Annotated in this window: 34 protein-coding genes; 9 read left to right on the top strand and 25 right to left on the bottom strand. The window is 51.1% G+C overall.

Annotated elements, in window-relative coordinates:
• The 6 genes from A8707_RS29215 to A8707_RS19170 form a co-directional block, all read left to right on the top strand.
• The coding region (locus A8707_RS29215) for a chromosome partitioning protein ParA (protein WP_068818816.1) at positions 1-548 on the top strand (548 nt) is incomplete at its 5' end.
• A 76-nt stretch (positions 549-624) separates the two neighbouring features.
• Entirely contained in the window at positions 625-876 is a 252-nt protein-coding gene (locus A8707_RS19190; RefSeq protein WP_068818815.1) for a hypothetical protein, read from the top strand.
• Between the two features lie 517 nt (positions 877-1,393).
• Complete coding sequence (locus A8707_RS19185) at positions 1,394-2,128, top strand: peptidylprolyl isomerase (RefSeq protein ID WP_231948147.1); 735 nt, start codon at positions 1,394-1,396, stop codon at positions 2,126-2,128.
• Entirely contained in the window at positions 2,125-5,082 is a 2,958-nt protein-coding gene (locus A8707_RS19180) for a peptidase domain-containing ABC transporter (RefSeq protein ID WP_068818814.1), read from the top strand. The genes A8707_RS19185 and A8707_RS19180 overlap by 4 nt, the downstream gene beginning before the upstream one ends.
• Positions 5,083-5,086: 4 nt before the next feature.
• Positions 5,087-6,616 (top strand): HlyD family efflux transporter periplasmic adaptor subunit, encoded by a 1,530-nt coding sequence (locus A8707_RS19175; RefSeq protein WP_074382532.1) that lies wholly within the window; start codon positions 5,087-5,089, stop codon positions 6,614-6,616.
• A 6-nt stretch (positions 6,617-6,622) separates the two neighbouring features.
• Positions 6,623-7,375 carry a glycosyltransferase gene (locus tag A8707_RS19170; protein WP_068818813.1) on the top strand — a complete coding sequence of 251 codons (753 nt, stop codon included), beginning with the start codon at positions 6,623-6,625 and terminating at the stop codon, positions 7,373-7,375.
• Here the strand turns inward: A8707_RS19170 and A8707_RS27025 are convergent, their stop codons facing one another.
• Positions 7,376-8,647, bottom strand: coding sequence for a glycosyltransferase family 2 protein (locus A8707_RS27025; RefSeq protein ID WP_074382531.1), 1,272 nt, complete (start codon positions 8,645-8,647; stop codon positions 7,376-7,378).
• Between the two features lie 193 nt (positions 8,648-8,840).
• The gene (locus tag A8707_RS19155; RefSeq protein ID WP_068818810.1) at positions 8,841-9,239 is read right to left on the bottom strand and encodes a hypothetical protein; all 399 of its coding nucleotides are present in this window, start codon (positions 9,237-9,239) and stop codon (positions 8,841-8,843) included.
• A 629-nt stretch (positions 9,240-9,868) separates the two neighbouring features.
• Here A8707_RS19155 and A8707_RS19150 point away from each other — a divergent pair.
• A complete protein-coding gene (locus A8707_RS19150; RefSeq protein WP_068818809.1) occupies positions 9,869-10,111 on the top strand; it encodes a hypothetical protein in 243 nt (80 codons plus the stop codon).
• A gap of 230 nt (positions 10,112-10,341) precedes the next feature.
• Here A8707_RS19150 and A8707_RS19145 read toward each other — a convergent pair whose 3' ends face one another.
• The 23 genes from A8707_RS19145 to A8707_RS19045 all read right to left on the bottom strand — a co-directional run bounded on the left by A8707_RS19145 (position 10,342) and on the right by A8707_RS19045 (position 41,155).
• Positions 10,342-12,528: an eCIS core domain-containing protein gene (locus A8707_RS19145; protein WP_082906434.1), complete on the bottom strand. Its 2,187-nt coding sequence runs from the start codon at positions 12,526-12,528 to the stop codon at positions 10,342-10,344.
• A gap of 204 nt (positions 12,529-12,732) precedes the next feature.
• Positions 12,733-14,172 (bottom strand): eCIS core domain-containing protein, encoded by a 1,440-nt coding sequence (locus tag A8707_RS19140; protein WP_068818807.1) that lies wholly within the window; start codon positions 14,170-14,172, stop codon positions 12,733-12,735.
• A gap of 12 nt (positions 14,173-14,184) precedes the next feature.
• Positions 14,185-16,155, bottom strand: coding sequence for an ATP-binding protein (locus tag A8707_RS19135; RefSeq protein ID WP_068818806.1), 1,971 nt, complete (start codon positions 16,153-16,155; stop codon positions 14,185-14,187).
• Positions 16,145-17,521 carry a hypothetical protein gene (locus A8707_RS19130; protein ID WP_068818805.1) on the bottom strand — a complete coding sequence of 459 codons (1,377 nt, stop codon included), beginning with the start codon at positions 17,519-17,521 and terminating at the stop codon, positions 16,145-16,147. Before A8707_RS19130 ends, A8707_RS19135 begins: the two co-directional genes overlap by 11 nt.
• Positions 17,522-17,760: 239 nt before the next feature.
• Positions 17,761-21,981, bottom strand: coding sequence for a hypothetical protein (locus tag A8707_RS19125; protein WP_068818804.1), 4,221 nt, complete (start codon positions 21,979-21,981; stop codon positions 17,761-17,763).
• A complete protein-coding gene (locus A8707_RS19120) occupies positions 21,981-23,873 on the bottom strand; it encodes a hypothetical protein (RefSeq protein WP_068818803.1) in 1,893 nt (630 codons plus the stop codon). Before A8707_RS19120 ends, A8707_RS19125 begins: the two co-directional genes overlap by 1 nt.
• Positions 23,874-24,068: 195 nt before the next feature.
• On the bottom strand, positions 24,069-24,938 hold the full coding sequence (locus A8707_RS19115) for a hypothetical protein (protein WP_068818802.1): 870 nt from the start codon (positions 24,936-24,938) through the stop codon (positions 24,069-24,071).
• A 2-nt stretch (positions 24,939-24,940) separates the two neighbouring features.
• Positions 24,941-25,114 carry a hypothetical protein gene (locus tag A8707_RS28410; RefSeq protein ID WP_156518728.1) on the bottom strand — a complete coding sequence of 58 codons (174 nt, stop codon included), beginning with the start codon at positions 25,112-25,114 and terminating at the stop codon, positions 24,941-24,943.
• Positions 25,115-25,118: 4 nt separating this feature from the next.
• Positions 25,119-25,511, bottom strand: a complete 393-nt coding sequence (locus A8707_RS19110; RefSeq protein WP_068818801.1) for a hypothetical protein — start codon at positions 25,509-25,511, stop codon at positions 25,119-25,121.
• 81 nt (positions 25,512-25,592) lie between these two features.
• Positions 25,593-28,130 (bottom strand): phage tail protein, encoded by a 2,538-nt coding sequence (locus tag A8707_RS19105; RefSeq protein ID WP_068818800.1) that lies wholly within the window; start codon positions 28,128-28,130, stop codon positions 25,593-25,595.
• The gene (locus A8707_RS19100; RefSeq protein WP_068818799.1) at positions 28,131-30,323 is read right to left on the bottom strand and encodes a putative baseplate assembly protein; all 2,193 of its coding nucleotides are present in this window, start codon (positions 30,321-30,323) and stop codon (positions 28,131-28,133) included.
• Position 30,324: 1 nt separating this feature from the next.
• Complete coding sequence (locus A8707_RS19095) at positions 30,325-30,714, bottom strand: GPW/gp25 family protein (RefSeq protein WP_068818798.1); 390 nt, start codon at positions 30,712-30,714, stop codon at positions 30,325-30,327.
• Between the two features lie 71 nt (positions 30,715-30,785).
• Positions 30,786-32,348, bottom strand: coding sequence for a hypothetical protein (locus A8707_RS19090; RefSeq protein WP_068818797.1), 1,563 nt, complete (start codon positions 32,346-32,348; stop codon positions 30,786-30,788).
• Positions 32,342-33,025, bottom strand: a complete 684-nt coding sequence (locus A8707_RS19085; RefSeq protein WP_068818796.1) for a phage baseplate assembly protein V — start codon at positions 33,023-33,025, stop codon at positions 32,342-32,344. The genes A8707_RS19090 and A8707_RS19085 overlap by 7 nt, the downstream gene beginning before the upstream one ends.
• Positions 33,025-34,116 carry a phage late control D family protein gene (locus tag A8707_RS19080; protein WP_068818795.1) on the bottom strand — a complete coding sequence of 364 codons (1,092 nt, stop codon included), beginning with the start codon at positions 34,114-34,116 and terminating at the stop codon, positions 33,025-33,027. The genes A8707_RS19085 and A8707_RS19080 overlap by 1 nt, the downstream gene beginning before the upstream one ends.
• A gap of 213 nt (positions 34,117-34,329) precedes the next feature.
• Positions 34,330-34,491 (bottom strand): hypothetical protein, encoded by a 162-nt coding sequence (locus A8707_RS28405; protein WP_156518727.1) that lies wholly within the window; start codon positions 34,489-34,491, stop codon positions 34,330-34,332.
• Between the two features lie 2 nt (positions 34,492-34,493).
• Positions 34,494-35,489, bottom strand: coding sequence for a CIS tube protein (locus A8707_RS19075; RefSeq protein WP_068818794.1), 996 nt, complete (start codon positions 35,487-35,489; stop codon positions 34,494-34,496).
• The gene (locus tag A8707_RS19070; RefSeq protein WP_068818793.1) at positions 35,486-35,968 is read right to left on the bottom strand and encodes a phage tail protein; all 483 of its coding nucleotides are present in this window, start codon (positions 35,966-35,968) and stop codon (positions 35,486-35,488) included. Before A8707_RS19070 ends, A8707_RS19075 begins: the two co-directional genes overlap by 4 nt.
• Positions 35,965-37,500 carry a hypothetical protein gene (locus tag A8707_RS19065; RefSeq protein WP_068818792.1) on the bottom strand — a complete coding sequence of 512 codons (1,536 nt, stop codon included), beginning with the start codon at positions 37,498-37,500 and terminating at the stop codon, positions 35,965-35,967. The genes A8707_RS19070 and A8707_RS19065 overlap by 4 nt, the downstream gene beginning before the upstream one ends.
• Positions 37,497-37,970: a phage tail protein gene (locus A8707_RS19060; protein ID WP_068818791.1), complete on the bottom strand. Its 474-nt coding sequence runs from the start codon at positions 37,968-37,970 to the stop codon at positions 37,497-37,499. The genes A8707_RS19065 and A8707_RS19060 overlap by 4 nt, the downstream gene beginning before the upstream one ends.
• Positions 37,971-38,014: 44 nt before the next feature.
• The gene (locus A8707_RS19055) at positions 38,015-39,739 is read right to left on the bottom strand and encodes a phage tail sheath family protein (protein WP_068818790.1); all 1,725 of its coding nucleotides are present in this window, start codon (positions 39,737-39,739) and stop codon (positions 38,015-38,017) included.
• Positions 39,740-39,782: 43 nt separating this feature from the next.
• Positions 39,783-40,574 carry a hypothetical protein gene (locus tag A8707_RS19050; RefSeq protein WP_068818789.1) on the bottom strand — a complete coding sequence of 264 codons (792 nt, stop codon included), beginning with the start codon at positions 40,572-40,574 and terminating at the stop codon, positions 39,783-39,785.
• Complete coding sequence (locus A8707_RS19045) at positions 40,571-41,155, bottom strand: Pvc16 family protein (RefSeq protein WP_068818788.1); 585 nt, start codon at positions 41,153-41,155, stop codon at positions 40,571-40,573. Before A8707_RS19045 ends, A8707_RS19050 begins: the two co-directional genes overlap by 4 nt.
• A gap of 507 nt (positions 41,156-41,662) precedes the next feature.
• Between A8707_RS19045 and A8707_RS19040 the strand changes: the two genes are divergently transcribed.
• Positions 41,663-42,340, top strand: coding sequence for a hypothetical protein (locus A8707_RS19040; RefSeq protein ID WP_068818787.1), 678 nt, complete (start codon positions 41,663-41,665; stop codon positions 42,338-42,340).
• Between the two features lie 175 nt (positions 42,341-42,515).
• Positions 42,516-42,719, top strand: a complete 204-nt coding sequence (locus tag A8707_RS19035) for a hypothetical protein (RefSeq protein ID WP_068818786.1) — start codon at positions 42,516-42,518, stop codon at positions 42,717-42,719.
• Positions 42,720-44,577: the final 1,858 nt, after the last annotated feature.

Here is a 44,577-nt window from a genome sequence, read left to right as displayed (position 1 = left end):
GGCTCGTCGATGCTGATGATCAAGGCACGGCTTCAGACTTCACGGCGGTTCGTAACGAAACCTTAATAGAGCAGGGAGCTGGCTACACCTCCATCAAGCTTTATGGAGCGGCAGTCAGATCTGAAGTTTTGCGGATGGCAAAAAAATACGACGATGTGGTGATTGATGTGGGAGGTCGAGATACAGCAGGACAGAGAGCAGCTCTCTCGATGGCGAATGTTTATGTGATTCCCTTTCTTCCTGGCTCTTTTGATGTCTGGACATTAGAGAGTGTTGGCAAGTTAGTCGAGGAAGCCCGCGCTTTCAATGAGAATCTGAAAGCCCTCTGCATCATTAACCGTGCAGATGCAAAAGGTTCAGATAATTCGGATGCCGCAGCAATTGCCAAAGACACACCCGGTCTAGAATTCATTGATGCTCCATTAGGAAGCCGAAAAGCCTTCCGATCAGCAGCGTCTAATGGACTGGCAGTGACCGAATTTAAGCCATCAGACTCGAAAGCGATCGCTGAGGTCAAAAAACTCTATAAGCTTCTTTTTGATGCCTAAGTGATGTCATGATGGAATTATTTAGATGGTAATTCGAGATTGTTTAGAGTCTTTAGAGAAATCAATGTGAGGTCAGATGGTTGTTAGACGGAAGCCAGCAAATGTTGATGAATTTATTCAAGAAGGTGGATCAGTGCCTCAAGTGGCATCCCCTCAGCCCTCAGAAGAATCTGGCGAAGAGGAGATAAAAGGTCTAAAAATGCGGTTGCCTATCGAGCTTCTGAAACGAGTGGATGAGGCGGTTAAAAGCCGTCGTCCTGCTCCTAGTCGTCACCAGTGGATTTTAGAGGCGATCTACGAGAAATTGGAGCGTGAGATAGCTAAGTAACCAACACCAAACCGCTCCTTCAGTGATATCACTTTGATGTTATTTAAGTCTCTAAATGAGATTAACTGGTAGTGTTTCAGAGATGTTGTTGGATGAACTAGATAATTGGTCCAGTAGACTTTCTACAGAACTTTACAACACGTCTAGAACACTACCAATGAGATTAACTTAATTAGTCAATCTAGAATCTGATCACGGTTGATAACGATCGTGATCAACCTGAACTGGCAAACTTTAGTGCTTATCTCAGATTGAGACAGGTTGTCTCAAAATCAGTGCAGAACTCAGCGTGATTTCAAGGGAATCGAACTCCATCTGCTGACCTCTAAAGACAGAATTGATAAATCTACCAAGTAATTGCGTCACTGGCATTCAACCTTGGGACATTCGAGTATTATCCCAAAGAAGTTTTCAGCTTTCAGTTCAGTTTTGGGATTCTCACGCTCAGGATGGGCACTCTGCACTAGAGCCTAATTCCCCACCATCGCCTTCTCTGCCATGACACCAGTCCTCCAAGTTGGCAGCCAGCCGTACCATTGCGGCGACTGAACTCGTGCCGCTGCTGATGCAGTATCAACTGCTGACTCCGCTGATTCGCGAACTGCTCATTGACCAGGCGATTGAGAGCGTCAACTGTAGCGATGAGGAAACGGAACACGCCCTTGAGCAATTTTATCAAGCCCACCAATTGACCGAAGCCTTAGCCCAGCAAGCCTGGCTGACTCAGACCGGAATGACTCTGGCTCAACTGAAAGTGCTTGCCATCCGTCCCTTGCGGATTGAGAAATTCAAGCAGCAAACCTGGGGCGGCAAACTGGAGTCCCTCTTTCTCACTCGGAAGCTGCAACTCGACCAACTGATTTACTCCCTGATTCGCACCCCCGACCCGGAAATTGCCCAAGAACTCTACTTTCGCATCAAAGCTGGGGAGCAATCCTTCGCAGAACTCGCCTGCAAATATTCCCAGGGACCCGAAGCCGAAACAAATGGAGTAATCGGTCCGGTGCCCGTCAGTCAACCGCACCCTGGCATCGCCGACAAGCTGATTCACAGCCAACCCGGTCAACTGCTGCCCCCCACTCAATTAGGAGACTGGTACGTGATCTTGCGGCTAGAGAACCGCATCCCAGCACAACTCGATGACCCCACGCGCCAGAAGCTCCTCGACGAATTGTTTGATGCTTGGCTCAGTGACCAGTCATCTCAGCCCCAACCCGTGCCTTCTCAATCCCCGTTGCTTGCCGCTGCATGACCTCTACCACCACCTCCCCTTACAACTTTCTAGCAGTCACTCCCCCGTTTGATCGGCTTCCCCCAAATGTTTTAGAATCCGTTGCCGCTCAGATGAAGCGACTGCGCTATCGCATGGGACAAGCGATCGTCGTCCGAGAAACGCTCCCTTCCCAAGTCGCTATACTCTATGAAGGACAAGCTCGCCTCCTCGGATATTCCCCCCAATCCACGCTGCCCGACACCTTAGAGCGGCTTCAGCCCGGTGCCCTAATTGGGTGGGCAGGACTGGTGCGCGGCGTTGCCTGTGAGACCGTGATCGCCTCCGTGGAATCGGTTTGCCTCACCCTCTCAACTCGTGAATTCCGGGCGCTCTTGCAGCAAGAACCCGACTTTGCCGCCGCGTTTCAGCAGCAGGCTGGGATCGTCGAACTCTACGATTTGCTAGCGCTCGAAGTGCAGCGACGAGCTATCGGAGAAATCGACCTCACGCTCTTGGCACAGAAGCTCGTGAGTAAAGTCACCGTGCTGACCTTGCCCAAAGGGAAAATTCCGTTGAGCCAGCTTGAACCCAACCTCCTGTGGTTGCTCAGTGGCGGCACGACGAACTTCACGATCGGCGATCGCATTGATTCAAGCGACGCTCAAACCGTTCTACAAATCGAAAGTCCTTCTGCCCGACTAATCGGCATTGGGCACCTCCCCCTGCTGCTGCTCAATGCGTCCTTGGACGAGGAATCGGTGACTAGCTCAACCGACGACCTGACTCCTTACGCCCCTCAACGCCCGATCCCCCTCGACGAAGCCGACGATCCCTCCAGCTTCAAGAGCAAATATCCTCATGTGCATGGGCGAGGGCCGATCGACGGCTCTCTTGCCTGCTTTCAAATGCTCAGTCAACACTGGAACATGCCGTTTCGTCGAGACGTGATGAAACGGGCATTAGTGAATCAAAACCAGCGAGCCGGAACCCTGTCCCTAGGGTTCTGTGGGGCGGTCGCTGAACTCATGGGACTAACCGCCCAACTGGCAACTGTGCCCGCAGAAGCCGTGAGTCGGCTGCAAACCCCGGTGATGTTGCCCTGGCAGGGAAGCTTTGCCCTGCTCTACAAAGCCAGTGAAAAAGAACTGGTGCTGGCAGTTCCTGAACAAGGAATTCAACGGCGCAAACCTGCGGACTTCATTGAAGCTTGGGGCGAAGAAGGCGAGGTTCTGCTACTGCAACCCACCAAAGAGACCCCTCAGAAAAAGTTTGGGCTGCACTGGTTTCTACCGTCGGTGATTCGGCACCGCAGAGTCTTAATCGAAGTTCTGATTGCCTCCTTTTTCGTGCAGCTTTTCACGCTGGCGAACCCGTTGATCACCCAGGTGATCATCGACAAAGTGCTGGTGCAGAACGGGGCAGACACCCTGAACGTCTTTGGCACCCTGCTGGTGGTCATGGCAGTTTTTGAAGCACTGCTCACGGGACTGCGAACCACGCTGTTTGTGGAGACCACGAATCGGATCGACATGGCATTGGGGTCTGAGGTGATCGACCACCTGCTGAGGCTACCGCTCCGCTACTTTGAGAAGCGCCCAGTCGGAGAACTCTCCACTCGCGTCAATGAACTGGAAAACATTCGGCAATTCCTTACGGGTACGGCGCTGACAGTGGTATTAGATGCCGTCTTCTCAGTTATCTACATTGTGGTGATGGTGTGGTACAGCCTCTTGCTTACCTTCGTCGCCCTGGCAACCGTCCCTTTATTTGCCCTCCTCACGCTGACCGTTGCGCCGATCATTCGGCAACAGACTCGCACCAAGGCAGAACGCAATGCAGAAACGCAGTTCTACCTGGTCGAAGTGATGTCGGGGATTCAAACTGTCAAAGCGCAGAACATTGAACTCAGAGCGCGGTGGCAATGGCAGGAACGCTATGCTCGCTATGTCAGCGCTGGGTTCAAGACGGTTCTAACTTCGACCACGGCTGGGTCGATGAGCAGTTTTCTCAACCAGCTTTCGAGTCTGTTGCTGCTGTGGGTTGGGGCATCCCTGGTGCTGCAAGGCAAACTAACTTTGGGACAACTGATCGCCTTTCGGATCATTGCAGGCTACACCACCAGTCCTCTGCTACGTCTGATTCAACTGTGGCAGAACTTCCAGGAAACCGCCTTATCCCTAGAGCGATTAAGCGACATTCTCGACACCCCCCAAGAAACCGAGGCGGACGATCGTAAAAACATTCCCATGCCTGAAATTGAGGGCACGATCAAATACGAAGATGTCTGCTTCCGATTCAATCAGCAATCTCCCCTACAGCTCAACCACGTCAATTTTGAGGTGCCCATAGGGATATTTGTCGGCGTAGTCGGGCAGAGCGGAGCCGGAAAAAGTACGTTGACCAAAGTGCTGCCGCGTCTCTACGATCTAGAATCTGGACGCATTCTGATTGATGGTTACGACATTCACAAAGTAGAACTCTACTCACTCCGACAGCAGATTGGCATGGTGCTGCAAGACACGATGCTGTTCGATGGCACGGTGCAGGAGAACATCGCCCTCACCAACCCCGATGCCACCCCAGAAGAAGTGGTCGAAGCCGCAAGAATTGCTTTTGCTCATGACTTCATCATGAATCTGCCCCAGGGCTACAACAGCCGAGTGGGAGAACGGGGGGCTTCGCTGTCGGAGGGACAGCGCCAACGGATTGCGATCGCCCGCACCGTGCTGCAAAACCCCAACCTGTTGATTCTCGATGAAGCGACGAGTGCGTTGGATCTGCACAGTGAGCGGCAGGTGTGTCAAAACCTGATGACCACTTTTCGCGGACGCACCGTGTTTTTCATCACCCATCGGCTGACAACGATTCGCAGCGCAGACCGCATTCTGATGATGGATCAAGGGACGATCGCGGAACAGGGAACCCATGAAGAGTTGATGGCACTGAAGGGGTTGTATTACTGCCTCTGTAAACAACAAGAAGCACAGGAGTAGCAACATGACCACCACAAACGAACCCAATGGGTCAAGGAACGGAAATGGCAAACGCCCGCCTTCAGAACCCGCAGCTCCCGCACCGAAAAGGCGTTCACCCAAACAGCCTCAGTTCAGTCACCCCCTGGTGGTGCAGCAGTCTCATCTCTGGTCGCGGGCGATCATCTGGACGCTGATCAGCGTCACCACGTTGGGAGTACTCTGGGCGTGTTTTGCCAAGATTGAAGAGGTCATTCCGGCTCAGGGGAAGTTAGAACCGCAGGGAGCGGTTAAAGATGTGCAGGTTCCGGTGAATGGCGTGGTCAAAGCCGTGAATGTCAAAGATGGTCAGCGGGTGCAAGCGGGCGAGTTGTTGTTAACGCTCGACCCCACGACTTCACAAGCGCAGTTGGAGTCCTTGAAGAAAGTTCGCTCAGCACTGGTGCAGGAAAACGAATTCTATCAGGCACAGATGACCGGAGCATCGGGGTCAAGCCTATCGATGCAGATTGCCCCGCAGTTTCTGAGCTTGACCAAAAGCCGAGCGTCGCTGGTTGCAGAGAATCAACTGTTCCGAGCACAACTGGATGGCTCAACGTCGGAAAATCTGACCGCAACACAACGAGAGCGGTTGCAGTCGAATCAAACTGAGTTGGCAACCCGCACCACGGCAACGCGGCTAGAAGCAGCGCAGTTCGATCGTCAACTCAGTCAAGCACAGGTGAAGCTGGTCACTGCCAAGAACACGCTGGCAATTAATCAGAAAATCCTTGGCAACGTTCAGCCACTGGCGGAGACCGGAGCAATTTCTCAGATTCAGCTCCTCAAACAACAGCAAGAGGTGGAGGCGAATCAATCCGAGGTGGCGCAACTGCAACAGGAGTTGATGCGACTTCAGTTGGCGATCGCGGGATCTCAAACTAAGGGGCAGAATACATTGGCAGTCGATCGCAAAGACCTTACCAAACAACTTTCGGATAACCATCAAAAGATTGCTGAGATTGACACGCAGTTGACGAAGGCGATCGTCGAGAACAATAAAAAGCTGGCGGAGATCGACAGTCAAATCAGTCAGGCACAGCAGACGTTGAAGTATGGAGAACTTCGCGCTCCGGTGGCAGGAACCGTGTTTGAGTTGAAAGCCGGTACACCTGGGTTTGTGGCGACTTCAACTGAGCCGGTGCTGAAAATTGTGCCGAATGACTCTCTGGTTGCGAAGGTGTCCGTGACCAATCGCGATATTGGCTTTATTAAAGCGGGAATGCCTGTAGATGTGAGGATTGACTCGTTTCCTTTCAGTGAGTTCGGGGATGTGAAGGGAACTCTAATTTGGATTGGTTCGGATGCGTTGCCCCCAACACAGATCCAGCCTGACTACACGTTCCCCGCCAAAATTCGGCTAGAGCGGCAGTCCATCCAAGTGAATGGTCATTTAGTGACGCTGCAATCGGGAATGTCATTGAGCGCCAATATCAAAATTCGGAAACGAACGGTGATGAGTATCTTTACCGACCAGTTTACGCGCACCAGCGAGAGCTTAACCTTTGTTCGATAGGGTTTTATGAACGCATCTGTTTCACTGATTGTGACGGCCTACAATCGGCAGCAGTTCCTGGCTAAGACGATCGAGAGCATTTTGGCACAGACCTACTCAGACTTTGAACTGCTGATTTGGGATGATGGATCTACCGATCACTCGGTGGCGATCTCCCAACAGTACGCTGAGCAAGATGCCCGCATTCGGGTGGTTGCGGCAGATCATCGGGGGTTTGCTTCTGCACTCAGGGCAGCGATCTCTACGACGACAGGCGCTTATCTGGGTTGGGTCGATAGTGACGATTTGTTGGAGCCGACGGCTTTGCAAGAGACAATCTCAGCACTAGACGCAGCGCCATCGGTGGGCATGGTTTACACCCAGTATCGGGTGATCAATGAGGAAGGCGTTGATCAGGGTTTAGGAGTTCGCAGCCAGATTCCCTATAGCTCAGATCAACTGTTGGTGAGCTTTATGACGTTTCACTTTCGGTTGCTGCGGCGCTCCGTGTATGAGCAGATTGGCGGGCTTGATTCCAGCTACGATCGGGCGGAGGACTATGACTTGTGTTTACGGTTGTCGGAGGTCACAGAAATTCAGCAGGTGCCAAAACCGCTCTATTGCTACCGGCAGCACGGGGGGAATATGACCAATGACCAACTGGAGCAGATTCGGTGGTCGTATCGAGCGAGTGTTGCGGCGCTGAAACGGCGGGGGTTGGAGGAAAGCTATGCGATCGACCTGCGAGTGGTTAGTCAGTTTGTGCTGCGACGGGTGTAATTACGAAATCAAGATGTTCTGAGTGCGGAAGCGTTCCAAGGTTTGCAGGATTGCCCATCGATGGATAGAGAAGACGGGCGCAAAGAGGGGCACCGCATCAATCAGGTCGGCTGGAGAGATTTGGGCAAGAGGGTTCTCTCGTTCTAAGTAGGCGGAGAGGCTGAGGTGAGGGGTGAGGGGAATGCCTAGGGTTGCGATCAGGGCTGCGACGGGAGGTATCTCAGGTAGCCCGATTAGCGACGAGAGAGCTTGAGTAAGGGCACTAGGATCTAAACTGTGACGACGCAGCAGAGTTTTCCAAAGGTAGCGCAGAATCAGACGAGTATGATCTTCTAAGCGATAACTGCCTGATGTTTTCTGCATCGCAGTCAGAATCATGGCTTCTGAATAGCTGAGGGAAATGGGATCTGGGTGAGTTGGATGATTCAGGAAGTACTGATTTTCCTGCTGAGTGATCTGAATGGGAGGCAGTTGCCAGAGGTCTTGCGATTGTTGCAGCAGTTGCCAGTGATGGGGCTGAATGTTGGGTTGCGACTGAGCGAATTGCTGAAAGCGTTGCCAGAGAGTGTTGAGGGTTTGGGCGCGAGTCAAGTAGGGAGTTGATTGGGTAATTTGCTGATCCGACCAGCGATGGTACGTGACGGAGGTGTGAGGAACGTAGAGGAAACGGAAGCCAGAGAGGGCAGCGATCGTCAGGTATTCGCGATCCATACAGACGGGCGTGTTGGGGTTCCAGACTTGGAGAGCGTGAAGGGTTTCGGCGGCAGCGCGGCGTAACAAGTAGCTGTGGGGCGGGTGCCAATTGTCAATGAGGGTCTGGAGTAAAAAGTCGTCGTGTTGCTGGCTGGTGAAGTGAAGTCGGGTACTGGACTGGCGATCGTGATGGAATTGCCAAGTCCAGTTGCTGTAAGCGATGTCGTAAGTGGGGTGGGCTTCTAGAGCCGCAACTTGACGAGCGATTTTGTCTGGGGCAAGGGTGTCATCAGCATCCAGCCATTGAATGAACTCGCCTTGAGCGTGAGTGAAGCCGAGGTTCCGGGCATGATTCGCGCCTGTCTGGGAACAGTGCAGAATTTTGAAGGGGAAGGGAGATTGGGGAACAAAGCTTTGTGCGACGGTTACAGAGTTGTCTGTGGAGTTGTTATCGATGAGGAGGATTTTGAGGTTGTTATAGGTTTGCTGGAAGCAGCTTTCAAGGCAATGGCAGAGAGAGAAAGTTGCGTCACGACAGGGAATGATGATTGAAACCGCCGTTGATAAATTTCTAGCCATCTGAAATTACCAGAGAAATTAAAGCGATACAGTTAAGCAGTTCATCGCCAGTGTCTTAGCATTCATATCCATCACACTCATCAGACGCTCCCACCTACCTCAATTTGCAATTGCATTTTTAAAGGTGCGGTTTCTTTAAAGGGAAGGTTTCGACTGAGATGACATCAAGCGGGATGTGCCACCGAAAGCAGCGTCAGAAAGCCGTCTCGATGCTAGAGAGTGTCACTTTAATCATGCTTGCCCACATCTTTTGGCTTTCAGGTGTAGATTCCATCCACTCACTCTCTGGAAGACCGTTTCCCCAAACTAGAGGCGGAAACCAGGTATTTTCTTTAGTGGAATCACCACGACTCGCTAAATTAGCAGATGTCCAGAAGCGATCGCCATCTTCAAGCTTTCCGTATGCAACATGAACGGACCAAGCGTTTTCTCGCTCCTGTAATTGCCAAAACTCAACTGCGTAAAGTGTCTGATCTCCGTAGATAACCCAATGGTTTTTAAGTGAACCTTGCCAAGTTTTGGTAAACCCAATGTCTGGGAATGCCTGTGCTAGTGAATTTTTAACTTTTTCTTGAATTGGTGAGGTAGACATAGCGGTTTCTTTGCGAAGAGGTATTTTCTACCCATAGACTGGAGCGTTGTGTGACCTCGGCAGAGCCTTCCGTGCGCGTTTTGAGATTACCCTCATCATCATAGGTATACGAGTACTTGCCATCGGAGGAGAGTTGGTTGTTTGCCCCAGTGACATAGCCCGTGTTGGTGCGATTGCCATTGGCATCGTAGGTGTAATTCTCATCCGTCCGTGTCGTGGGGCTATAGTCTGCCTGCTTTAGTTCGTTGTTATTGGGGTCTGAGGTGCAGTGGAACGGAAAACCGGGTTAAGAGGACAATTTGAATAGCCAAATGAAAATGGACAATCTGGCGTGCTAATGTTCGCGCCCAAACACAGCCTTGAAAGTTCATCCCTACAAGGCTTTCAAGACTTATCGCTTCTCGTGACAGATTTGCTTCAATGACTTCAGGTCAAAAGCGAGCAATCTCTTAGGAGCGCTGGTCAGAATGGGTATACCCTAACGAACCCATCCTACCAGTCCTAGCCAAAAGCAAAACTGCCGATGTTAATAGGCTACATCCTATTTGGCTATGTAAATTGACCACTTAACCCGGTTTTCCGTTCCACTGCACCTCAGACCCCAAATTCAACAGCATTTGATCCTGGCAATGGAGGCAGCTTATCAAGCTGGAGAAAAGCCTGTGACTGGGGCGATTGTGGAGTCAGTACTGTCGAAACAAATGGATGAGTTGGAACCAAAGTTGACGCGACACGGTTACGATCTGCGGGGCTTGGCAGACCAGTTCCATGCAAAACCAGCGGAGATAAAGCTACTATTTCGGGGTCAACTCGATCCGGCGCGGACGAAGGAGTTAACCGACCAGATGTTAATGGCTGGGTTGCCAATCTAGCTCTGTGATTGAATTTGGGCACCTCAATTTATAGTTGCAGTTAATGTGGGTCGGAATGGATGATTGTGGGTGGGTTGCAATTAATCTGAGTTCAGTTGCAGTTAATGCGGGTTTGAGCGACCGGATAGTTGCAGTTAATGTGGGTTCAAAATCGCGATGATTGCGGGTTTGATGATTTATGATTGCGGGTCGCTACAGTTAGTTGAGGCTGTAACAATCTAAAACTCGCGCTATTTAGGGTCAATTCCCATTGAGAATGCGTTGCGATAATCATCTTTTAAGTGATCGACTGGCGTAGCGTTGGTTGTTATATAGGTCTTGTATTCGTCAAGGGTGTTGGCGTGTAGTGAGAAGACGAGGGCTTTGCCGATCGCAACTCGGTCTGCTTTTTGCATAAAGTCTAAAGTGTCTTTGCCTAACGCTGCTTTTGCCCAAGTGAGGGGTTGCGGGCTTGCGATTGTATATTCTCCAAACGTTCTAATCAAGCCTTTGAAATTGAGATCATCATTAATATCTTTAATCGCTTCGTCAGATAACCCCGCTGTTTTTCCCTTCAGGTAAGTTTCGACAATTCCCTGTTCTACATCCACCATGTTGAGGTCAAACTGCATGGGTGAAAGGGTATCGGTTGAGACAGGATTTTTAGGATCGGTTGGCTTGCCTCGACTCATTAAGCGATTGATTATTTGAATGTTTGAGTTAAATAGGATTTTGTTCACGTCTTTGAGAACTTGGAGTGCTTCTTTAGAATGTAGACTCCAGCCCACTAACCCTTCAATGCTGCCGACACTGTTGCGATTGGTGACTTTGGCAGCAGCCCCAAAAAATCTGACTTTTTTGGGCAAAATCCCTTCTGCTGCTAACGCATCGATCACATCATAGTAAGCACTTCTTTCGGCGATCGTCTCATACTCTTCAGGATTATTGTTTTGAGTATTAAAGATTGCAGCTTTCACAAATGTGTTCTCAGTGGTTGATAGTTTTCCGATATCTGCTCCCCAATTATTCATACTGACTGCATACCAATCCTTTTCGGTGCGCTGTTGAAACAAAGTGACTGGTTTTCTGTAGATGTGGGGTAATAATGCGTTTGATTGCACTACTGGAGTTGACGGTTGGCTTGTTAAATTGGGGTGAGTCGCCATCACTTGTTGAGCCACGCGATCGGCTTCTTGTTCAAATGAGTCAGCAGGGTCGCTAATCGAAACCCCATCTGCGGTTGGAGCACCTGCGACGGCTCCGCTAGCTTGCTGGACAGTATGGACAACTTCATGGGCGATCAACTGTTGACCTTCTGACGATCGAGGATTATAGCTACCCGTACTAAAGAAAATATCTTGACCTGTGGTAAATGCGATCGCATTGACAGAGCGAGATAAGCGATCGGCTTCCTGATTCGTATGAATCTGCACACCCGATAGGTCAGATCCTAAGTTTTGTTCTAAATGCTGCTGAATGCCTGCGTCTAAGGGATTTCCTCCCCCGGATGCTGCTTGGATGCGTTGCCCGATCGAGCCGTTAGGACTCTCATCTGCATGATTTGCGGTGCGCTGAAGGGTGCGCTGACTCGGAACTGATGCGGGTTGTGGCACTCCTCCGATCGCGCTGGGTGACGAGGCGCGAAAGCCTAAAAATGACGGCAACAGTTGCCCCACATCGATATGCAACCCCAGCATTAAATGGCTGCCCTTGGTATTGATCTCCAGATTTAGCCAGTCAACTTTGGGCACTGGCAGCACTTTTCCGTCGAGTAGACCGAGCGAGAGTCGTCGCGCTTCGGGGTCTGACACAATTCCTGCAAGTGCCCCGGCTCCAATCACCGTAAACGCGCTGATTACCCCAACTTTTTCGCCTCGATTGAGTCTGCGCCAGTCCGACTCGGCGCGATCGCTCACCCGCGTTTTCAAAGTCGTCAGGGTGGGATCAAGCTCAACCACAACCGCTTTGAGCAGATCGCCTGCCGTTGCCGATCGAGGAGTTGTTGGCTGCTCTGAAGGTGCCCCAGCAGACTTTTTCTCGGCATCGGGCTGCTTAAGAACGAACGTTGGGAGAGTGTCTACCAGCGTAACCTGGGTCAGTTGGAGCTTGAGAATAGCGGGATCTAAGATCTGAGCAGTGGCTTGTTGGATGGGCAATGACGGGTCTAGATCGAGATGATAGTTCAAACCCAGACCATATCGTGAGGCTGGGTCGGGCGGTTGCAGTAGGGCAGGAGTCGTAAGCTGAAAATTAGGAACTGGGGGCAAGCTGTCTTCTCGCTGCACGGGTTGAGAACTGCTCGATCGCTGCAAATATAGCGGCATCCCAACCGCCGCTCCTGTTTCGTGCTCTACAGACTCTTTACAGGGGCTGGTAGACATGGGTGGGTGCTGACCTTTGGAGTGGGATTGATGCGCCTTAGAAAGAACTGTTTTCATGGGTCTCCTGTTTAAGTAAACGTCAGTTCGACGAGTTTTTTCGCTTTGTTTTGAGCGGCTTCAGCCCCCTAAATCCCCCATTCTGGGGGACTTTGAATCGGAAGTCTCGGCTCAAAGTCCCCCAGTTTTGGGGGATTTAGGGGGCTTCCCGGATTCACAATCGTAGCTAATCACTTGTGTCGAACTGACGTTAAATAAGACTTGCTAGGGGGTGAACGTTGGTCTATCCATCTGCCAAGGGTTACCGCTTCCCCAACCACTGCTTTGCCACGCTGTTTCCTGACTTGCCAGGGCACTATAGCTGCCTGTGAGAGCGAGAGTGCTTGCACTACTCGGCTTGCCATAGAAACTGTTGCTGGGGAAGAGGCTGTGCCGTACCAGGCGAAAGCTGCTCGTACCGTCTGCCATAATTGTTAGCTGTGCTTCTGTCCAGATAGGGGGAAAGTTTGTTTGAGGAATAGTGTTTGCCACAGCAGTTCCAGAGAAGTATCCCACTCCAGCACCGATTCCGGCTCCAATCAGAGCACCTACCCCCGCCCCGATTGGGCCACCAAGGGAGCCAATCAGAGCACCTCCTTTCGCACCCAAAAAGGCACCTGCTCCAATTCCGACTCCAGCGCCCACCACACCCGCAGCAACGCCCGCAGAGATTGTACGTGCGCCGACTAATTGATTAAACTGAACTCCCTGGATACCGCCTCTAGTAATATCTGTTCTATTGCTAATGGTGGGGAATCTTGCAGACGCAAGCCCAAATTGGCTAGGACTTGCGTAAATACCACTATTGCTATAGAGACCAGCAGTAGCTATTGTTGCCGAGTCATTGGTCGTCAGATATCCGTGTAGATAATTGGAAAAGCGAAACCCAGAACTTCCTGTAATAAAGCTTTCACTAATAGTTGCAGGTGGGGCCGGATCTGGTATCCCTAATCGCCCTGAACCAGCAGGTGACGCGGGATCAATCCAACTCACTGACCCCGTAGATGCTTCAATCGTGTGCGGAGAACTTGCTGTTCCCTGACGTTGGATGGTGCCTGTTTGCTGAACTACATGAGTTAACTCATGGGCAGTTAATTCATCTTTGGCAGGAGCTTTTCCGGCACCAAAGTAAACATTCTGCTGGTGGGTGAAGGCTTGAGCACTTAAGTCCCAGTTCATCTGAACAGATTCGATGCCTGTATGCACCCGCACCTGACTGAAGTCAGCGCCAAAGCGAGGTTCCATGAACGATCGCACCTCATCCGACAACGGACTTCCACCGCCCTTACTTTGGTTCAAGCGAGATTCGGTTGCTTCACTGACCTGTGAACTGCTCTGGGTTGAATTTCGCTGAATGGAAAGCGCGATCGACTCTGTGAACGGATTAGTTTGCACTGCTTTGGATAGGACTTCTCGTTGAGCGGTTAGCGATGCCTCTGCTTTCGGCATTCTCATGATTTGCTGGGCAACCCGATCGGCTTCTTGTTCATACACATCTCCCGATTCGCCTACCGCTAGCTTGGGTTGGACAGAGATGCTCCGCTGCAAATAAAGCGGTATCCCAACGGCTGCTCCAGCCTCGCTCTGGGGCGAATCGATTTGAGTGTCGGGTATCGGCTGACGGGTTTGAACGGATTCGGGCTTTTGAGTAGGGGTAAATTCCATAGGGGTTTTAGGTTAGAGAGTGCTGGCGCGATCGCTGATTAATTCTGCGGGGAGTTGTCGGCCTAGTTTGCGATATTCGCTGTCAACTCCTCGCACCACGTCTGTGAAGGTAATGGGGCGGGTTTGACTCTGAGCAATCACTGCGGCTGCCAACACTGCATTGCGAATGTTGCCGCCGCTCAGATCGACGGTTGCGGCAAGCTGATTGAGTTGAGATTGCGTCAGGTGATGATTGCCCAAGTGGGACTGCCACAGCGATCGCCGTTCTTCGGCTTGGGGGAGTGGGAACTCAATGATCATATCCAAGCGGCGAGAAAAGGCAGAATCAAAGCGGCTGCGGCTGTTGCAGGTGAGGAGAGTAATGCCATCAAAGGACTCGATGCGCTGAAGCAGATAGTTGGTTTGAGCATTGGCGAAGCGATCGTTCGCTTGTTGAACATCGGTACGTTTGCCAAACAGCGAATCGGCTTCATCAAACAACAAGACGACCTCAGCTTGTTCGGCTCGTGAGAGTAGCTGCGACAAATTCTTCTCGGTTTCGCCGATATATTTGCTGGTAATGGAGGCCAGATCGACTCGATAGAGCGGCATTCCTAGCTTTGTGGCTAACCAACCTGCTGCCAGAGTTTTGCCTGTGCCCGATGCGCCGACAAACAGCGATCGCACACCGGGATGGTAGCGCACGGTGGCAGAGAGTCCGAGTCCGGTAACAAGGCGATCGCGATGGCGACAGCGCAAAAATAGCATCTGGAGTTCGTCGCGCAGAGCCGGAGTCATCACCAGCGCCTCGTCAGGAATAGCATCGGTGAGCGGTTGAGCTAGGGCACCGAGTCCGACTCCTTCGCTGGCCCACGCGGCAGCGGTGACGTGTTGTCGGGTGGGGTGGTCGTGTTGTTGAAGATGCTGGTGGTGTTGGGTCAATCGACCGAGTTGGGCAATGCGTCCGCTGCTGTGCCGATGCTGCTGGGCTAACTCTGCTGAGAGAGTTTCGTTGCCGATCGCAAGTTGCCAAAGCTGCTGTCGCTCTTCGACATCGGGGACGGGGACGACCCAGTTCAGCACGGTTTCGGCGGTGGCTTCGATGTTGCCATCAATGCCGCAGACGACGAGAATCGGCTCTGAATAAAACGGCAACGCGGGTAAAACCTTGCGTTCTCCAGGGGCGAGATCATAGCAAAAGACTGGGATCAGATGCCGGAGCAATAGCCACGGAGCGAGATTAACGGTTTGATCTGTGGCAACAAATAACGGACGGCGCTGAAGTGCGGTTGCGATCGCGGCTGCGACTGATTTTCCTTCAATCTGCGATCCGGTGCGTAAGACTAAAACTCGCTGAGTTCCTAGCTGAAAACTGGTTGCCCAGCGTTTTGCTTCGGTCAGGGTCGAAGTTGCTAACGGAACGGCGTAATCATCTAACCCGATCGTTAAGTCGGGAAGTGAGCGATCGTGTCCCCGCAGGGCTAAACCCATGTGCAAAGGTACTTTAATCGATTGTTCTGGGAGCGGTGCTGATTCGTTGAGCAGTTGCAGTAATCCGCTAGCGATCGCATTACCAATCATCAAGCGGTCGATGATAGAAACGCTGCCTGACAACGGCGAGAATGCTGAAGAGAGTAATCCTAACGTCGGACGTGAACTGCCAAGGGGTGCTTGTAGATACGCTAAAATGCGACCTGCGATCGGGTCTTGTTCAATCGCTAATGATAATGAGATAGCTAATACTTCAATCAGACTTAATGATAGTGATTTTGCTAATTTCAGCAGTGAATAATCGCAGGCGGCAGGATGACGAAGGTAGGTTTTGAGGGCATCAACCCAATGCGGTTGATCGACCGTAGCGATCGCTTGATAGTGGCGGAGGTGCTGTAGTTCAGAAGAAGCTGGATTAACGAGAAGTTCGTGGTCGAGCGTGGCAGCGATCGCGGAAAATGCAACGGTCTGAAGGGTAACGATCGGGCGATCGACCGAGTTCTTAATTTCCATACCCGGCTCCTGTGTAGTGAAACGCGACGACTCGACCAAACCAGGGCACCCAGCCCGGATCGAGGTCTAGCCCGACGCGACGAATCCGAATGTCAGCTTGCTGAGGCTCAAACCAAACATCAATATGAGTCGGCGTGATGGAAACTTGCCCCGATCTAGCGACTAAATTGTGTAGTCCCATTTCAGCATTGAGACGGCACCAGCGGCGCATTGAGGTTAGCCAAGAGCGGAGTAAATCAGAGTCTGAACCATCATTTGAATGTTCAATAAGCGCAGCCCGAACGGGATCATCTTTAGGAATTTTTAACCGTTGTGCGATCGTATTTAATAACCTTCTCGGTAAATTGAATTTGATTAGAGCAGGATTGGATTCTAAAAAGGATTCGATTTTTAAGTGAATCATCAATGGTAATAGGAAAAATAAACCTGAAAACGCACTAAATTGAGGACTCTCTAAATACGAATAAGAATCTTGTCGTTGTGAAGTATTTGTAGATGATAGTGATTCGTTCAACACTGAGCGAGAATCTTCTGAAATCGCAATGGAACGCTCTAGAATTATTGATTGATCAGACTGAAATAGCTTTTCTGAATTGCTAATTTGTTGAATTATCTGCCGCGATCTCACGATTAACTGTTCATCTAAGATAAATCCAGGCTGTCCTACAATGAGTACAATTGCGGTGAACCAAAGCGATCGAGAATCTTCAATTCCCCAAGCTTCAATCCAATCCTGAAGTAAATTAATCCAAGGTTTTGATAGAAATGCTATTGATAGCGGATTTTTTAACTCGATCGATGAATCTGATTTTATCCATCCACAGGCACGTAACAAAGCTGCTCCATCCTGCCAGGTAAGCGATGAAAGCATCGGAGTGATTGCATTCTGAATAAATAATTCCTGCATGAGAGACACGATCGCAGAAACTCCGATCGCAGTTTGAGCAACTCCATAAAGCACCCGACGTAACCCTTCTTCTCTGGACAAATTAGGCTGCCAGTTAACAACCGCTAACCGCCAAAACCATTCATCTGCGCTGAGATGATTTGCCAATCTCACAGCTAGACACAAATAAGGTTCAATTTGATCTCGAAAATAAACCGCGATCGCGCTATCCGCTGTCGGATCTTCCGCATGAACTGCCATCATGCCAATCTGCGCGAATCGTTGCTCTATCACAAGTGCCAGAGTTGCCGAACTTTGCTGGCTGTGAATCTTGCCAACATTGAGCGATCGCACCAACAACAGCCGCCCACTTTCGGGAAACGATGCGGTGTGCAACGCATCTTCTAATAGCACAGCACCCCGATGAATGAGGGCTTCATCGTGCGATCGAAGACGGACAGTGTGAACATGGCGTTTCATGGCGGTGAATAGTGTTGTTGACGTAAATTCGATGAGGTTTTTTGCTCGTACATACAAGTCTTTCTGACTACGTTCCAGTTCTCTTCGCCCCCTAAATCCCCCCCCTCTGGGAGACTTTGAGCTAAGGCTTTCGATTTCAAAGTCCCCCAAATTTGGGGGATTTAGGGGGCAGAAGCCGACTGAAACGAAGCGATCGACAATTTCTGTGTACACGGTAGATTCTGGGAGACTTTGAACCTTCACGATCGTAGAATCAGAGTTTGATTGAAAGCACTCGGTTCGGCAAACTGCACACGGGCATCTGCCGCTAACTGCACATTCGGCTCGTAAGCCTGAACAATTCGCGCCGACGCTTTGCCTGATGCCAAATCTTCGACTACGCCTTGAGCAACCACGAGATTGAGCGATGAATAAAGCAGCACTTGCATTCCAACGCGCACCGTTGCAGTGTCGATCGCGAGTTCGATCCGACTTCCTGGATTGACGATCGTAGGCTTGCTCAGACGACCCGAAATAATCTGATTCACGGGCGCATGGCTTGCTAACAGAATGCAGACTCGTACCAAATCGCTAATTAGCGTCACCGCATCGGGCTGTAGCGCGTCGATTTGTTGATAGAGCCAATCCACCATCGTTTGAGTTTCTCGTCGCTCTAAAAGGGCAATTTCACCCCAGCGCGGCAAACTCGCTAGATTTCGCAGATTGACAGGCGTATCGTATTGGCTAAGACGCTCCGCCCACTCTAGGCGAATCACGGGCAACACTTCACCAAAATTGGCATACAAACAGGCAGCAACATGAGCAATTTGATCGAGTTCTTTTGCAGCTTGCTGAGAGACATCACTGCGCCCGTGCCCGCCATCGATCAAATCTCCTAGAGACAAAACAGCCGTTGATTGATCTCGAAGTTGCGTCCAGGTTAGTCCTGAATAGAGGCTGAGATTGAGTTGTGCAACCTGCGATCGCGCTTCTGCTACAACCGTGTGCTGAGTCATGACCGTCTGCTGAATGCGTTGTCCGACTTGAGTGGCTGAAGCGAAGCTCACAGTGTCATATGGGAAAGACCGAATTGCACGCTGCTTGGCACTTTGGAGCGCCGTGAACATCGTCTCAAACCGATCGAAGCGATCGATCAAACGCGGAATGTGAGTGAACCACTTAACCGGAGCTTCTCGCAGCGCCTCAATCATCGATCGCAACTCTAGAGGCATCGCAATCTGACGATTAAAACAAACAGGAATCGGTGACGACGTAATGCCAGGATCAAGCAGACGTGTCGGCGCATCCAGCATCACTGGCGTAAATCGTGGACGGTGAAACACCAAAAACGTGACGTGCTGCTGCAAAATGACATCGCGACGCTGATTGATGCCATCAATTCGCAGTTGTTCTTCGGCAAGGAGGGCACGCGCTACCGAAACATCGTATCGGGCTTCGGCGAGAGAGATCCCGATCGTGGCAAGGCGTTGATTGATTTGACTCACTACGCCCCGAAGCTGAGTGAGAACCGTTTGACAAGCCGCGATCGCACTTCGATAATCTTGCACTCGTCCTTCTGCCAATCGCAGCGCCGCAACGGTGTTATCCAGCACTTTTACCCCATCAGAAAACTGTGCTGATTCATCGGTGCTGGTCAGCGTATCGCCTAACCGAATTTGGTTGAGCAGTGCTGCATTTACGTCTTTAAATTTGGCAGTCGTACCCGGAATGCTGACTTCACCAAAATCGATGCCTAGATTGGCAAGACTCTCGATCGTGTCTGCCCGACTCGACAGGGTAAAGATTCTCGCTTCGACTGAGGCAGAAGCCTGGAGCCGTTCGGCAACGGTGACGGTACGACTAACGGCACCAATGAGGGGCGATTGTTCCAATACATCATCTGCGCTGGGCTGGTAAAGCTGTTTAGAAGCCAATAGCGTTTTGTCTGACGTTTGCTCTTGAATGATGTCGAGGCGATTTCGAGTATCTTGGGTTTGTTTGAGTTCAAAGGCGGAAGATTTTGAGAATCTGACATCACTGAAGTTAGTGAAAGCCGTTTGAGTTAACAACGATTCGACCAACACTGCTTTGCGGGGAGCCGCTGCAAATTGGGCGGTTTCTGCTGCCAAAATGGTAAAGCTTGGAGGGGTTCGACCCGCTGGGACTGTTGCTGTAGACTTAGCGCGAGTAAAGAAAGTGTTTAGCTGTTCTTGAGTAACGCGGGCACTTTGACCCCCTTCTGCGATCGCGGCTAGGGCTGGCGACGTTGCCAATCGAGCCGCTTGATCAGTCCCCAACACAAACTGACGAATCCGATAGATATCGGTTTGTACTCGCAAAAAATGAAAATCAATCCGATCGTTCGCTTGCTTCACTTTGGTTTCGAGTAGCGTAATAAAGCGCTCTAGCCCGATCGTCGAAAGTTGGCTTGCCTCTGCGGGGAGTTGCGCGGTGAGTTGATTGCTCAAGGTTCGTAGGGGCGCAACTCCTCGAACAGTATTCTCAACGGTTGTCGCAAAGTCTTCTTCAAAGGGCGTAAGCAATTCAGCCCCTTGAATCCACGTCCAAGAATCGCTGTTGGTGTGAGGGGTTGCCCCGACTGGCAAGGTGTCACCGACCCAAATCGTGTCATTGGCTGGCAATGCACCCGCCGCCGATTTGCCTGTGTGTCCCCATGCGGCGCGACCGTCATAGAGTGTAAAAGAGATTCCGTTAACAGTGGTGTTTTCTAACCCTACCAGGCTGGCAGGGACTTCTAACCTGACCCAAGATGCGGTCGCTGGGAGTGCCCCTATAAACTGACGGCTGGCAGTGTTGGGATTCCCAAAATTAAGTAGGTTTTCGCCCCAATAAGCGCGATGCTCCCAGCTTCCGCCGACGTTCCATTGCATCATGATTTCGCGGGGCGGATGGTCGGGATCGAGATAGACGTAAGTTGTTAAGCGATCGCCAATCGAGATCGATAATCCCTCAGTTGCGCCATCAAAAAAATGTTGATGTAATCCAGTCGCTAAGTTCGATTGATGGGCACGAGTGCTAGTAAAGGGAGTGGGGGGTTGTGTGAGTTCGTCTTCAAACCGATCGGGGTCTGGGTCGGGATAGTCTGGAGCAGTTCCGGTCATGGCTTGGACGAGTAGCGTATTGCGCGATCGCACAATGGAGCGACGATTGAGCCACTGCGATCGCCGAATCACAAACTGCTCGATCGTGCGCTGAAATTCTGCATCGACCGCTTCTGTTTTGAGTAAGTCAGGCTCATACCAGGCTTGCGGAACCGGGGCTAAGATCTGTACCTGATCGGGTTTTGACACATCAAACGGCACGAGAGACGCGCCCGATTCTAAAACAATGTCCAACTGTTCTAGGGGAACGGGAGCCGCCTGAATTTTGTAAGAACTAGGGAAGAAGTGATTTTGACCTAAACCGGAGTTAGTCCGTAGCTCGATCGCGGAAGTCGGCAACACTCCGACAGGTGGTAAATAGAGAAACTGATCGGCTACTTGCGAGATCGAAACCGTTGTTAGGTCAAGCTCTGATAGCTGTTCGGCAAACTGCTGGACTCGCGCCTGCCACAAAAACGGACTTCCCGCATTTGCCACGAGTGGATGGCGACGTTTTGGCAATCCTCCAGCGCGGACGACCGAATAGCGATCGCTAAATAAAGGCTTCCAATCGGTATCAAATCCGATTAGTGCGATCGGGACTCCGATTTGTTCCCACGGCAGAAGTTGATCGGGCGTGTTAGCTTTCTCAGCGCTAAAAATGGTGTAAGCTAACCGATTTCGCCACCGTCCTAATGCACTGGGCTGAGTGAGATCGCCCGATTCGGGTAACGCCAGCCACTCAGAAGCCCAGAGATACAGCACCAGACGGCAACCATCTACGATTTGCCAATCTTCAAAGGCATCATTTTGCGGATCTGTCTCACACGAATCTCTCGGATCATTGCGCCCAACTAACTCTGCCACGATCGGCTGAAGAACTAAGATTCCGACTCGTGGAAGGGTGGCAGCAATGCCATTTGCGATGAGTTTCCCTAGCGTTTTTCCTAATTTTCGCGATGTTAAGATTCCGGTTGGCGCTGACGTTGGTATTGGTATTGGCGTTGGGCTATCTAAAATCGCAGCCGACGCATAGACGCGAACATCCTGTACTGCAACTCTCAGCGTTCTCGGAATCAAGATATCTTCGCCTGTTGCCGTGATGCCAGTCCCCGCCGCAATCTGATAATGAGCCGAATCCGGTTTCTCTAAATCGACTTCTAGACCTGTGATCACACCCGGAGAGAGCAATTGTCCCCGCGTGGCTAGAATGCCAGATCGTCCTTGTTGCTCAGTGATCAACGCTCGATCGCTGAGTGCCCGACCGGAATATAAATTAAGACGACGTTGCCAGCCTAAGTTAGCATCGGGCTGCATCGGCGGAGAGACATCGACAATATGCTCACCGTTGAGCGATTTTTTGATGGCATTCACGTCCATTATCGTAGCCCTCCCAATCGGTTGGTTAACGTCGTTTTAATCAGATTACCAACGCCGCTCGGATTGGTTCTGGCAACATCGGTTAGCTGAGATGAAAACGCTTGTAGTTCCGTTTCTGACAGTTGGCTGGCTAATCGATCGAGTTCTGGGATAGTGCCAGATTGAGCGACTGTATCCGCTATCGCGTCGTCTTTTAGCTGAGAATTCGCCGCCTCTAATCGCAGAATTCCTTCTCCAAGTTTAGGATCGCCAAATCGATTAGAGACTTGTAGCACTGATGCTTGATCGAGTTTTTCAGAAGACGGTTCCCCTCCCAATTCCACAGGTGTTTTTGCGGCTTCTAATTCTTTGATCGCACCGCTTAAAAGCAGCTTAGAAGTTGTCAGCTTCGGTGAACTCAATAGCGATGTTACATCTGCATTCGCCGCTGCGGTTGCTGTGTTTCTAATGGTATTGACTCGATTGAGTAATCCCGCTTGATTTAGCGTTGTGATTAGATTTTGTTCTGTAATCACTTCGTTGGTCACGATGCGAACATTAAATCCAACATTGGTCGCTTGATAAGACAAATTGCGCCTGCGAACAAACCAGAGCAAATCCGAACTCGCTAGTGCTTTTCGCCATTCTGCATCGACTAAATCTTGAGGATTGACGATCGGGATGGGGAATCGAGGCAACCGAATCTGCTGCAACGACAAAAGCGGCGTGCGTTTTGCCACCAGTCCCGGAGCCACCGCAGGCAGCGATCGCGTCAAACTCCTTAGAGTGCCCTGCAATTGCTGAAACTGTTGCCGATTGACGGGCATCAGCACCAAAACGCCGATCGAGTCGAGTGCCTCATTGGTCATTGTCAAATCGATCGGGGGCAACAGCAAACTCTCTTCGACCAGTGCCGCCAACTCATCGGACGGCACCAGCGAGAGACTGACATCCACCGTGGACGGAAAATAAATTTGCGTAAAATTCGTGGGGTCGATCGTGGCGCTGGGCATCTGACCCGTCGGAGGCAATGCCGCAAAATAATCGGTGGCGCTAAATCGCTGTCCCTGATTGCTCTGATTGCGCGATTGCAATACTTCTTGCAACTGCTGATCATATTGCTGCACATAGGCTTCTCGCAGTCCGCGAGGAGTCGCCCCAAAGCTCAACAAACTTTTTTGCTCGGCACCGACTTCTCGCCGCACTAAGTAGGGATCAATCCACTCAACCACGCCCCGATTTAAGCCCACCATTGCCAGAGGCAACGCATTGGCAGGCAAGCCCCGCATCGACCCTTCCACAAAAATGTCTCGTGCCACCCGCGATCGTCGCGCCTCTAATCCGCCACTGCCGCTGTCAGCATAAGGAATCAGCGTAATGGCAACTGCCTCAATAATGTCGCCATCGTTCACCGATCGAGGAGCCGTCAGCGAGGTTGGATAAGACGCGATCGGGTTCGCGGTGTATTCCACCGATCGCAGCGCAATGATAAACAAACCCGACGCATTTCGAGCCGACTCGCGAGGCACTGGAGCCAGCCCAAACGCCGCATCTAATCGCTGAATTTCAGGAATGTCTACCAGGTTAACCGTGCGTGATTGAGGCAACACGACCAGTTCGCCGCCGGGGGTGACTCCGTGCCCTGCTTCGATATAAATCGTACTGGCAGCGTTGTTTGGCGGATGCTTGACTAATAGACCCTGCACGATGCCAAATCCACTTGCCCGCGCTAGGTCAGTCTGTCGCGTCAGAAAGTAATTTTGATCGCGGGTTAGATCTTTCGCGGTTAGAAACCGACCATCAAAATAAAACGGGCGAGATCGTCGACCGTCGAGAATCACTGTTCCTGCCTGAGTCATGGCAGCGAGTTCGGCAGCGTCAACACGAGAGCGAGAAGAACCTTGAGTAAACATAAGACGTAAGGGGTATAGGGGCGCTGTCCTTTAGAAATGAACCCTCACCCCAGCCCTCTCCCTGGGGAGAGGGAGCCAGAGTCCGATTTTCCTGGGGAAGGAGAGGGCTAAAACTCTTGTCCCCTCTCCTTAGGGGAGAGGGCTAGGGTGAGGGCGAGTTCGTCAATTCAACCTGCGATTTAGCAACAATAAGATTCATAGCTCTAGCCAACGAGCGATCGCCCCAGCCGCGTAGACAAACGATCGCTGAGAATTGTCTGTCACGATCGGGGTATCTGCGATCCGCACGGGGGGTTTTCCGGGGAGAGCCGCCGCCGCAGGCAACACGAGACGGGCTAGAAAAAGAGCGGTGGGATCTTGACCAATCGCGTGTTCTGCCAGGGGTTTGAGTCCTGTTTTGTCCCACTGATCAGAGCCTTCGTGCCACGCATTGAGAATCGCAGTTTGTAGAGCAGCTTTACGCTCGACGGTGCCAAAATCGCCCCAAGAGTTTTGAGGCAAATGTTGATCGAGATTAGCACTGGTTTCTTGACGAATGACGATCGTTAATTCATAACTGTCTCGCAACCGCGAGGGAGCCACCGCATCTAACGCATCAAATGCCCCAGCCGCGAATGCTGGAGTTTTGCCACGCTCACACGAGACGAACCGCACAAACACATCCACGACAACGCCACCCCGATCGAGATGAAACCCTTTCGTTAACTCATCGGCAATCTGTGACTGATACCAGCGATCGACGCGAATGCACGCCGATCGCGGTAGCTCAATCAATCGTCCAAGACGGTCGATCGCCAGTCCGGGCTGCACGACAATTTCTTCGTCACGCCCTTGGGGAAACTTGGGATCGTCTCCCGGCTTGAGAGATTTGTTCCAATCGACGCGCAACCCGGCGGCAGTGCCGCTGCCATGTAGATAAAACAGAGCGCGCGCCAATCGGCTGCGGTGATAGAGTTGCTCTGCCAAAAAGTCTTCTGCGTCAAGCGAGATGCCCGTCGCATAATAGACTCGATCGGGCGAGAGAGGCGCAGCCGCTAAGGGATCGGTGGTTCTAAAAGTATTCATAACTATCGAATCCTAGAGGGATTGATCACGACAATTTGCTCAGTCGGTTGGCTTTGGTTTCCGGTGTCATCTTCGACCACGAGTTGAAAGCGATAGCGACCCGGTGCGAGTCCGGCATCGACCACCACGATCGGGGTAGCGGTGACGATCGGTTTTTGCGGCTCAAAGGTTGGCATAGGACTACTGAATCGGAGGACGAATTGGCACAGGAATAGTCGGCGGATTGAAGGGCGGTACAGGGCGGATCGGCGGTCTTTCGATAATGGGCACCATCGTCCAGATATATTTAACGACTTTGCCGGGAGCGACATCGCTCGATCGTTCGCCGCTGAGTTTGAAGCTCTGCCCCGTTTCGGTGTTTGGAGGAGCATCAATCACGGCGGTGGGTCTTTGGGTGTCGCGAACGATGACTTCTACGATCGCGGGATCTGACTCATTGCCAGAATCATCGACGACCACAAGCTGAAATCGATGAACCCCATTGGATAAGGGAGCAGCGGGATCGACTTTGACCACTAAAACGGAATCGGTGGTTTCGACGGGGACATTAAGTTTGAGTTCTGCTTCTGCCATGAGAGTCTCCTGAATGGTTTATCAACGTGATCGTTTTTAATCGAGAATTATTTAATTTTTGTTTTGGTTGCATTACCTCAGCTATTCCAATTTTGCCCATTTATACTGCGCGATCGTGTGTCCATCAAACGCTTGCGACTGATTGCCGTCTAGCTGAAACGACTGTCCAAACTCGGCGATCGGACGTGATATAAGCCTCGCAATCGGGGATTGCAAAACGGGTTCAACATCGATACCTCCTTCTAAACGGGGATCAAGACTGGCATGACGCAGCAAGCGATCGCGCACTCCAATTTGGCTTTTGTTGAGGGCGACCGCTTGGGGTTTGGGTTTTGCGTTGAGATAGGTGTCAACGCCCACGAGCGAAGCAACACCGACCATGAGCGAACTGCTGGCAGACACCACGCGAGACAACACATGAGCCGGAGTTTCTAGGTCAACTACGCGACGAATTAAGCCGAGATCCTGCGGCGTGACTTCCTGATGGACAAAAATTGTGGTGCGATAGGCGAGTTGATCAAAAAATGCTGAGATCGCCGCTTCTTCTGCCTGTTTTTTAAACGAATTTGTCTCGATGTCTGCCCGAAATAATGCTAAAAATTCCTGGCGAGTTTCGTCACCCAAAACGAGCGTGTCACCAACGTAAGAATTGCCGCTCATCACTAATCCGGCAAATAAAGGATCGGTTTCATCGGCTAAATCTGCGCCTAAAATCGTGGCAAAGGTGCGACGCAATCTAAAATCTTCTAACACCACGATCGCGCCCTTGCTCACGGCTCCGTCAGTGGCAATATCGAGCGCCTGCTGCAATCCGGTTAGGGTGCCGCGATGACGATATAACGCGGGTGCAGCCTCGATCAAGCGGCGACGACGAGCCGACGAATAAGCCGGATCAAACGTCACGCCAATCCAGCTTCCTAACCACTCGATCGCGTCTTCGGTCGTAGTGCGAGGATCGGTGAGTAGATGGCTATTGGCAATGCGATCCTCAATGGGAGTGAGAATCCCCTCAAAGTTAGCAAGAAATCGCTCTAGAAAATCAGCCGAAGTCGCAGCACCGACAGTATCTCGATCGCTGCCAAACACAGTTTCGCGATAGAGTTCGGGTAAATAGTGATTCACATAAGAGAATCGCGATCCATACACTCGCAGCGCTGCTAACTCTGGAGTCGTGCGCCCGTCGCCGATCATTCGCACTCGCACCCAGAGATAGCGCCCTTGCAGCGTTCTCACTTGTCGATCGTGCCGTTGAATCAGCAGCGTAAATAACCCCGATCGATCTTTTTCTCGATCGACATTCAACAGACCCGGATGAAAGGGAATCTCAGACGCAGCCGACACCCAAGCGCCCCAAGGCTTACCCGATTTTTGGACTGTCCCAAACGAATGCTCAAACCATTCTGGCGCATCAGGTAGAATCGGCTGATCCGTTGCGGCTAAGTCAACGTGAATCTCGCCATTTGCCGGAATGACGGCTTCTAAATAGAGGCGATGCCACTCGGTTTGCGAAGTGCCACTATCTAAGGCAGCAGGAGCGGTTCCTTCGGAGTTTCGCCCAGCGCTAATCGCGGCTCCTTGACGGGCATAAGACGGCAGCGATAAATGATAAAGCGGCGCGCTCTCAGTCGCAGTCGGATAGTGAGGCGGCAAGCTTAAACTATGTAAAAAAGGATGTCCCGTGTGTTCATGTAGCGGGTAAAGATCGCCTACAGGCTGCACTTGAGTCACTTCGGATGGCTCGACTGCGAATTTAGGCACTGCATACACAGGCGCTTCGGTCAGCAAATCGCTCACGAGACCGGCAATCCGATCGACCGTCACCCAACTCAAACTAAACGGATATCGACATCCCATGAGAGCGATCGCAGGAGTCCACTGATGAGAGTGCAGGATGCGAATTTTAGGCGTTCCATCGGTGAGCCAAGTCAGCAGCGCTAGGTCGCCATCGGGATTTGTTGCAATCCCGATCGGTAGTTCATCGCTGGGCAAGCTCGATGTCTGCCAAACGACAAGACGCGGCGGATTAGGATTTTCGTCACAGGGGCGAAAGATATCTTCGGCATACTTTCCGGCTGGCTGGGTCGGAAAGGGAACGCCTAACACTTTTCCAAGCTGGCGATTTTCTCGATCGAGTACCCAAACGCCCCCAGCAGGATCAGCCGCCAATCTCCAAGCTTTGAAGCCATCGGCTTGTACTGGGATCGGCAACCAGCGATCGCGACGATCAACCAACATCACCGCACCCGAACTCAGTGCGACGTAAAGAATCCCGTCGTAGCCCATCACCAGATCAGTCGGCGGATTGCTGGCTTCGGGCGTGAAAATGGGCACAGATCGCGGCAGGGCACCCGTCGCCAAAATTTTGCCGGATGTCGGCTCCCAAAAGGCTCGTGTGCCATAGCTATCCAAGGTTTGCGGCACTTGCTCTAAATGAGCGATCGCCGTAGCCTCCAAGGTTGGCTCGATCGACGTGGACTGACTCCACTGCGGCAAAAGTCGCTCACTCGCAAGGCGCAAACGGCGGCACTGCTCATCGTACTGAAGCGGCGGCAGATCTTTTGTCTTCGTCCACTGTTGGGCGGTTGCCAACATCCAAAATCGCAAGCCGTTCGCGTCCATTTAGCAGACCTCCGGGACAACAGGAACAGCAACACCTGAGCGATCGCCAAATGGAATCGAGGTCAGCGTTTCGGGCGCATCTTCATCTGCGACGACGACGACCGCTAAGAGTTCGGGCAGTTGCCAAGCGGCGAGACTGACTTCAGACACCGATTGCCAGCGCACCGGAGCGCCCATCTGCTGAAAGAGACGAATATTCAAAACTGCCAAGACACCGGGCACTCTGGCAACGACTACCTCTAATTCTCTCGCTTTAACCGTTCTGCCTAAGCTCCAGCCTTTTTCATCGATTCCACCGGGGGCGATCGCAAACAAAAATCGTTGCAGAGCCTTCCGCACGGCTAACAAAACGCCATCTTGCCCAAAGCCGTTTTGAATCTGAACACCAACGCTAACGCCAATCGGAACATATTCGCATCCGATTACATAGAGTTCGGTGGCGAGAGGACGACGAGAATCTAGATAAGACTGCACCGATTCTAATAGCGGACGATCGACTCGTGGATTTGGTAATTCTAGCGACTCTTGGAACGGTAAAACCATCACAGAAACCACACCTGGAATATCAAATCGTCGCTGCTGAGGTTTAAATCTTGGCAACACTTCGACTCGACCGAGCCGCACCCCCGGAGTCTCTGCTGCCAATCGCTGATAGTCATCGGCAGTCACGGCGCGATCGCGATGTCGAAACAGTCCCGGAATCCGAGTTTCTGCCTCGGCTAACGTTTCGCTTTCCACGCCGCCTTGCATCGGCAACGGTTGCTGAACCTTGAGCTTCGTGACGAGAGTGCCGCGCACATCTTTTGCTGTAATGCCGTTGAGCGAATTGGCTGGCAGATTGCCGACGATGCCCCCGCCCGATCGCATCAACGCCACTCGAATGCGTCGCCCCGTTTCTGGAATCTGTCCTTGCACCCCGTTGCCAAATCGAATCGTCCCCGCCTCGCTGTCTAATCGATAGACGCTGGCGTTTTGTCCCGCAAGGGCGAGATCGTCGATCGCGACCCAAGGTTGATAGCCGCGCCCCGTTTCTTCGACTTGAATTTGCAGCGTTTCTGGCTCGATCGCCTGTCCTGGTAGCTGAAATTCTTGGTCAGCGCTGCCGTCGCTTTCTCCGATCACTCGACCTGTGAGGGTTTGCCGTTGGTCAATCTCGATCGCGTTGATGCCCATCCAGCTTAGAGACAGCGTTTGCAGATCGTGACGACTCGGACGCAGCCGCAGCCAGGTGACTAACCGCGCCGCCACTTCGGGCGCATCAATCCGAGGCGGACGATCGCCCGTTCCAGCGTTGAGGCGAGTGCGAACATCGTTAGTGGGTGCGCCAATATAGTTGGGTGACGGCATTGCCAGCCTGATCACTCCCCGCCGCGTCAGTCCCGATGTCGAATCAGCAATCACATTCAGGCTCAAATATTGCGGCACTCCGGCGATTTCTTGCCCAGTGCTAATCTCCCAAACGTGAGGAATCCGGGCGCGAGTCCCAATCTCTTCAAACAAATCGGGAACGGCTATCGCGGGCATCACGCCCACATTCAGCAAGGGTTGCCCCCCGACTGAGTTGGTTCCGATCGCTAATCTTGCAGCGTCTACAAATTTTGGTTCAGCCGCGAGAATGGCGATCCAAAGGCACTGATCGACAGTCTGTTTAATCAGGTCAAAGCCTTGAGGGTCGGGCTTGGCAGCCGCAAAAATCGGCGTAGTCACATAGGGAATCGCCGCAGATTGAAGCTGGTAGGCCTGCTGAAGTCCTTGAACAATGTCTGCAAGTTTTACGGCTTCTGCGGGAGCTAACAGCCGTTTGTAATACAGTTCAGCCGTCACCGGAAACACCGTCATCTCAGCACGAGTTTCAAAATTGACGACTCCTTTAATCGTCGCCAGCGGTTGCAGCATCACGGCTTGAGTCGCTTGGGGATCGTTGGAGACGGTGACGATGCCTTTGGCAGGCAATGCCGGACGCATCTGCACGCCGAGCAGCCGCAAAAATGCCAATCGCTGTCGCTCAGGAATCAAGTTGGCGCGATAGAGCAGCGTATCGGTGAGCCACGCAAACAACTCTACGATCGTGCGTCCTGGATCGCCGACGCGAGCGTGCGTCCATTCTGGCGTGTGAGCAGGAATGCGAGACAGCGCTTCGGCAACTAAATCATCAAAGCTGCGATCGTCTAAATTTGGAGGGCGAATCGGCATACTAAACCTCCAGTTGCATAGTGAGACCGAGATGTTGCGCGACACCCGTGCGCCGCAAGCGATACCAAACTTCGATGCGTAAATGAGTCGGCTGATCGGGCACCGTTTCGACCTCGACGCGATCGATTAAAATGCGCGGCTCCCAGCGAGTCAAAGAATCAGTAATGCGATCGTGCAGTCGGCGACGAGTTACAAGCGTGTTGGATTCTTGCAAAAAGATTTGCAGCCCTGCCCCAAAGTCAGGGTGCATCAACTGTTCGCCCGGTCGAGTTTGCAAAATCACCTGAATCGATTGCCGAATGCTGACTTCGAGACTGGAAAAATTAATCTGTCCGTTGGCATTAGGGACAGCGAGAAGCGGGAATCCGATCGGGGGAGGATTGGGAGGCATGAGGGCAACGTTGAATTAAAACTTCGGATCGCAATACTTAAATAAACGTAAAAACATCAACTTCTAAAACACTACTTCGGCTTAGGAAAAAGCTTTTTAGGAACAGGAAGACAAATCTTTACGATCAAGATCCACCAAAACACAATGTTGAACAGTTGTAAGAAAATATTAAGGACTAAGTAAGCACAAAGCGTAATGATGGGGATATTAAACGAACAAATCCAGGCAATGCCATCATCAGCTCCATCTTTAACCTTCTCAGACAAGGCAGATTTCGCAAAATCTTTTTGCTTAAGAAAGTTAAATAGCTTGGGCGGAACCGAGAACGCAACGCTAGGTTTAAGACTCGCCAACGCTTTGGGATTCAAAATGTCGGGCAACACCACTTTCACCGGAGGCTGACCGCTAGATTCATACCAAGGCGCGATCGTAAACGCATCGCTGTAGTCACTCCATAACGGAGGATGCACACAGCTATCTGTGGATTTTAGCCGCACAAACGCCCGGACTTGATATTGTGCCTCTAACGCTTCAAATCGACTTTCACCCGCTGTGAGTGCGGATAGATGACTCATCAATGCTGCCCTTGCCAGTTCTGGAATCGTGCGGTTTTGCGCGTCGCTAAAGGTCGCCCATTTTTGAGGCAGCGTCACCGATAATCCGGCTTCTCGATCGATTAAAATGCGACTCGCCAAAGCCAAAAAATCACCCAGCGGTTGGGCATTTGGAGTGTCAGGAGCCACGATCGCTTGATTGAGTGCTTGCAAGAGTGCCACACTCGCGAGATCAGCATCAAACAGCCGGAACTGAAACTTTAACTGTTGCAGCGTCGCTATAAACTCGCGTAAGTTTTGATCATCCGCTTGGTCAGCTGTTAATACTCTGCCGGGTTTAGGTTCGCTCCGATCGCCGCCCGGTCGCAAATAATAAGGCAGCATTTCTAGAATGGCAGCGTCTAACTGTTTCAACGTTTCAGGATCATCTGCCGATGGCGTAATCGGAGGCGCTTCACTAAACTCTGAGCTAGTCACCGGAATCACGCCATACAAAATCGTGCGTCCCACTGCCTGACAGACATCGGGCGGAGCGACATAGAGGGGCGCAACACTTTCAGCAAGCGGCGCATGGGGAGAGAGTAAGCGATCGAGTTCTGGCAGTCCTGACGAAATTTGGGATCGGCGATCGGGATCAGGATCAAGCCTTGCTGCGTCTTCAGTATCAAACGGAATCCAGCCGCGCACCGAATGCCCCTGCTTTCGCCAGCCTTCATGCTTACCGCTGTCAGCGACTCGACGCACCACTAACCCAGCGCTCTCGATTTTGCGAGGATCGAGACGAGGCTGCAAATAGGGTTGATTAAATGGATCGCAAGCAATCTCCAAAATCACTAAATAGAACGTGCGATGAACAGGCTGTAGAAAGGTTAAAGGTTCGCTAGCGTGATGAGAATGAATCACTCCGGTTAATGCCTGAATTCCTCTTCCACTCTTCAATTCGTCTAAAACAGAGCCAATAAAATCTTGCTCCGTTCGCTTGAGAATCGTAGGGCGCAAATCATAGGATTTGGGTAAGTTGGGCTGGTCTGCAACCTGACTCACGCCCACCGCTTGTAGAATCACAGCATGGTCTACCATATGTTTCCGGCTCCCGGTGTGTAAGTGGTCGAAACCACGGTGGTTGCAATCAAGGTGTCACATTTGACAACCCCCGAAAAAGTTGAAATCGCAGCGTTTACGGTGACTTGTCCTGCCGTGACTTCGACTTGACTGGCGCTCACATTCACCCGTCCCGCACTCTGCACCGTGACTCCGCTGGTGTCCACTGTGACGGTTGTTCCTGCGGCTTCAAACTCGATTTTTCCTCCGGCGGTTTGGGTGAGTGTGCCACTGACCCCGCCCGGAGTTGTGAGCGAGATCGTGGCATTTCCCGGAGATTCTTCAACGATCGCAATGCGCGTTTGGGCTTTTCCGACCAGAGTCCAGCGATCGACGGTTCCGCCGCCAAGCGTTTCGGGAGCAGTCGCGGAACCGTTCCACAGCGATCCGATCACCATTGGCAGCCGAGCATCGCCATTCACAAACGTGATCAGCACTTCGTCTCCCACATCGGGCAGCAAAAACGCCCCGTAATTAGACCCTGCAACGGGCACCGCCACTCTTGCCCAAATTGGCGCGTCCTGTTGGTCAACGTCATTGAAGTTAAACAGCCGCACCTGCACCTTAGAAAGGTTGTCAGGATCGCTCACCGATACGACTTCTCCCAGATAGCTGCCGTGCAGTGCTGTAGTTGGATGCTCAAAAATCGGCTGCATTAGTTTCCTCCCCAAAATGCACATTCGGCTTCAAAGTCGGTGACATAGCCGCCGCCTACATCCAAACTAAAGCGATGACAGGCACGAGTCACAATGTAGGTGTTGCTAAAGCGATCGCCCAAACCTTTAAGCGTCAAATGTGTCCCGACTCGCAGCGCAGGATTGCCATCGGCAGTGCCTTCGACGCAGACAAACTGCCGCGCCCGATCGTCAAACGCAGCATCGGCAACCGCTTGCGCCTCGGCATCGGTAGTGACCGCTAAGTGAGATAAATGATGAGCGCGATCGCCCAATGTCTTCTTCAAAATCTGTGAGCCAGGAGTGCCAGCGCCCGATCGCAGATGTGCGCCTTGACTGCTGGCGCTGACTCGCTGCCCCTGAGCCGGATTCCAGCCGTTAACGGTGACTTCAGTCACTTGGTGCGCCAGGTCAGCGAAGACTTTTGCCCGTCGGAGTTGGCTATTTAGCACCAGTTCTACACTGCCGCGCCGCACATCCGCATTGGGTGAAACGTGTAGTTCTTTGCCGACCACTTGCAGATCGCCATCGTAGCGATCGAGCAGTCGCCGCAAAAAGGCGAGATCACTCTCGTTAAGCTGCACTTGAGTCCCGATCGAGTCCGTCAGTCCCGTGATCACCGGAGTAAGGCTGAGTTGATTAGCAAGCTGTCGCGCTAAATCCGCGATCGAGACATCGGTGTGAACTTTGCTTCGTCGCGCCATGCGTGCCCGTTGAAAGACATCCTCAGCCAGAACCGTAATATCTGGCGATCCGTTTTCGGGGAAGTCTACTTCTAGCCCCGTGATCGCGCCCTGAAAGATTTCTTGCGGTGCTGTTGCGTCCCCTGCATACAGCGCGATCGTGGCTCCTAGTTTTAAGATTTGGTTGTCTTCAAATGCCAAAGCTGCGCCGCCGTTGGGATCGCTGACGACATTGCTCAGTTTTAGTTCTAGGGCTGACATTCCGCCGTCTTGCTCGGTCATTTCCATCGCCAAAATCGATTCGCTCACTTTGGGATATTCCTGAGAATTGATCCGCACGGTGGGCTGGGCGCTGTAGACGGCAAAAGGGCTGAGTTGGGTTTCTGGCATGGCTAACAAGAGGACAAGATTTTAGAGAGATGTGAATTCGATGAGTTTTTTGCTTCGTTTGGGGCGGCTTCTGCCCCCTAAATCCCCCATTCTGGGGAACTTTGAAACTAAAGGTCTTGGCTTAAAGTCCCCCAATTTGGGGGATTTAGGGGGCTTCCCGAATTCATCATCGGAGCGAACTGCTTCTGTCGAACTGACGTTAGAGAATCAACACTAATCGGCTTTTAATCTCGCACGGCGTTTTTCTAAATGCCTCAGCGTGGTTTGCAATCCTCGATCAACAAACGCAACCGGAGGTGAATTGTCCGGCTCGTCTTGGGTCAACGGCACGGGGGGAACGACTTCGCCAATGACTTGATCAAACACAACAGGCATGATTAATCCTCCTCAAACTGAATGTTGGCTCTCGATCGAACATTGGTGCTTAAGCTGGCAGATCCTTCAATTTCTGCCTGTCCACCGACTTGAAAACTCGCATTGCGACTCGTAGCAAATCCCACAGATTCGCTCGGCTGAATGAATCGATTCGTGTCAATTTGAACAACGGAAATCGGATTGCTAGAGACACGTAATCCTGCAAACGCTCCTTCACTTGCAGAAATTCCTGCGGAAGCACTTCCACTAATGCTAATTCCAATACCGCCACTAATTCCAGCACCGCCACCAACTCCAATATCTCCACCGATGCCAATACCGCCACCGATGCCAATACCGCCACCAATGCCAGCGCCGCCCGTAGCGAATGCGATCGGGGGACTCAGCTTAATCGAAGCATCCAAAGTAAACGCACCGCTCGAAAACCGCAGACTGTCTTGACCATTTGCCGTCGCGATCGCTCGTCCTGCATCGAGTGAACCTCCGATCGAAGCCACGGCAGTCGCGCTGATTCCTGCCCCGCCTGACACCTGAACGGATGAATCACTTGGCGGCTCTGGGCTAGGCTCAAACACTTCTTCTTGACGCGCCATCGTCAACTTAATACTTGCGCGTAGTGGCACCCCGTCTGATGAAAAGAAATCGATCGTTTCTCCATAGGATTGAATCAATCCTTGAAACTTAAACGTGCCCCACTCAAACAGCACGATCGTGGGAATCTTCTGATCGCCCGGTTCTTTCCCTGGCTCCATAAATCGGGCAATCTTTTGGGTTTCTAACCGCACGTCGCTGCCTTTATGAGTCGTATCAAACACTAAGTCCATCGCCAGCGTTGCCGCTGTTTTAGAAATGTATTGTTTTTTATCTTTCCCTTTGCCTTTATCTTCTAATGTGTTGTTAATCGAAATCTGTAACGAAACCGGATTGAAGTGGACTGCGATCGCTGTTTTATTTCCTGTTTGCGGCGTGAAGGTCGCGCGTGTAATTTGTTCGCTCATAGCGTTCCTTCTCCTCTCATCAGACTTAATCCTTCATGGACAAAATGCAGTTCTTCAACGCCGATCTCGGTGCCCTTCGCATTTAGGTCAGCGGCTTTAAATTTGACGGGCATCGCCTTCTCTAGCTGCCAGGACAAAACGCCTGCGCCGCTCGTGTCGAATAAAGTAATCGTGGCGGTGCGACGATGGGCATAGGCTCCCTGAGTGACCAGAGTAAACCAGTTCCATAAGTCGCGATCGCGGGTCATACCACGCTTCAAAATAACGGTGGCAAATGTCACCTGTCCGGTGCGCTGTGCGGCTCCATAGTTGCGTCCGCCTTCTTTGATCGCTTTTGGCTCCATCGTCGCTTCTAGCCCCGTGCATTCTGAAAACGCTGCGCTCATCTGCACCGGAGCCGTATCGCCACTGTTGGGCAACGGATCTTTTTGAAACGTGACCTGAAAGCGAAACACCTGCAACGGATACGAGCTACTCATACCGCCTCCTGAGATGGAATCAGCGAAACCTGTCCGCCTGTATTGAGCGCCAGCACGATCGTGATTTGGTCGATCGGGGCGGCGGCGACAAATTCGATCTGAGCAATGACGCGACCTTGATCGATATCTTGCTGAGTCATCGTGTCTCGATCGCAGCGCACCGCAAACGCCGTCGCCTCCGCATCTTGCAGCGCCCCTGCTTGCAGCAAGCCACTCATCAAGGTCGTGAGGCTACCTCGCAGCCGCATCCACAGTTTTTCGCCCGATGCTTCAAACACGACTTCTTCACCCAATCGTCTTGCCGCTCGCACGATCGCCGAAACGAGACGATTGATACTAGCGGGGCGATAGCTCTCATCGAGGCTAGTTGTGACATCGGAGAGCAACCGTAGCCCGCTCGGAGTGGTTCCCAACACAGAAATGCGCTGAAGCAGTGTGTGCCGCGTTGATCGAGTCGCACTATCGGGCTGAGAATGCAGCAAGCGATCGCGGGTCAGAATCGGATAAACCTGCTGCACATCTGCTAAATGCAAATTTGCCGCACTGCGAAAACTACCGCGTGTTAGTGCATTTCGAGCCAGCACACCTGCTAAAACGGCATCCGGGCTTTCTAATTGCTCTGGCAGATTCACCGATCCGGGCGTTTGCACCCACGGATACGCAAGCTGAACAAACGCACTCGCCAACCCTTCGTCAGGAACTGCGATCGCTAATGGCGGCACAAATCCCGGTGTCGGCTGCGTGAAGAAAGTCAGCAAATCTCGATCGACTTCTGGCAGAGGTACTGAGGCAATCAACTGCACTTCTCGCTGTTGACGACTGAGCAAATCTGCCACAAGCTGTAGAGCTTTTGTCCAAGCAACATAGCCGCCAGTATCACAGCGAGGAGCTTGGAACAATCGGGAGGCTTGATCGACCCTTTGCGGCACTGGCTCCGAGCATTCAACAAACTGCTCTAAAGGCGGGGCAGGAAGCTTCGGCGGATCAAGACGTTGGCGATCGATTGCTACTGCATCTGCTAAATCGGGCAAACACACATAAGACACATCGGGCAAGCCAAATAGATGTCCGACTCCATGCCAGCTTGCTTGATCCACTGCGGAACCCTTAAATGCAGTCGGATAGCCCGGAATCAGTTTTTCAATGTTCGCCAGTCGCTCTGATTGTGGATTAGTCAATCGCCAGGGATCACCGACTCTAATCACATAGCATTTGCGTCCGCCTTGAGCAAAGAACGATCGGACGGCTGCACCTAGATAAGTACTGCCGATTTGATTGAACGGATTGAGGGGACGCTGCTCCCAAGCAAACAATCGATCGAACTGATCCCAAGCCTCGATCACAACGGGCAAATCAAGCAAATCCTCCATTCTGGGTGCATCTGTCCAGCCTTGTTCTTGCAGCCAGCGGCGAATCTGAGACGGCAACGCGGTGTTGCGCCTTTTTACAAATCCGATAAAGCAGGCGATGTCCGATCGATTGGGAGCACTCGCTACGATCGGAGGGGCTGTTTCAAACACTAAGCTGCTCATCCGACATCATTCCCGGTGCTATCGACCAACACCAAGCCTTCTGCCGAAAGCACGAGTTCTTCCATTGCAACATCACCGCCTTTACCCGCGAGTGTCGGCCCTGTATATTTCATCGGTACAACACCGCGTAATTTCCACGACTGCACAGGCTTACCAGATTCATCTTGAAGTGTGATCACAACTTCGCGTTTTGCATTCACTCCCGTGTGACGAGTTGCATTGATCCAGTTCCAAAAATCGGTTGATTTAATGATGCCGCGTTTGAGGGTGACATCGCCTACTTTATGCAATCCTGGCACTTTGCGGACATGGTTTTCGAGTTCGTTGCCGTTGCGATATTCTGCCATCGTCATTTCGGTGTTGATCCCCGAAACATCTGAAAAGCCACCTAGCGCAGTGGTCGGATCAACGCCGTTATCCCATTTAACTAAGAAGTTAAACGCGCTGTAAGGAAAAGTACGATCGGACATAAATCATTCTCCAGGGTGTGTCGAAGGTCAGACGATTCAAAAAGTTAACCGCGTGAGTCTGCCGTTTTCTGACCGATGCGGAAGATCACAAATTCGGCAGGCTTGATCGCGGCGACTCCGATTAAACAAATCAGTCTGCCTTCGTCGAGATCTTGCTGTGTCATCGTACTGCGATCGCATTTCACAAAATAGGCTTCTTGATAGCTGCCGCCGAGCAGTGCGCCGGACACCCATTCGCTATACAAAAACGCCGAAATTGTATCGCGGACATTTGTCCAGAGGCGTTCTCCATTCGGTTCAAACACCAGATTTTGTGTGCTGCGATCGATGGATGCTTCTAGATAATTGAAGTAACGGCGAATGTTGACATACTTCCAATTGGAGTCAGAGCTAATCGTGCGGGCACCCCAAACGCGATAGCCTCGACCGGGGAAGAACCGCAGACAATTCACCCCCAAAGGATTCAACACTTCTTGTTGAGCAAAGTTAATGGCGGTTTCAAATCGGATGGCTCCCCGCACAATTTCATTGGCAGGAGCCTTATAAACTCCCCGCTCTACATCACTTCGCCCATAGATTCCACACAGAAACCCAGACGGAGGCAAGGTTAATTCGGCGGGGGCGGCACTGCCCGATCGGGCTTGAGGATTTGCAACCACCACCCACGGATAATAGAGAGCTGCATAGGAAGAATCGAGACGACTCCGCACCGTTCGCGCCTCATTCAGGCTTTGATTCGGCGGCGTGTCAAGCACCGCGATTTGATACGCACGTCGTCGAGAAACAAAGTTTAATAGCTCTTGTTGGACTCCTAAAAATAACGTTTCGGCTAACGCTGAGTGACCAGGAGAAGCCACGATCGAGATATCTTCCAGCGATTCGAGTTGTTTCAGTGCTGCTTTATAGTCATCAACACTGGGATCGCCTCCACTGACTCCACCTGATAAAGGAATTCTTCGAGGTTGAGAAAACGTCTCAAACAATCCATCTCGTAACGCTAGAGCCGTCACAGTTGCTGGAGCTACTGCGATCGCAAATAGATTCGTTAAGGCATCGGCACGACGATTCGGATTTGATGCTAAAACGCTGCCGACCCAACGCGGATGTTTTGCATCAAATCCCAGGTCTTCATAGCTAATTTCATTGCCGCTCAGGTCACGAGCCACCACCGTAAGCGTGAGCAAGTCTAGCTGAGGCGCGGGATTTGTTCCCACGATCGCATCAGTTAACGCGGCATCCGCCGAGTCTTTCCAATCGTCTGCTGCTTTGAGATTGGTTTGTTTGAGATAGTACTTCTTGGTATTGTCTGCTGTTTTGACTCGCAAAATACTGCCAAGCGGTGCATTGGCGATCGTGCCCGCGCTCACGGGAGTTTCTTTTTGATAGAGCAAGACTTCACCATTGCCGCCATCGCCCTTAAATCGCGCCACAAATCGCGCTTCGTCAGTGGCGCTCGCTAAGAGATCGTCTGACTGAGCGGCTTTCGCACTAGCAGAAACCACGCGGGAGACATAGAGGCGCGAGCCGCCGTTATCAAAAAACACGCGCACCGCATGAGCAATGTAATTCGTTTTGCCGTTGAGGTCATCTAATCCACCATAGATCCGCTCAAATTCTCCAAAGCTCGTCATGAGTTCTGGAACTCCGCCAAACGGACCTTTGAGCGTCGCACCTACAAAAGCAGTGGTGCTAGTTCCCACGCCCGAAATTGAATTAGCGCGGAAGCTAGTTTCTTCGACATACACACCGGGAGCTAGATATTCGGGCACTGTGATTTCTCCTTGTAAATGCGAATTGTTATGTCTGTAATCGTTATATGAATGTGACGGCTAACGTGTCTGCGCGATCGCGACCCGCTGCAAGCTTGTAGGAAAGACTGCCCGATCTCAGACTGCCTCGCCTGACTTCCAAATCATCGGGGTCAGGCAAATAGCCAGCATTGGGATCAGCCAAAGTTGATAGATCAGACGTGGTTGAAATCTTAGTGAGAACGGGATCAAAAACAATTTCTAACGTGACATCAATCTCGTTAACCAATACAGCACCGCCTCCTGCACCCGGTGTTGTGATTGGAATTCCAGCAACGTTGATCAAAGCGTCACCTCGCCAATCGGCTAAACAAAGCGTCACCTTAGCCGGAGCCGATTGCACCACGCGAATCAATGCCCAAGGAAGTCGCTGACTGGTCGTTTTCTCGATCGCAGTGGCGCGAATCACTGCCCACCCAGATGCGACTTGAGCCGCAGGCGATCGATACATCGCCACGCTAATTGGCTGAAATACCGAATTTGCGGTGTCGGCGTTTGCAGAATCAGGATCACGAGGCAGCTTAATCGTCGCCTGTCTAGACAAATACTGTCCTTCTGGATCGATCACGCTCACTTGAATCGACACCGTCGCGACAGGACTCGCAGGCGCTAAAAAGCTCTCGCTGTAAGCTTGCAGTCCCTCTGCTGCATAAATTACGGCATAGCCGCTGCGATTCCAGACGAGATGCAGATCGCGTCCGCTCACCTGCAACCGTCGTGCAATCGGCAATCTAGTGGTGGCATCGACAAGCCCGATCGCGCCCAGCACTCGGCGATCGACCTGAACCAGCGTCATGGCATTACCTCCCGATCGTCAATCTGAAACCGCGTTGCCACCACAGGACGACCTGCCTCTTGTCGATCAACATCAATACTCACCACTCTCGCTACATAAGCCACACTCAAACGATAAGAGGGCTTTAACCGATCCCAAATTCGCATAATGTCCTCATTGCTTAAATCAACCGGAATAAGCTGAACCGTGTCTCCTGAATGCCATTCCGCTTCGGGCGACAGAGAAGACGCATCTAAAATCGATCGCGTGTGAAACTGCCGCATTGCCCATGCCAAAACGAGGTGTTCTGCCAGAGCGCTGTCTGCCCAAACGGTCATGAGATAGTGCAAATCGACAGATAAAGGCACTCCGAGTTGAGTTGAATTGTTGGGTCTGCTGCCTCGTAGATGTTCGTTGACAGTGACGCGATGTAGAAACAGCGACAGGGTGTTAGTTGGCTCGTCAAGCGTCGCTAATTCACCGCTAGAGATCAGTTGAATATCAAACGTGGGTAGCCCAGTAAACGCACTGGATGGATAGGTGTTCCGCAGATAGTTCCGCAGGGATTCACCAACGGCATGAATAGATTGCAGGTTTGCCATGAGTTTTTCACCTCAGACCCCATTGGTGCATGGTTGCTGATCGATCAACTGTTTGGGCTGATTCTCGATCGTAAAAAAGAAAATTGAGTCACAAATTGAGTGAGAGCGATCGTAACGAGCAATCGTTACTACACACAATTCTTAAACAGTTAGCCAAGGTATGCAGTACCCGAATGGGTAGTCTTTGGCTACAAAAATCACATTGCCCTGATTTAAAGTGCTGGCAGTAGTGCAACAGATTTCATCATATAATTCGAGTGCAGTGAATACCGAAAATGTATCAAAACAACACGTTCAACGGTCATCTTTAGGTGAAATCTTGTTAAAGCAAGCCTTAGAATTTTAAGTAGGCTCATGGCGAGCGTATAAACAATACTTCAGTCTTTTTTAGACGCAATCTCGTATAAAGCGGCGGTGCATCTGCTCAAACTTGCTATCGTTGATCCTCAGAAATTTTTCCTAAAAGATTTTGCCGATGGGATTCAAATCCTTCAACAGTAGTAGTAAATGCTTATTCTTCGACCATCTGAAATACAGCAATTAGACCAAAGACCAAGACCCCACGAGGGGTATGAAGGAGTCGCGTGGTTGGTCATCTACGGTGGACTCATGCCCGTCGATCGAGTGATGCCAGGACCCGTCAACTGCACTGGCAACTCCCAGGTTAACAGCGAAGGAGATTTGTTCCTCGAATGCACGAGTGTTGGCTACGTGAAATTCAAGTCGGGTGACTCCACGGTCAAACAAGATGGCGTACAGTGGCTGCCCATAACCAATCTTGTTCTGGAGATATCGAATTCTCCGAGAAAGACTATTGGATCTGAGGAACTCGAACCCGAAGGGGAGATACTGAAATCCATCTTCCAAGCGCTGACAGAGCGGATAGACTCTCGGGTCGGGGTCTGGAGGAATAATTGCCCCGGCAACCCCCAGTATGGGGCGTTAGTGATTCAATCTCGGCGGGATTTTGCGCCTCCTTCGATCGAATACCGTCGGTTCGACTCCGCTAATCTTCACAGGAACCATATGATCACGGGTAAGAGAAAGGATTGGGAGATGGAGTGCTGCTGGCAATACGATGCAGCACGACTTGCCGAAGTCATTGAAGAAGTGGCGACTTTCGTAGAAGGTCAAGTCCAAGAAGTGACTGCTGGACTGGCACAAATCGTTCAATTGCAAAATTAATTTGATTGGGGGTGCATCGATGAGGCACAACCCGTGCACCGGCATCGACCACCACGGGGCATCTCCCATCTACGAACGCAACGCGCCACGAAGTGTTCGGCGCATTCACCCCTAACCAGGGGTCGCTACCGCTCCACAGGTGTGAAATCTCTCAGACCTCAAAGGAAATCTCATCATGTCTAACTTCAACTATCTCAAGAATCGCTACTTCACACTTTGCAACGTCCTTCGCAAGAGCCGTTCATTTGTCGCCGCTGACACCATCGCCAAATGCACCGTTCGAGTCAGCACGACCAACCAATCAATCAACTTCAAAGCCAGCGTTGCAGCCCTCAAAGCTGAGTTCGTTGAGCTTGGTCTAGATAACGGCATTGCCTAATCGACTTACCAAAGCGCTCAGCCTTGGAGGAGGGTTTCCCTCCGTAGAGGACTGAGTAAGAAGCGCTCCCTTCGGGGAAGGTTCACAAGAGCCAACGGTAGAATGCGGCTTTAAGCCCTCTTTTTTTCCTAATTACCTAACGTTTTTTGCTGCCTTCCTAACTGTCTTTTAACTGGGTAGGGGTATGGGCAACGATTTGTGTAGAAAAGAACCATCTACCTTGAAGCGGTATAAATCCTTATCAGAATTACGATTGAATTCAAGCAATCATTGATTAGAAATGAGCGATGAGATACCTGCGTTTCAGTCCCTAAATCTCACAACTTCATAACTATTTTTTTCAATTCCATAACGCTGACCTTGCCATGAAAACATAAATCAAACCTCAATCTCAAAGCAACGCAGCCTAAGTTCCCTACCGTTCTAGAGATGGAATAAAACGAAAGCTGGAATAAGTGAAATGAGAACTTTTTAATCGCCGATAGCGATACAAACGAGTAACTTTTAGAGCGCTCAGGTTGCCGAAATTGACCGTACTCTAAAAAAAAGACATGACAAAACGAGAGGAACATAGTGCTACTTCCTTGTGACGAGAAAATGAGTGGTTTAATGAGGGAGTTCTGCGTCCTTCTAGAACGCTCTAATCAAAAGATCGTTGCCTTCTAATGCCTTCGATGTCTTATCCGATAGTTCTAGAAAGGCTTCAATTGAGTTGGGAACAAAGCGCTAAAGACTCAGCCGAGCTTCAAGCTACTCGTCTCTCCCCCCTGCCTAGCTGGGCTAGCAGGTGTCGATACGACTCAGATACAGCAACGCTTGTACAAATTGAAGAGACGTGAGTGAGGCCGTTAGAAATGCCTGAAAAGGTAGACTCTCAAACTGAATTGAGGGATGACTTGAGGTGTTTTGTGCTGTTTGTAGAGTGCTCATCAGTTGAGTAGGGAGAGGGTAAAGTATGGAGAATACAAGACGAACTATTAGGGAACTATTCGAGAACATAACTCATGGCAAGCCTTACTCACCTTTCTCTAAGGTAAGCGACAAAAAAGATTTGCATAAAAGTGCTGATTCGTGTCAGCCAGTATTCTTTCAGCTTTGCTAAGAATACTTGTCTAAGCCACTAAAGCTTGGATTACCGTTTCAAGATTCCTTTGATCAACGTTGTACTTTGCCCAGTTCTAGAAAATAACTTGTTTGTTCCCTGGCTCCGAACAGTCCGCTTAGCTTTGTCAGCTACCCATCCGGGTCAAAAGCTATTGCTTGTTAATTTTTACTTATCCATAAGCGAAATACTACTATGACATTGGGAAAATTATTGCATAAGAAAACAAAAAATAAAAGGTGAAAATCAAGTTTTCTTTAGTTTTTTCAACGATCAAACAGATAAGGATTACGAAAAAAAACAATCCTGATTTTTACTCAAAAACCTCTGATTTTTGCTCAAAAAAACTCTGATTTTTACTCAAAAACCTCTGATTTTTGCTCAAAAAAACTCTGATTTTTACTCAAAAAAACTCTGATTTTTACTCAAAAAAACTCTGATTTTTACTCAAAAAACTCCTATTTCGGGTATGACAACGATTCGATAAACTCTGATTTTTGTTCAAAAAACTCCTATTTCGGGTATGACAACGATTCGATACGTTGGCGAATCAATGAGAGAAAAATCAAGCACTGGAATTAGCCGAACCACTTTTTGTGGGTACCAACCGCACAAAGTAGGATTGCCGTGCCTTCGCCAAAGGGACTCCCTCTAACCAATTAGAGTGTGTTTGTAAATGAGTATTAAGCGGTCTTTTCTTTCCATCGGGTGTGGTTCTTTGTTAATCGTTTGAGCATTAACCGAATCATCACGATA

The organism is Phormidesmis priestleyi BC1401 (genome assembly GCF_001650195.1).
Classification (GTDB): Bacteria; Cyanobacteriota; Cyanobacteriia; order Leptolyngbyales; family Leptolyngbyaceae; genus Phormidesmis_A; species Phormidesmis_A priestleyi_B.
Note: the sequence above shows the minus strand (reverse complement) of the source record. Positions and strands in the feature narration are given on the sequence as shown.

Bases quoted from the DNA above. Each gene is read 5' to 3' on its own strand.
- A8707_RS19190 (WP_068818815.1), top strand. From the start codon at position 625: ATGGTTGTTAGACGGAAGCCAGCAAATGTTGATGAATTTATTCAAGAA.
- A8707_RS19180 (WP_068818814.1), top strand. From the start codon at position 2,125: ATGACCTCTACCACCACCTCCCCTTACAACTTTCTAGCAGTCACTCCC.
- A8707_RS19175 (WP_074382532.1), top strand. From the start codon at position 5,087: ATGACCACCACAAACGAACCCAATGGGTCAAGGAACGGAAATGGCAAA.
- A8707_RS19170 (WP_068818813.1), top strand. From the start codon at position 6,623: ATGAACGCATCTGTTTCACTGATTGTGACGGCCTACAATCGGCAGCAG.
- A8707_RS27025 (WP_074382531.1), bottom strand. From the start codon at position 8,647: ATGGCTAGAAATTTATCAACGGCGGTTTCAATCATCATTCCCTGTCGT.
- A8707_RS19155 (WP_068818810.1), bottom strand. From the start codon at position 9,239: ATGTCTACCTCACCAATTCAAGAAAAAGTTAAAAATTCACTAGCACAG.
- A8707_RS19150 (WP_068818809.1), top strand. From the start codon at position 9,869: ATGGAGGCAGCTTATCAAGCTGGAGAAAAGCCTGTGACTGGGGCGATT.
- A8707_RS19145 (WP_082906434.1), bottom strand. From the start codon at position 12,528: ATGAAAACAGTTCTTTCTAAGGCGCATCAATCCCACTCCAAAGGTCAG.
- A8707_RS19140 (WP_068818807.1), bottom strand. From the start codon at position 14,172: ATGGAATTTACCCCTACTCAAAAGCCCGAATCCGTTCAAACCCGTCAG.
- A8707_RS19135 (WP_068818806.1), bottom strand. From the start codon at position 16,155: ATGGAAATTAAGAACTCGGTCGATCGCCCGATCGTTACCCTTCAGACC.
- A8707_RS19130 (WP_068818805.1), bottom strand. From the start codon at position 17,521: ATGAAACGCCATGTTCACACTGTCCGTCTTCGATCGCACGATGAAGCC.
- A8707_RS19125 (WP_068818804.1), bottom strand. From the start codon at position 21,981: ATGGACGTGAATGCCATCAAAAAATCGCTCAACGGTGAGCATATTGTC.
- A8707_RS19120 (WP_068818803.1), bottom strand. From the start codon at position 23,873: ATGTTTACTCAAGGTTCTTCTCGCTCTCGTGTTGACGCTGCCGAACTC.
- A8707_RS19115 (WP_068818802.1), bottom strand. From the start codon at position 24,938: ATGAATACTTTTAGAACCACCGATCCCTTAGCGGCTGCGCCTCTCTCG.
- A8707_RS28410 (WP_156518728.1), bottom strand. From the start codon at position 25,114: ATGCCAACCTTTGAGCCGCAAAAACCGATCGTCACCGCTACCCCGATC.
- A8707_RS19110 (WP_068818801.1), bottom strand. From the start codon at position 25,511: ATGGCAGAAGCAGAACTCAAACTTAATGTCCCCGTCGAAACCACCGAT.
- A8707_RS19105 (WP_068818800.1), bottom strand. From the start codon at position 28,130: ATGGACGCGAACGGCTTGCGATTTTGGATGTTGGCAACCGCCCAACAG.
- A8707_RS19100 (WP_068818799.1), bottom strand. From the start codon at position 30,323: ATGCCGATTCGCCCTCCAAATTTAGACGATCGCAGCTTTGATGATTTA.
- A8707_RS19095 (WP_068818798.1), bottom strand. From the start codon at position 30,714: ATGCCTCCCAATCCTCCCCCGATCGGATTCCCGCTTCTCGCTGTCCCT.
- A8707_RS19090 (WP_068818797.1), bottom strand. From the start codon at position 32,348: ATGGTAGACCATGCTGTGATTCTACAAGCGGTGGGCGTGAGTCAGGTT.
- A8707_RS19085 (WP_068818796.1), bottom strand. From the start codon at position 33,025: ATGCAGCCGATTTTTGAGCATCCAACTACAGCACTGCACGGCAGCTAT.
- A8707_RS19080 (WP_068818795.1), bottom strand. From the start codon at position 34,116: ATGCCAGAAACCCAACTCAGCCCTTTTGCCGTCTACAGCGCCCAGCCC.
- A8707_RS28405 (WP_156518727.1), bottom strand. From the start codon at position 34,491: ATGCCTGTTGTGTTTGATCAAGTCATTGGCGAAGTCGTTCCCCCCGTG.
- A8707_RS19075 (WP_068818794.1), bottom strand. From the start codon at position 35,489: ATGAGCGAACAAATTACACGCGCGACCTTCACGCCGCAAACAGGAAAT.
- A8707_RS19070 (WP_068818793.1), bottom strand. From the start codon at position 35,968: ATGAGTAGCTCGTATCCGTTGCAGGTGTTTCGCTTTCAGGTCACGTTT.
- A8707_RS19065 (WP_068818792.1), bottom strand. From the start codon at position 37,500: ATGAGCAGCTTAGTGTTTGAAACAGCCCCTCCGATCGTAGCGAGTGCT.
- A8707_RS19060 (WP_068818791.1), bottom strand. From the start codon at position 37,970: ATGTCCGATCGTACTTTTCCTTACAGCGCGTTTAACTTCTTAGTTAAA.
- A8707_RS19050 (WP_068818789.1), bottom strand. From the start codon at position 40,574: ATGACGCTGGTTCAGGTCGATCGCCGAGTGCTGGGCGCGATCGGGCTT.
- A8707_RS19045 (WP_068818788.1), bottom strand. From the start codon at position 41,155: ATGGCAAACCTGCAATCTATTCATGCCGTTGGTGAATCCCTGCGGAAC.
- A8707_RS19040 (WP_068818787.1), top strand. From the start codon at position 41,663: ATGCTTATTCTTCGACCATCTGAAATACAGCAATTAGACCAAAGACCA.
- A8707_RS19035 (WP_068818786.1), top strand. From the start codon at position 42,516: ATGTCTAACTTCAACTATCTCAAGAATCGCTACTTCACACTTTGCAAC.